Source organism: Kitasatospora sp. NPDC043950, from assembly GCF_056435345.1.
On the sequence record NZ_JBWKER010000008.1, the window covers coordinates 138,349 to 185,411 of the forward strand.

Consider the following 47,063-nt stretch of genomic DNA (forward strand, 5'->3'; position numbering starts at 1 on the left):
AGGGCGAGTTGGCAGGAGCAACTGGCGATGGACCTCGGATTCGGAGGCCGGGGACGGATGTTAACGGCGGGTTTCCGACGGGAACTATGCTCACGGTCGGAAGTACGGGGGGGCCTTGAGGTAAACGACGGGCCTCCCGTGCGCCCATGGCGGGTCAAGTCGCTTTTCGGGAGCTCTTCCCGGAGTTCGAACGGCACCTGCGCTGGTACACCCAGAAGGGAGAGGAGGGACTTCTGTTCATCGGCAGGCACGGCGCCCCGTTCCGCCGCTCGACCTTCGGCCGCAAGTGGCGCAGGACCCGCAAGAAGCTGGGGCTCGACCATCTCCGCTTCTACGACCTCCGCCACACCGGCAACGTCCTCGCCGCCGTCGTCGGCATCCGCATCCGCATCCGCATCCGCATCCGCATCCGCATCCGCATCCGCCGACGATCCGCATAGAAGCTGCGAAGACGCCAAGCGGCTCCTCCCCCACCGTGATTGGAGAGGATCCGCCGCTACCTGCAAGCTAGAAACGACCGCGGATCTGCATGCCGGTTTCGCTGTCCAGGTTGTTCAGCGCGTCATAGACCTTGTGGCCAGAGTCACGGGCACCACCGGCCCAGCTGATCTTGCCCGTGTGCGTCGGCTTGGCAGCGATGCCACTCCAGTACTTCGCCTCACGCTCCCACTGGACGTTCTCCAGGAGGGCTTCCAGGGTGACACCCTCGGGCATCGGGTCGGTCGACCAGGACATGGTGCGGCTCATGGTCGCGCCGAGGCCGGCCACGACGGCAGGAGCAGTGATGGCGGTCTTGGCGTGGAACAGCTCGGCGTTCTGCTGGAGGAAGTGGCCGACCGTCTCCATGATCTCGCGCTGGACGACGGCCTGCTCGGGGCGGCTGTTGTTGCCGTCGGTGGGGATGTCCTCGTACTCGATGCCGGTCGAGGCGGCATGGATGCCGGCCTTGCCGAGCATGGCCGTGGAAATGAGCGTCCGCAGGACAGACATCGTCATCCACTCCGCGGCCTTGTCCGACACCTGGCGCTTGCCTGTGAGGATCAGGCTGGACAGCGGAGCCGTGCCCTCACCGAACGGCACGGTCAGCGACTCCATCAACTTGCGCGTCACCGTGGTGCCGAAGTCGCGGCCGTCCATGGACATGGCCAGGGACTTGTCGACCGGGACACCCTTGAGGTTTCGGTCGTGGAAGATCTGCCGGGCGGCCATGACGCTGATGCCGTGGAAGATCTCAATGGAGAGCTTCAGTTCACCGAAGTCGAAATCCTCGAGGTCGTACGCCGCCGGGTTCTTCTTGATCCGGTGCAGCGCCGTGACCTGGGTCTCTGCGTCGAGTGCGATGAGGCCGTCACGGATCGGCAGGTGCCACATACCGCTCTCGTCCCGGCTCAGCGGGCGGGGGGACCAGAGGGTGATCTGCGGCACCGACCACGCACTATCGAAGTCCCCCCGCAAGCCGGCTGCAATGTAGTCCGCGTACTCGCCGACGTTCTTGGCCTTCTTGCTGCCTGCCGTACCTATGGGCCGCTGCACCTCGGCGCGCAAGCGGGCGTAAGGGTCGGTCTCATAGCCGGCCTTCACGGCACGCTTGGCGTCCTCCTCCACCTTCGCCGGGTCATTGACGAGGTAGAGCAGGTTCTCGCCGTCGATGACGGCGTTCACCATGACGTCCTCGCGGACGACCGAGAGCTGGATGGGGAAGCCGGTGGTGACCGGCTTCGTGAACATGGTGATGGACACGGGTTCCCTCCCCTACACGAGCGCCCCTCTGACGTCTCGTCGTGTCGTTGGACGCTAGCTGGTCACTCTTTAGATCGTCAACTGCGGTGACAGAACTCCCTATTTGACTTCACCTCAGCTGGAAAATCTCGAACTGCGGTGGAGTAAAGCTCGCCACAGCAGCGACTGCGAATGATTCTTCCTTGCCAGGTCTCTATCCGCGGAAGCTGCCGACCCCGCCAAAGCGTGGTTTCCCGCCGCTTCCGCAATGCCGCACGTCAGGGACAGGACGGACCACAAGATCCGAAACGACTGGAAGCTTCGAGGGGCATAGCTCCGCCCCCGGCTCGCCTGATGCAAACCGAAGCGCCTCGCCCGGCATCCCGACCCCCAACGGGGGATCGCCGATCAGAACATTCGGCCACTACAGCCGCCGAGCCCCTCGGGGATGTCAAGCTGCCGACCGAGCCGCCACGACCGTCGCCAGCACGCTCGGGGCCACCGACTCTCCGCCCGAGATCACAGCGCACCTCACCGAAGCCCTTGGCACCACCGATCGCCACTCACGACCTCGGAAGCCAGGCCGGCGAGCCGGCTTTCGCCGCCCGCACACCGCACCGATCGACCTTCTGGAGCGGATCTGGCACGACGACCCCGAATTGGTCCAGACAACACGAAAGCCCCAGGCCGTTGACCTGGGGCTTTACTGCTGGAGCGGGCGACGAGAATCGAACTCGCGCTCTAAGCTTGGGAAGCTCATGTTCTACCATTAAACTACGCCCGCCTGATGAGCCGTCAGAGACCGCTCAATCCAGTGTCACTGTACCCCATTCGCGACTGTGGTTGCACGGCCCGCCCGGGGAGTGGCGGGGCGGGCGGGGGTGGAGGGGGGGCGTACTGTGTGGGCCGCGTACGAGTCCTCCGGCGGGTGGGTTCGGGGCGGCGAGCCACGGTGTGGAATGTCCGGAGCATCCCCTAATGTGACGCTGTCCCGGGGCGAGGTCCCGCGGGGCGCGATGAGTACGGGTGAGTACTGGGTTAGGGATGGGAAGGGGATCGATGGAGCAGCGCGCCGTCGTTCGTTGTGCCGAGGGGCACCTGTTCAGCACCACCACGTTCCCGATGCAGAACCTCGGTCCGGGCCGGCTCGGGCCCGGGCGGCTGATCCGCTGTCCGCAGTGCGGGCGGCTGAGGAGTTCGGTGCTGGCCGACGTGCGGGAGCTGTCGGCGCCGCAGCTGGACCGGGCGCTGCGGCTGGAGGCCGCGGAGTTCCTGGCCTGACGGTCGACGCGAGGACGGAACGGGCCCCGGGCGGATTCGTCCGGGGCCCTGTCGTGCACGTAACCTCGAAGCGTGCTGCTCTCTGACAAGGACATCCGGACCGAAATCGACCTGGGCCGGGTCGTCGTCGACCCGTTCGACCCGGCGATGATCCAGCCGTCGAGCATCGACGTGCGCCTCGACCGCTTCTTCCGCGTGTTCGAGAACCACCGCTACCCGCACATCGACCCCTCCGAGGAGCAGCCGGACCTGACCCGGCTGGTGGAGCCCGAGGGCGACGACGCGTTCATCCTGCACCCGGGCGAGTTCGTGCTGGCCTCGACGTACGAGGTCATCTCGCTGCCCGACGACGTGGCGTCCCGGCTGGAGGGCAAGTCGAGTCTGGGCCGGCTGGGCCTGCTGACGCACTCGACGGCCGGCTTCATCGACCCCGGTTTCAACGGTCACGTGACGCTGGAGCTGTCGAACGTCGCGACGCTGCCGATCAAGCTGTACCCGGGGATGAAGATCGGGCAGCTCTGTCTGTTCCGGCTCTCCTCGCCGTCGGAGCACCCGTACGGCTCGGAGCGGTACGGCTCGCGCTACCAGGGCCAGCGCGGCCCGACGCCGTCCCGTTCGTTCCTGAACTTCCACCGCACCGACGTCTGATCCGGGCGGAGCGCACGCAGTACGGGCGGCCGACCCTCGCCGATGACGGACGAGGGGCGGCCGCCCGTCGCGTTTCCCGGGTGCTCAGGCCCGCTTGGGGCGGGTGATGGCGACCAGTTCGGTGCCGTCCTCGGAGAGCCGCAGTTCGGTGCGGAGTTCGGCGAGTTCGCCGAGGTGGTGCAGGTGGGTGCCGCCGCAGAAGATCTGCGCGCCGCCCTCGGGCAGCTCGCAGTGCCACTGGCGGCGGGCGGTGAGCTCGGGGCCGGGGACCTCGATGCGGACCGGGGCGTCGGCGGCGACCCAGGCGGCGAGCCGGGCGTTGACGGCCTCGGTGAGGGCGGGCAAGGCGTCCGCGAGAGCGGGGAGCTCGTCGGTGGCGTCCGCCGTGAAGCCCTTCTTCTTCAGCGACTTGCCGAGCCGGTAGGTGTCGGTGCTGGCCTCGGTGTCCATCACCGAGGTGGCCATCGCGAGGCTGTCGAAGTCGGGGTGGCCGAGGGCGTCGGAGCGGCCCGGGTCCTTGCGCCAGCGCGGCGCGAGGGCCTCGTTGAGGGCGAGGGCGAGCAGGTGGCAGCCGCTGTGCGAGGCGCTGAGGGCGGCCCGGCGGTCGGCGTCGACGGCGAGGACGGCGGTGCGCCCGACGAGGTCGCCGGGGTCGGTGTCGACGACGTGCAGGACCAGCCAGGACCACTCCTCGTCGCCGCGCCGGACCGGGATGTCGGCGCCGGCCAGCGGCGTTCCGCCGTCCGGGCCGACGGCGCCGGTGAGGCAGTCGACGACGGCCAGCTCGGTGCCGTCGACGGTGAGGGTGCCGAGGTCCGCGGGCTGGTCGGGCCAGGTGTGGTCGAGCGGGTGGAACGGGGTGGCCCCGGTCACGACGGCGTGCCGACCGTCCCCCAGCGGGTGCACCGCGATCACCGTCGACTCGCCGGTCACCGCCCCGGCCGGGAAGCTGACGTGCGTGGTGGGGAGGGTCATTCCTGGCTCCGGTGACGTGGAACGGGTGAGGGGGTGGGGGCGTGAGGGGGTGGGGGGTGAAGGCTGAGGGGGTGAAGAGGGTGGACGGGCCCGGCCTGACCGGGATCCGTCCACCATTGTGCCCTCCGGCCGTCAGCCCAGGGTCGGCAGCTTGATCAGCACCAGCAGCGCGAGCAGTTGCACCGCCGAGGCGGCGGCCGCCTTGCCCCAGGGCAGGTCGTGCACCCGCCGGACCATGCTGGTCAGCAGGTACGCGCAGAACGCCCAGGTGGCCCATCCGGCGACCTGGACGACCGCGCTGCCCGAGGGCAGCACCAGGTCGAGCAGCAGCCGGGGCGCGTCCGTCAGCCAGCCGATCAGCGCGGCCAGGCCGACCGTCGACTTCCACGGGCCGTCCCCGCCGAGCTGGCGGGCCAGCGCGTAGGTGACGCCGCCGAAGACCGCTCCGGCCACGGCGAAGCCGATCGCGGCGGCGGCGATGCCGGTCAGCGCGACGGTGAAGGTCGAGTCGACGATGTCGTCGTGGGTCAGGCCGATGCCGAGCACCGCGAGCGCGCCGTACAGCATCGAGACGGTGAGGGCGGGCAGCCAGACCTGGTGGTCGCGGGCGCGGTCGAAGGTCGCGGTGGGGGCGCGGAAGATGCCGATGAGCAGTTCGCGCCAGTGCGGGCGGGGCCCGGCGACGTGCGGGGCGGACTGGCCGCCGGCCCGGTAGACGGTGACGTTGTCCTGGCCGTACGGCGGCTGCTGCTGCGGCCCGTAGCCGTCCTGGCCGTAGCCGTCGCCCTGCGGGTGTCCGCCCTGGTCGTAGCCCTGGTCGTAGCCCTCGGCGCCGTACCCCTCCTGTGGGTACCCGGGGTAGCCGGGGTGCCCGGGGTACTGGCCCTGGTCGTAGTACCCCTGGTGGGGCGGCTCCTGCGCGTACGGGTCGCCGGTCGGGAAGGCCCGGGTGCCGCCGGGCCGGTCGGCGGCGTACGGGTCGTAGCCGCCCTGCGGGCCCGGGGCGCCGGGGCCTCCGGGCGTGCCGTCGGGGCCGTCGGTCACGCCCCGGTGCGAGGTCGTGAAGTACTCCGGCCCGTCCGTCTGCCCGTGCCCCCCGGGCCCCGCCGGCGGCGGAGGGGGCGCCCACCCGCCGTGGGGGTCGGCGCCCTGCCCGCTGTCGTATCGATTACCAGCCACGCTCTGACGGTACCCGTCCGGCCCAATCCGCGTGGGGCCTGGACGGAGCCGGGGCCGGTTTGCAGCGAGCCTGAGACGAACGCGGCCGAAATCCCGCCGCCGACGGCGCCACCGCCGATCCGCCGACGGCGCCACTGCGACCCGCCGACGGCGCTACAGCGACCCGGCGACAGCGGCCCGGCCCGGCGTCCTGCTACCGCTGCGCGCTGACCGAGGGCCCGTGCACCGCGGCGGCCGCGGCGGTGCCGGCCGGGCAGCCGCCCGGGCCGGCCGAGGTGCGGACCGCGCCGACCGGCAGCAGGGTGCCGCAGGCGATCCGGATGCCGTTCGGCAGCTCGTTGTCGGACTCGACGATCGCGCCGTCGCCGATCACCGCGCCGTCCAGCGCCGAGCGGGCGCCGACGGTGGCGAAGGCGCCCACGATGGAGTCCTTGACCAGGGTCTCCGGGCCGACCACCGCGCCCGGCAGGATCACGCTGCCCTCGACGATCGCGCCGGCCTCGACCACCGCGTTCGCGGAGACCACGGTGCCGCCGCTGAGCACCGCGCCGGGGTGGACGGTGGCGCCGGGCAGCAGCAGGGCGTCGCCGGTCGGGCCGGGGACGGCCGGGGAGTCGACCTTGCCGAGCACCAGGTCGGCCGAGCCGCGGACGAACGCGGCCGGGGTGCCGAGGTCGAGCCAGTACGAGGTGTCGACGACGCCGCGCAGCAGCGCGCCGGTGGCCAGCAGCTCGGGGAAGGTCTCGCGTTCGACGGACACCTCGCGGCCGGCCGGGATGCGGTCGATGACGGACCGGGTGAAGACGTAGCAGCCGGCGTTGATCTGGTCGGTGACGATCTGCTCGGGCGTCTCCGGCTTCTCCAGGAACTCCAGCACCCGCCCGTTCGCGTCGGTCGGGACGAGGCCGAAGGCGCGCGGGTCCTCGACCCGGGTGAGGTGCAGGGTGACGTCGGCCCCGGCGGCCACGTGGCCGTCGCGCAGGGCGGCGATGTCGACGCCGGAGAGGATGTCGCCGTTGAAGACCAGCACGGGCTCGTCGGGGCCGCAGGTCAGCCCGGACGCCGCGTTGCGGATCGCGCCGCCGGTGCCCAGCGGCTCGCGTTCGGTCAGGTAGACCAGCTCGATGCCGTACGGGGTGCCGTCCTGGAAGTGGTCCTCGAAGACCTCGGCCAGGTAGGAGGTGGCCAGCACGACGCGGGTGACGCCGGCGGCGGCCGCGCGGGCCAGCTGGTGTGCGATGAAGGGGACGCCCGCCACCGGCAGCATGGGCTTGGGGGTGTGGGTGGTCAGCGGACGCAGTCGCGTGCCCTTACCACCGACCAGCATGATCGCCTCGGTCATGGTCTGCGCTGTTCCCCTTGTGCTCTGCGGCCCGGCCCGGCGGGCCGATACCTCCGTCGGTGGTCAGGACCCGTCCGGCCGTCCGGAACGGGTCGACCGGCGCGAGGCCGGTCTGCCGCCTACTGTATTTCCTCCCAACGGGCGGACACTCAGGCGGCCGTGCGATTGGCACCACTCCCCTACGGGTCCCGCCCCCGGTCCGGCCCGTCCCGGCCCCCCAAAAGCCCGGCCCGGCGGGCGCTCTCGCGGCGACCACCGGGCCGGGCAGTTGTAGCAGAACTGTCGAACAGAGGACGCTACGCGTCCACCGTCGCAGGCTCCTCGGCGGCGGCCGGCGGGGTCGCCCTCACCGAGTCGAGCAGCAGCTGGGCGACGTCGACCACCTTCAGGTGCTCCTTGGCGGCGCCCTCGTTCTTCTTGCCGTTGACCGAGTCGGAGAGCATCACCAGGCAGAACGGGCAGGCGGTGGAGACGATGTCCGGGTTGAGGGACAGCGCCTCGTCCACGCGCTCGGTGTTGATCCGCTTGCCGATGCGCTCCTCCATCCACATCCGGGCACCGCCGGCGCCGCAGCAGAAGCCGCGCTCCTTGTGCCGGTGCATCTCCTGCTGGCGCAGACCGGGGACCTTGTCCATGATCTCGCGCGGCGGGCTGTAGACCTTGTTGTGGCGGCCCAGGTAGCAGGGGTCGTGGTAGGTGATCAGGCCCTCGACCGGGTTGACCGGGACGAGCTTGCCCTCGTCGATCAGGTGCTGCAGCAGCTGGGTGTGGTGGATGACCTCGAAGTGGCCGCCCAGCTGCGGGTACTCGTTGGCGATGGTGTTGAAGCAGTGCGGGCAGGTGGCGACGATCCGCTTGACCGGCGCGTCCTCCAGGGCCGCGTTCAGCGTCTCGACGTTCTGCGCGCCGAGCATCTGGAAGAGGAACTCGTTGCCCAGCCGGCGGGCGGAGTCACCGGTGCAGGACTCCTCCTTGCCGAGGATGGCGAACTTCACGCCCGCGGTGTGCAGCAGCTCGGCGAAGGCCTTGGTGGTCTTCTTGGCGCGGTCCTCCAGGGCGCCGGCGCAGCCGACCCAGTAGAGGTACTCGACCTCGGCGGGGTCGATGTCCTCGCCGATCACCGGCACCTCGATGCCGGTCTCCTTCTTGAGCTCCTTGACCCAGTCCAGGCGGGCCTTGGTGGCCATGCCCCACGGGTTGCCCTTGTTCTCCAGGTTCTTGAGCATCGTCCCGGCCTCGGTCGGGAACGAGGACTCGATCATCACCTGGTAGCGGCGCATGTCGACGATGTGGTCGATGTGCTCGATGTCCACCGGGCACTGCTCGACGCAGGCGCCGCAGGTGGTGCAGGACCACAGGACGTCCGGGTCGATGACGCCGTTCTCCTCGGCGGTGCCGATCAGCGGGCGCTCGGCCTCGGCCAGGGCGGCCGCCGGGACGTCCTTGAGCTGCTCGGCGGTGGCCTTCTCCTCGCCCTCCATGTCCTTGCCGCCACCGGCCAGCAGGTAGGGCGCCTTGCCGAAGGCGTGCTCGCGCAGGCCCATGATCAGCAGCTTCGGCGAGAGCGGCTTGCCGGTGTTCCAGGCGGGGCACTGCGACTGGCAGCGGCCGCACTCGGTGCAGGTGGAGAAGTCGAGGATGCCCTTCCAGGAGAAGTGCTCGACCTGGGAGACGCCGAACACGGCGTCGTCGGCCGGGTCCTCGAAGTCGATCGGCTGACCGCCGCTGGTCATCGGACGCAGGGCGCCGAGCGCGGTGCCGCCGTCCTCCTCGCGCTTGAAGTAGATGTTGAAGAAGCCGAGGAAGCGGTGCCAGGCCACGCCCATCGAGGGGTTGATGCCGATGGTGGTCGCCCACGCGAACGAGATGCAGATCTTCAGCATCGCGAAGAGGTAGATCAGGTTCTCCAGCGTGCCGTGCGACAGGCCGCTGAAAGCGGAGACCAGCGGGTACGAGACCAGGTGCTCGGGCCCGTACGAGTCGACGCCGTTGAGGGCGCCCTCCAGGGCGCGCAGCATCAGGATGCAGAGGCCGATGCCGAGGATCGTGTACTCGACGTAGAAGGCCTGCCAGGCGATCGAGCCGGCGAAGCGGGACTTGCGGCCGGACCGGGACGGCAGGCTGAGCAGCCGGATCACGATCAGCGTCGCGATGCCCAGCGTGGTGAGGGTGCCGACGAGCTCGACGAAGAGCTGCCAGAGCATCCAGTGGCCGATGATCGGCAGCGCGAACTCGGCGTCGAAGAGCTGGCCGAAGGCGTTGACGATGGTCAGCACCAGGCTGAAGAAGCCGACCGCGACGAACCAGTGGGCGATGCCCACGATCCCCCAGCGGTTCATCCGGGTGTGTCCGACGAACTCGACCGCGACGGTCTTCACCCGCTGGGCGGGCTGACCGAAGCGGGTGGGGTCCGGCTGGCCGGTCCGTACCACTTTGTAGATGTACAGCGCCGCACGGGCGGCGAGCGCGGTGCCGATCACGAACGTGACCAGCGAGATGACGATCGCTGCTAGCTGCATCGGCTCTCCGTCTCCTGCGGCTTGCTGTTGAGCGGTCTTTGAACGGTCTTGCGTGGAAGGGATTGTACTCGCCGGTAACTTTCTGGGCCGACGGCCCGGACATTACCGCCCACCACCAGTCCTCCAGAAGGTTCCCAAGCTATGGCGGCAGTCACGTGGCGCCACACGCGCCGCGGCCGGCGACCACGGCCACGGCCACGGCCACGACCAAGGCCACGGGAAGTCGCCGCGGCCGCGGGAAGGAGACCGCTCAGCAAAGTTGAGCGGTGGCGACTCATCCCTGTTGACGACACCCATCCGGTCATGCATCCTTGAGCCTGTAAAGCTCAACTCTTCCGTGGAGGTATTTACGATGGCACGCGCGGTCGGCATCGACCTCGGTACGACGAACTCGGTCGTCAGCGTTCTGGAGGGTGGCGAGCCCACCGTCATCACGAACGCCGAGGGCGCGCGGACCACGCCGTCCGTCGTCGCTTTCGCGAAGAACGGCGAGGTCCTGGTCGGCGAGGTGGCCAAGCGTCAGGCGGTCACCAACGTCGACCGCACCATTCGCTCGGTCAAGCGCCACATGGGCACCGGGTGGAAGATCAACCTGGACGGCAAGGACTTCAACCCGCAGCAGATCAGCGCCTTCGTGCTGCAGAAGCTGAAGCGGGACGCCGAGGCCTACCTGGGTGAGACCGTCACCGACGCCGTCATCACCGTTCCGGCGTACTTCTCCGACTCCGAGCGCCAGGCCACCAAGGAGGCCGGTGAGATCGCGGGCCTCAACGTCCTGCGCATCGTCAACGAGCCGACCGCGGCCGCCCTGGCCTACGGCCTCGACAAGGACGACCAGACCATCCTGGTCTTCGACCTCGGCGGCGGCACCTTCGACGTCTCCCTGCTGGAGATCGGCGACGGGGTCGTCGAGGTGAAGGCCACCAACGGTGACAACCACCTCGGTGGTGACGACTGGGACCAGAAGGTCGTCGACCACCTGGTCAAGGTCTTCCAGGCCGGCCACGGCGTCGACCTGTCCAAGGACAAGATGGCCCTGCAGCGTCTGCGCGAGGCCGCCGAGAAGGCCAAGATCGAGCTGTCCTCGTCCTCCGAGACCTCGATCAACCTGCCCTACATCACGGCCTCCGCCGAGGGCCCGCTGCACCTGGACGAGAAGCTCACCCGCGCCCAGTTCCAGCAGCTCACCTCCGACCTGCTGGAGCGCTGCAAGGTCCCGTTCCACAACGTGATCAAGGACGCCGGCATCTCGCTCTCCGAGATCGACCACGTCGTCCTGGTCGGCGGCTCGACCCGCATGCCCGCCGTCGCCGAGCTCGTCCGCGAGCTGACCGGCGGCAAGGACGCCAACAAGGGCGTCAACCCGGACGAGGTCGTCGCCATCGGCGCCGCGCTCCAGGCCGGTGTCCTCAAGGGCGAGGTCAAGGACGTCCTGCTGCTCGACGTCACCCCGCTGTCCCTCGGCATCGAGACCAAGGGCGGCATCATGACCAAGCTGATCGAGCGCAACACCACGATCCCGACCAAGCGCTCCGAGATCTTCACCACGGCCGAGGACAACCAGCCGTCCGTGCAGATCCAGGTCTACCAGGGCGAGCGCGAGATCGCGGCGTACAACAAGAAGCTGGGCATGTTCGAGCTGACCGGCCTGCCGCCGGCGCCGCGCGGCCTGCCGCAGATCGAGGTCACCTTCGACATCGACGCAAACGGCATCATGCACGTCGGCGCGAAGGACCTCGGCACCGGCAAGGAGCAGAAGATGACCGTCACCGGCGGCTCCGCGCTGCCGAAGGACGACATCGAGCGCATGATGCGCGAGGCCGAGCAGTACGCGGAGGAGGACCACAAGCGCCGCGAGTCCGTCGAGACCCGCAACTCCGCCGAGCAGCTCGTCTACTCGACCGAGAAGTTCATCGCCGACAACACCGACAAGCTCCCCGCCGACGTCAAGGCCGAGGTCGAGACCGCCATCGGCGAGCTCAAGGAGGCCCTGAAGGGCGAGGACATCGCGAAGATCCGCGAAGCCTCGGAGAAGGTCTCCACCACCGCGCAGAAGCTCGGCCAGGCGCTGTACGCCAACGCCGACGCCGCCGCCCCGGCCGGCGAGTCCACCCAGGCCAAGGACGACGACGTCGTCGACGCCGAGATCGTGGACGACGAGAAGCCCAAGGGCGGTGCGGCATGACGGACAAGCCGCAGGGCGGCAAGCCCGGCGACGACTCCGCCGCCGACGAGGCTGTGATCAAGGCCGCCGAGGAGGCCGCCGCAGCCGGCGCCGCCGACTCCGGCTCCGGTGCGGGCTCCGACGAACTCGCCACTGCCAAGCGGGAGTCGGCCGAGCGCACCGCCGACCTGCAGCGCCTGCAGGCCGAGTACCAGAACTACCGCAAGCGGGTCGAGCGCGACCGGCTGACGGTCCGCGAGATCGCGGTCTCCAACATCCTGGAGTCCCTGATCCCGGTGCTCGACGACATCGGCCGCGCCCGCGAGCACGGCGAGGTCACCGGCGGCTTCAAGTCCGTCGCCGAGTCCCTGGAGACGGTCGTCGCCAAGCTGGGCCTCCAGCAGTTCGGCAAGGAGGGCGAGCCCTTCGACCCGACCATGCACGAGGCGCTGATGCACAGCTACTCCTCGGACGTCACCGAGGACACCTGTGTGCAGATCCTCCAGCCCGGCTACCGCATCGGCGAGCGGATCATCCGCCCCGCCATGGTCGCCGTCGCGGAGCCCCAGCCGGGCACCCAGACCACGGCCGCGCCCGACGGCGAGGCGAAGTCCGGGGACGCGGACAAGTCCGACGGTGGTTCGGACAGCTGACAACCTGTGACAGCTGACAACCAGTGCGCTGCGGAGTCGTACGCCGGCCAGTACGGCGGCCGGCTCCGCAGCGCGCTGTCAACAGCGCCCGGTGAAGCGGCTGTTGACAGCGCAGCGACGATGGACATCGGGAGGTGGCGGCAGCTATGAGCAAGCGCAGCGAGCGAATCGTTGAAAAACGAATCGTTGAAAGGCGCGTGTTGCGCGGAGCGGCTGCCGAGCGGAGCGAGGTGGACGCATGAGTGGCAAGGACTACGTGGAGAAGGACTACTACAAGGTCCTCGGCGTGCCCAAGGACGCCACCGCCGCCGAGATCAAGAAGACCTACCGCAAGCTCGCGCGCGAGTTCCACCCGGACGCCAACAAGGGTGACGTCAAGGCCGAGGAACGCTTCAAGGACATCTCCGAGGCCTACGACGTCCTGTCCGACGAGAAGCGCCGCAAGGAGTACGACGAGGCCCGCAGCCTCTTCGCCAACGGCGGCTTCCGGGCCGGCGGACCCGGCCAGGGCAACGGCAGCTACAACTTCGACTTCGGCGACCTCTTCAGCGGCAGCCAGAACACCGGCAGCGGCGGGCTCGGCGACGTCTTCGGCGGGCTCTTCAACCGCGGCGGCGGCCGGCAGGCCCAGCCCCGGCGCGGCGCCGACGTCGAGACCGAGGTGACCCTCGCCTTCGACGAGGCCGTCGACGGTGCGACCGTCCCGCTGCGGATGACCAGCCAGGCCCCCTGCCGCAGCTGCAACGGCACCGGCGCCAAGTCCGGCACCACCCCGCGGGTCTGCCCGACCTGCGTCGGCGCCGGCACCGTCAGCCGCGGCCAGGGCGCGTTCGCGCTCTCCGAGCCGTGCAAGGACTGCCGCGGGCGCGGCATGATCGTCGACGACCCGTGCGTCGACTGCCACGGCAGCGGCCGGGCCAGCTCCGCCCACACCATGCAGGTCCGCATCCCGGCCGGCGTCCAGGACGCCCAGCGCATCCGGCTCAAGGGCAAGGGCGCCCAGGGCGAACGCGGCGGACAGCCCGGCGACCTCTACGTCACCGTGCACGTCGGCCCGCACCCCGTCTTCGGGCGCAAGGGGGACAACCTCACCGTCACCGTCCCCGTCACCTTCCCCGAGGCCACCCTCGGCGCCACCATCGAGGTGCCCACGCTGAACGGGCCCGCCGTGAAGCTGAAGCTGCCCCCCGGCAGCGCCAACGGCCTCACCATGCGCGCCCGCGGCAAGGGTGCCACCCGCAAGGACGGCACCCGCGGCGACCTCCTCGTCACCGTCGAGGTCGTGGTGCCGCGGCACGTCACCGGGGACGCGCTGAACGCCCTGGAGCAGTACCGCGAGGCCACCGCCTCCGACGACCCACGAGCCGCCCTGTTCCGGGCGGCGAAGGGAGCGTGACGACCAGATGATCCCCGACAGCCCCATCGGCCCCGGCATCGGTGAAGGCCTGCCCGGCATCGGCTCCGGCCTGCCCGGCGACGGCCGCCGCACCCGGCGGCCCACCGCCCCGCCGCAGTACGTCCTCACCGAGGACACCCCGGTGTACGTCATCTCCGTCGCCGCCGAGCTCTCCGGCCTGCACCCGCAGACCCTCCGCCAGTACGACCGCCTCGGTCTGGTCAGCCCCGACCGCACCGCCGGCCGGGGCCGCCGCTACTCCGCGCGCGACATCCAGCAGCTGCGCGAGGTCCAGCGGCTCTCCCAGGACGAGGGCATCAACCTGGCCGGCATCAAGCGGATCATCGAGCTGGAGAACCAGGTCACCGCGCTCCAGTCCCGCATCGGCGAACTGGTCGACTCCCTCGAAGGCGCCACCAGCGCCCTCCAGCAGCGCGAGGCCGCCGTCCACGCCTCCTACCGCCGCGACCTCGTCCCCTACCAGCCCCCCACCCAGTCCAGCGCCCTGGTCGTCTGGCGCCCCAAACGCTGAGACTTGGCTGAACACCTCCGGCCGCCGGCTCCCCTCCACCCGGGGGGTGCCGGCGGCTTGATCGTGGTGAGAGAGTGCTGTCGAACAAATCTGGCCGCCCTCACCGATGCCACCCGATCTGGCATGCTGCACTGCGATTCCGGTATTGGTGCCCGGCAGGTAGTGCAGACACGGCCACGGCAAGGAGCCCGCAGATGAGTGGACGAGAACAGCCCAGTACCGCCGCGATTGGGCCCTCCGTCCTCTCGAAAGAAGCGCGGGAGTTGTATCTGGCGGTCATCCGCGAGAACGGACGGCTTCCGAAGGACTCCGACCTCGCCAGGGCGGGCGGGGCCCAGGAGGAGTTGGTGGCCATAGGCCTTCTGGTCGCCGACACCGACGAGCCCGGTGTCCTCGTCGCGGTCGACCCCCAGCAGCTGTCCGAGAGCCTCTCCGTGACCTGGCAGCGCCAGGCGCTCGACCTGCTCACCCGCGCGTCGGCCCTCGCCACCGATCTCCACGACCTGACGGCCGCTTACCACTCACCGGAGCAGGCCGGCGGCGCGATCGAGTACGTGCGGGGGAAGGTGCTGATCAACCAGCGGGTGCAGCAGATCGTCGCCAGCGCCTCGGAGGAGATCCTCGCCGCCCAACCCGGCGGGCCGCGCCCGTCGGAGGCGCTCACCGGCATCCTCACCCGCGACCTCGAAGCCCTCCGCCTGGGCATCACGCTCAGGACGATCTACCACCCGAGCACCCGGTACCACGCTCCCACCAGGGAATACGTGGCCACGATAACCAAGGCCGGCGGGCGGTTCCGGACGCTGGAGGAGCCCTACACGCGATTGATCGTCATCGATCGCCGAATCGCGGTCATCCCCATCGCCGAGGACCTCAATCTGGCTGCCTTCGTGCACGATCGGGCCGTCATCAGCTACCTGATCAGCGAGATCTTCGAGCGGAACTGGAGCCGGGCGCTGGACTTCGACGGCGCGCGCGCCGTTCCGCAGCAGGTGGTCTCCGGGATGCGGCAGACGATCATCGACCTCATGCTCGAAGGCGTGAACCACCGGGTGATCGCCCGCAGACTCGGCATCAGTGAAAGGACGCTCGCGCGGCACCTGGCCGAGATGCGCGACGAGCACAATGTCGAGTCGCTCTTCCAACTCGGGTACGCATTGGCCAGGAACAGCGTTCCGACCGACTCCGACAGCTATCACTGACCAAGCGTCGCGGCGGTCTCAGTTCCAGATCGTGTCATTGGCCAGCGCCATGGTCTTCGGCGCTGCCGCATCGTGGGAAACCCCGATGTTCCAGATCGTGTCGTCGGCCGGACTCGAACCGCTGCTGATGAAAAGCGCCAGACCCACAACGACTGGAACCAGGACAAACCGCACCACCCGGCGTATCCGAGACATGGTGCCCCCTCTCTTTGTTTAAGACTTGACGCGGGTACCCAGCCATTGTTTCGAACAACCTGCCACATAATGCCGCAAGCCCATGCCGGAAGCCAGGGGGCCTGCTACCCCAGTGCGTCATCTCTCTGCCAGGCATCGAGATGACACCACGGCTCTGTGGACGGTGGCGACGGTCGACAGAGACGATCAGTGCACTCCCCAACCCCTCTCGCGGGAGGGGGAAGACGGGGACACCACAAACAACATGTCCATGACTAGTTCGTTTCGACCACAACGAATGCACAGCAGCATTCCGATAGTCACCACCCAACGGGGCGATCGGCCTGGTTGGCACCTATCCCCGGAGTCGACAATGAGTGAGCCCTACCTGCGAGAGCACGCCGGACAGACCCCCGAGGGCCGGCGTGCGCGTGTGTTCCTGGCCGCGCCGCTGATGCGGCTGACCGGGCCCGCGGACAGTGTGGTGACGCTCGCCAGCCGGACGCGGCTGACGACGCTCCGTACCACCCTGCTCCGCAGCGGTGCCGCCGTGTACAGCGCGCACCACAGTGATGCCTGGACCGTCGCCGGGCAGGCGCCGGAGCCCCGGGTGCCGTCCGACTTCCGGGCCCTGCAGTCCGCGGACCTCGTGTTCGCCTACGTCGGGGCGCCGCTGTCGGCCGGGGTGAGCCTGGAGCTGGGGTGGGCGTCGGCGCTGCGGAAGCCGATCGTCCTCCTCGTCGACGAGGCCATCACGCACAACCCGCTGATCGCCACCATCGAGCAGGTCGCCCCCGTCCTGCCGCTGGTCTTCGACGACACCTGGTCGCAGGAGGCCCTCAACCACACCGTGGAGACCGCGCTCGACTGGGCCGGCATGGCGCTGTCCCTGCGCGAGGGCTTCTGGACCGCCCCCGGTGAGCAGTTCAACGTCCCCCGGCAGCAGCCCCCCGTCGTCGGCCGGGCCGGCTACTGGCCGACCAGCGCCGCCACCGGCTGAACAGCGCTCACCCATCGGGCTCCCCCGTCCGGGCGCCCCGCAGCTGCCAGCCCAGCTGGAACAGCGTCTCCGCGTCGTGCAGTTCGCGCAGCCGGGCGATGTGGCCGGCCACCGTCCGCTCGCTGAGGCCGAGGCGCCCGGCGATGGCGCGCTGGGTGAGGCCCTGGGCGAGGAGCCGGCCGACCTGCTCGTGGGCCGTCGACTCGGGAGCGGACGCCTGGTCGGCGCTCCAGAGGAGGCGGCCTGAGCGGGCCCAGTCCCGTTCGAACACGGCCAGGAAATGGTCGACGGTCGCCGGATCCTCGATGAAGGTCGCGCTCCGGAGGTCGTCGGCGGACTGGAGCACGGCGATCCGGCGGTCGAAGATGTGCAGGTGGCGGAACGGCTCGGCCAGGACCCGGAAGCGGGCGCCCAGTTCGGTGCCGCGGGCGGTGTGGTCGGCGGTCGCCTGGTCCCGGACGGCGCCGGGTGCGTAGATCACCCGGATCCGGCCGCCCCGGCCGCAGAACCGGCCGATCCGTTCCAGGGCCTCCTCCAACTGGTGGGCGTGGCGGGGCCGGCCGGGCTGGGCGACGAGGATCTCCTGGCGGCAGGCCGCCTCCACCTCGGTGAACCGCCGGATGACCGCGCCGAGGCCCTGGACGTGATGCACCGTACCGGCGCGGTCGGTCGGGCGCGGGGCCGTGTCGTAGGCCTTGGTCAGGTCGTCGAGGGCCTGCGGGAGTTGGGCGGCCTGGACGAGCAGCCGGGTGCCTTCGGCCCGGAGCTCGGCACTGATCCGGTCGCCGACCGTCCGCGGGTTGACGGCGGTGCAGACGTCGGATTCGGGCCGGGCGAGCAGCAGCCCGAGCGCGAGCAGGTGTTCCAGGGCCGGTCGGTCGGCGTCGGCCACCTCGGCCCGGTCGATCCAGCCGCCGCGCCGGAGGATGCGCAGGTACAGGTCGTGTGCGGCCTGGTCGGGCCGCTCGGCGCCGCGCCCGTGCATCACGGCACCCGCCGACGGGCGGCGTCGGCCGCCGACCGGAGCTGCCAGCCGAGTTGGAAGAGCGTCTCGGCGTCGTACAGTTCGCGCAGCCGGGCGATGTGGCCGGCCACCGTGCGTTCGCTCAGGCCGAGGCGGGTGGCGATGGCGCGCTGGGTGAGGCCCTGGGCGAGGAAACGGCCGACCTGGTCGGGCAGGGAATCGGCTGGTTCGGTGGCTTCCGGGCCACGGGACCAGCGGACCCGGGCGGCGCGCTGCCAGTCGCGTTCGAAGGCGTCGGCCATGAAGTCGACCACCACCGGGTCCTCGACGAAGGCCGCGCGGCTGTTGTCGGACGCGGCGGGGATGACGGCCACCTTCCGGTCGTAGATCAGGACCCGCCGGAACGGCTCGCCCAGCACCCGGTACCGGCAGCCGATCTCGGCGGACGCGGCGGCGAAGGCGGCGGTCGCCGGGTCTGCGGCCGCCGCCGGCTCGTAGATGCCCCGGACGGTGCCGCCGCGCTCGGCGAGCCGCCGCATCCGGTCGAGGGCGTCCGGGAGCCCCTCGACGGGCCGGGCACCGCCGGGCTGGGCGGACAGCATCTCCTGCGAGCACTCGGCGTCGAGTTGGGCCAGGCGCAGGCGGATCTGTTCGAAGCCGTGCACGTACGTGACATCGACGGAGCACTCGGGGTGGCGCGGCGTGACGTCGAAGGCCTGCGCCAACTCGGCGAACCGCTCGGGCGCTTCGTCCGCCCTGGCCAGCAGTTCGCCACCCACGGAACGCAGTTCGGACCCGATCCGGCCGATGACGACACGCGGGTTCACCGCGGCGTAGGCCGCGTCCTCGACCCTCGGGACGACCAGTCCGAGGTCGAGCAACCGCCCCAGGACCGGTTCGTCACCCGGAGTCAGGTCGGCCGCCCGGAGGATGCCGCCGTTGCCGACGACGGCGAGGTACAGCGCCCGGGCGGCGTCGTCGGGCAGGGGGGAGGTCGACGGGTCGGTCATGGGGATCCCCCCGGAGCCGCCCGCCGAGGGGGAAGAGGGTGCGGGCGCGGGGCGGGCCGGTCGGCTGGGGCCCGCTCGGCGGGGCCGGGTTCATCGGTCATCGCGGGCGCCTCTCATCAGCCAGCCGAGTTGGAAGAGGGTCTGGGCGCCGTGGCGGTCGCGGAGGCGGGAGATGTGGGCCGCGACGGTGCGTTCGCTGAGGCCGAGGCGGGTGGCGACGGCGCGCTGGGTGAGGCCTCGGGCGAGGAGCCGGCCGACCCGGTCGGGGACGGTGCGGGTGGGGCCGAGGGCGGCGGAGGTTTCGGCGGTTTCGGCGCGGGCCCAGTCGCGTTCGAAGGCGCCGACCAGGAAGGTGATGGCGGCCGGGTCGGTGATGAAGGCGGCGGTGCTGTTGTCGTCGTTGGCGGAGATCACGGCGACGGTGCGGTCGAAGACGAGCAGCCGCTGGAACGGCTCGTCGAGGACACGGATGAGGGAGCCGTGCTGGGTGACCTCTTCGACGTAGGCGAGGGCGGGCGGGTCGGCGAGGGCGACGGGCTGGTAGATGGTGCGCAGGGAGCAGCCGCGCTGGAGCAGGTGGAGGTCCTGGAGGAGGGCGACTTGCAGGGTGCCGGCGGGGCGGTGGCCGGGTTGGGCGGCGAGGACTTCGGAGCGGCAGTCGGAGGCGAGCTGGGAGATCCGCTGGCGGATGTGGACGTGGCCCTCGACGTGGACGGCGCCGCCGGCCCGGCCGGAGGGCCGGGGCATCGCGTCGTAGGCGCGGGTGAGGCCGTCGAGGGCGCCCGGGAGGTTCTCCGCGCGGACCAGCAGCCTGGTCGCCTCGCTGCGGAGTTCGGCGCCCAGGCGGTCGGTGACGGAGCGCGGGCTGACGGCGGTGTAGCAGTGGTCCATCGGGTTGGCGATGAGCAGGCCGAGGTCGACGAGCTGCTGGAGCGCGGCCTGGCCGGTGTCCTGGGTGTCGGTGAACGGGATGCGGCCGCCCCGGGCGAGGATCGCCAGGTACAGCTGCCGGGCGGCCTCGTCGGGTTCCTCGCCCGGTGGCTGTCCGTGCTGCGGCGCGACCGCCGGTTCCGCCGTCACGTCGCACACTCCCTGCCGGATGCTTCTCCCTCGTCGCCGCGCCCGCGCCGTCGGGCGCGGGGCTCGGCGGTCACGGTACCGGGCTCGACGTCGGCCCCCGGGGCCCGGGTGCCGTCGCACTCCGGGGTGTCCTGGGGGCCGACGTCGCCACGCCCGTGCCCAGGCGCTTCCGTCGAGGCGGAGCAGCAACGCCTCGACGGCTCCGGTTCCGGGGGCCATCACCACACATGGCGCCCCGGCCGGCGCTCTTCCCCCCCGTTTCACGCGTGCGGGACGTTGCACCCGTGGTCAGTTCCGAAGAGCAAGTCGCCACCATCGGGCTGCGGTGCCCGGACGGCCTGGCGTGACTCCACCCTCACAGCGTGACGGCCGGTGAACAAGTGTCGCCCGAGTGCAGGTTCGCGCAATTGCAGCTATCTGCACGACGGGTACGGCGGGAGGGGTCGAGCGGCGGGCCGGGTTCCGGTAAAGGCCGAGGCCAGCGCGGTGCCCGGGTGGTCACCGCCCGTACGGTCGGTCGGCCGTGCGCGGTCGGGCCGCGGGTGCGGGTTCCTGCAACGGCGGCGTGCCGCGGGAGGAGTCAGGCACGCCCCAGCAGGCGTCCCCGGGCGAGCCCGGCGGCGGTCCCGCCGGCGGCGAGCACCCAGGCGGTGGCCAGCAGCAGGTAGAGCCCGGCGGCGATCGCGGTGAAGCCGCCGAACCCGGTGTGCCGGGCGAGCGCGGAGGCGCCGGTGACGCAGGTGCCGATCGGGAAGGTGTACGCCCACCAGGTCATCGCGAACGGCATGCCGGCCCGGCGGGCGCGCAGGTTGGCGGTGAGCGCGACGGCCAGCCAGAGCATCGCGACGCCGAGCACCGCGACGCCGTACAGCTCCGCGAAGGGGAGCATGGCGGGGGCCAGCGCGGGCAGCACCGGGCGGGCGGCGTCGGCGAGTTGGTGGACGGCGGTGACGGACTGGCCGAGCGGGCCGAGCACCAGGAACAGCGAGGGGGTGAGCACCAGGGTGGGCAGCTTGCTGTGGAACAGCCCGGTGAAGACCACCGGCAGCAGCACCAGGGTGGCCAGCAGGCCGATCCCGAAGAGGGCCCAGCAGGCGTACAGCATGGCCTGCTGCGGCAGCCCGGCCGGCAGGTGCGGGACGAGGGCCGGGCCGGTGGCGGAGGCGACCAGCGGGGCGACCACCGGCAGCAGCCAGGTCGGGTTGGCTTCCAGGGCGGAAACCGGGTGCCGGGTGATCATCAGGTACGGGATGCCGCCGGCGACGGCCAGCGCGTACAGGGTGCCGACGCCCCACAGCACGGCGTCGACGGCGACCGCGGGGCCGGTGCCGATCACCCGGGAGCCGAGCAGCAGGGTGCCGAGGCCGACCGAGAGCAGGGCCATCGGCGGGCAGCCGTAGAAGACGGCGGTGGCCGGGTTGTCCAGCAGCTGGGTGCGGGCGGCCTCGCGGTGCCGGGTGAGGTGGACCAGCCGGGCCGCGCCCAGCACCAGCAGGGCCGCGAGTCCGAGCGCCCACATCACCTCGCCGAAGCCGATCAGCCCGGGCAGCCGGAGCGGCAGGACGGCCGCGCCGTTGCCCAGGATCGCGGTGCCCATGACGGCGGCGTACCAGTTGGGGCCGAGCTGGGCGAGGTCGAGGCGGGCACCCAGCGGGGAACGGGAGGGGCGGGAGGAACGGGAGGGGCGGGTGAGCGGGCGGGCATCGGCCAGGGTGGACATGGTTCCACCGTGCCGCCCCGCGCCGGGCTCCGGTAGCGCCCCGGGTTCTATGAGGACATAGCCTGGACCTATGGCCCTCTCCCCCCGCGTCCCCGAGCTCGGCGCCCTGGAACTGCTGCTCGCGGTGGCCCGGCTGGGCAGCGTCGGGCGGGCCGCGGCCGAACTGGGCGTGAGCCAGCCGACCGCCAGCGCGCGGATCAAGGGCATGGAGCGGCAGATCGGCGTCCCGCTGCTGGAGCGCTCGCCCCGGGGCAGCCGGCCGACCGAGGCGGGTCGGCTGGTGGTCGAGTGGGCCGGGCACGTGGTGGAGGCGGCGCAGGCGCTGGACGCCGGGATCGACGCGCTGCGCGAGCGGCGGGACGCCAAGCTGCGGGTGGTGGCCAGCCTGACCGTCGCCGAGTACCTGATGCCGGGCTGGCTGCTGGCCCTGGCCGAGGCCAGTCCGGGCACGGCGGTGACGCTGCGGACGGCGAACTCGGCGGAGGTCGCCGGGCACCTGCTGGCCGGGGAAGCCGACCTCGGCTTCGTCGAGGGCCCGTCCACCCCGCCCGGGCTGGCCGGCGCGGTGGTGGCGGCGGACCGGCTGGTGGTCGTGGTGGCGCCCGGCCACCCGTGGGCGCGCCGCCGGGCGCCGCTGACCGGGCCGGAGCTGGCCGCCACCCCGCTGGTGCTGCGCGAGTCGGGCTCGGGCACCCGGGAGGTGCTGGAGATGGCGCTGGCGCCGTACGGGGGCGCGGTGCGGCCCCGGCTGGAGCTGGCCTCGTCCACCGCGCTGAAGGCGGCGGCGATGACCGGGGCCGGGCCGGTCTGCCTGAGCGAGCTGGCGGTGGTGGAGGAGTTGGCCGTCCGGCGGCTGGTGGCCGTGCCGCTGGCCGAGGGGCTGGACCTGCGACGGCCGCTGCGCGCGGTGTGGCCAGCCGGGCAGCGGCCGAGCGGGCCGGCCCGGGAGCTGCTGGGGCTGACCCGCCGGACGCCCCGCGCGCAGCGGCCGCCCCGGGCGGAACGGGTGGAACGGGTGGAACGCGCGGAACGGGCGTAAGAACTTGAGCGGAATAGACTCAACTTAGTGCATGCTGTACGTAGCAGCGTTGAAGGACGACGAGGGAGGACCCCCCAGCAGTGGACGCCAGCAAGTTCACCACCAAGACGCAGGACGCCCTGTCCGCCGCGATCCGGCAGGCGGGCGCGGCCGGGAACCCGGACGTCAAGCCGGTGCACATCCTGATCGCCCTGCTGGAGCAGCCCGAGGGCATCGCCCGGCCGCTGCTGGAGGCGGTCGGGGCGGACGTCACCCGGATCGACGCGGAGGCCCGCCGCCAGCTGGCCGCCCTGCCCAGCGCGATGGGCTCGACGGTCGCCGCGCCGCAGCTCTCCCGGGACACCCTCGCGGTGCTCACCGAGGCCGGCAAGCGCGCCGACGACCTGGACGACCAGTACGTCTCCACCGAGCACCTGATGGTCGGCCTGGCCGCCGAGGGCGGGCCGGTCGCCGAACTGCTGGCGCGGCAGGGCGCGACGGCGAAGGACCTGCTCGCCGCCTTCAAGGACGTGCGCGGCAGCGGCCGGGTGACCTCTCCGGATCCGGAGGGCACCTACAAGGCGCTGGAGAAGTACGGCACCGACCTGACCCAGGCCGCCCGGGACGGCAAGCTCGACCCGGTGATCGGCCGGGACCAGGAGATCCGCCGGGTCGTCCAGGTACTCTCCCGCCGGACCAAGAACAACCCGGTGCTGATCGGCGAGCCGGGCGTCGGCAAGACCGCGGTGGTCGAGGGCCTGGCCCAGCGCATCGTCGCCGGCGACGTGCCGGAGTCGCTGCGCGGCAAGCGGCTGGTCGCGCTGGACCTCAGCGCGATGGTCGCGGGCGCCAAGTACCGCGGCGAGTTCGAGGAGCGGCTGAAGGCCGTCCTGAACGACATCAAGCAGAGCAACGGCCAGGTCGTCACCTTCATCGACGAGCTGCACACCATGGTCGGCGCGGGCGCCGGCGGCGACTCCGCGATGGACGCCGGCAACATGCTCAAGCCGATGCTGGCCCGCGGCGAGCTGCGGATGGTCGGCGCCACCACGCTGGACGAGTACCGCGAGCGGATCGAGAAGGACCCGGCCCTGGAGCGCCGCTTCCAGCAGGTGCTGGTCGGCGAGCCCAGCGTGGAGGACTCGATCGCCATCCTGCGCGGCCTCAAGGGCCGCTACGAGGCGCACCACAAGGTGCAGATCGCGGACGCCGCGCTGGTCGCCGCGGCCACCCTGTCCAACCGCTACATCACCTCCCGCTTCCTGCCCGACAAGGCGATCGACCTGGTCGACGAGGCGGCCTCCCGGCTGCGGATGGAGATCGACTCCTCCCCGGTCGAGATCGACGAACTCCAGCGCTCCGTCGACCGGTTGAGGATGGAGGAGCTGGCCCTGGAGAAGGAGTCGGACGCCGCCTCGATCGACCGGCTGGCCCGGCTGCGGCGCGATCTCGCCGACAAGAACGAGCAGTTGAGCGCCCTGACCGCGCGCTGGGAGCAGGAGAAGAAGAGCCTCAACCGGGTCGGCGAGCTCAAGGAGCGGCTGGACGACCTGCACGGCGCGCTCGAACGGGCCCAGCGTGACGGGGACTTCGAGCGGGCGTCGAAGCTGATGTACGCGGAGATCCCGGCCGCCGAGACGGAGCTCACCGAAGCCCAGGAGCGGGCGGCCGACCAGGACGCCTCCGCCTCGATGGTGAAGGAGGAGGTCGGCCCGGACGACGTGGCCGACGTGGTCGCCTCCTGGACGGGCATCCCGGCCGGCCGCCTGCTGGAGGGCGAGAGCGCCAAACTCCTGCGCATGGAGGAGGAGTTGGGCCAGCGCCTGATCGGCCAGGCGGAGGCCGTGCGGGCGGTCTCGGACGCGGTGCGCCGCACCCGTTCCGGCATCGCCGACCCGGACCGCCCGACCGGCTCGTTCCTCTTCCTCGGCCCGACCGGCGTCGGCAAGACCGAACTCGCCAAGGCCCTGGCCGACTTCCTCTTCGACGACGAGCGGGCCATGGTCCGGATCGACATGAGCGAGTACGGCGAGAAGCACTCCGTCTCCCGCCTGGTCGGCGCCCCGCCCGGGTACATCGGCTACGAGGAGGGCGGCCAGCTCACCGAGGCGGTCCGCCGCCGCCCGTACAGCGTGGTGCTGCTGGACGAGGTGGAGAAGGCCCACCCGGAGGTCTTCGACGTCCTGCTCCAGGTGCTGGACGACGGCCGGCTCACCGACGGCCAGGGCCGCACGGTGGACTTCCGCAACGCGATCCTGATCCTCACCTCCAACCTGGGCTCCCAGTTCCTGGTCGACCCGGCCACCCCGGAGGACCGGAAGAAGGCCCTGGTGCTGGACTCCGTCCGGGCCGCGTTCAAGCCCGAGTTCCTCAACCGGCTGGACGACATCGTGGTCTTCGACCCGCTGGGCACCGCCGAGCTGAGCCGGATCGTCGACCTCCAGGTGGCCCGCCTCGGCGACCGGCTGCGGGAGCGGCGGCTCACCCTGGACGTCTCCGAGGCCGCCCGCGACTGGCTGGCCCTCACCGGCTACGACCCGGCGTACGGCGCCCGCCCGCTGCGCCGGCTGGTCCAGTCCGCGATCGGCGACCAGTTGGCCCGGGCCATCCTGTCCGGCCAGGTGCACGACGGGGACACCGTCCTGGTCGAGCGGGACGAGGAGGGCGACCGCCTCACCGTCCGCAGCCGCGGACCGCTGGAGAAGTAGCACCACCAGCCCGGGCCGCCCGCACGACAGCGCGGACGGCTCGGGCAACACCATTGCCGCACAGCACAGTTGACGGCCCACTCGACTACGGCCGCACCCCGCCGCACCCCGCCGGAGCCCCGGCAGCGACGGCCCTCCAACCGGACACGCTCCGTCACCATCACCGCTCGCGGCGGGCGTCGGAGCGCCCCGGACGAAGATCGACGCGTGGCCGGGTGCCCCTGTGAGGCAGGCCCCGGATGAGGCAGGATGGGAAGTGGAAAGGGCGGCCTCTCATTGCCGGCCACCACGTGCACTGAGGAAGAGGACCCCATGAGCATCGACCCGTCGTCCATCCCGTCGTTCGGCGCACCCCAGGGCGGCGGCCAGCCCGGCGACCAGGGGCGGCCGGCCGGCCCGCCGCCGATCATCGTCCCGGACCAGGGCCTGGTGGCCCAGCTGCTGGACCAGATGCAGCTCAAGCACGTCGTGGACGAGGAGGGCGACCTCACCGCTCCCTGGGAGGGCTTCCGCGTCTACTACATGTTCCGCGGTGAGCAGAAGGAGCTCTTCGCGGTGCGCGCCTTCTACGACCGCGCGTACCCGCTGGAGAAGAAGGGCGAGATCCTCGACCTCATCGACGAGTGGAACCGCGAGACCCTCTGGCCCAAGGTCTACACCCACACCCACGAGGACGGCGTGGTCCGCCTGATCGGCGAGGCCCAGATGATCGTCGGCACCGGCGTCAACCTGGACTACTTCGTCACCACCACCGCCAACTGGACCCAGGCCGCCGTCGGCTTCGAGCAGTGGATCGTCGAGCGCCTCGGCCTGCAGAACGAGATCGAGGGCGAGGACGGCGAGACCCCCGAGGGCACCAACGAGGCGTGACCCTGCCCGCCCCGCGAGCGCACGGCCCGACCACTTGGCCCCAGGTGGTCGGGCCGTCCTTGTCCCCGGCCCCCGGCTGACCCAGGATGGGGCCGACGACGACGCGTGAGGAGCCACCGATGGGCAACAGGCCGCTGCTGAACCGCCGACTGGCCGGCATGGGGACGACCATCTTCGCCGAGATGTCCGCCCTGGCCACGGCCACCGGCTCGATCAACCTCGGCCAGGGCTTCCCCGACACCGACGGCCCGGCCTCGGTGGCCCGGGCCGCTGCCGACGCCGTGCTGAACGGGCGCGGCAACCAGTACCCGCCCGGCCCCGGCATCCCCGAGCTACGGCAGGCCATCGCCGAGCACCAGCAGCGCTTCCACGGACTCGGCTACGACCCGGACACCGAGGTGCTGGTCACCGCCGGCGCCACCGAGGCCATCGCCGCCACCCTGCTCGCCCTGCTGGAGCCGGGTGACGAGGTGATCGCCCTCGAACCCTTCTACGACTCCTACGCCGCCTGCATCGCGATGGCCGGCGCCACCCGCCGCCCGCTCACCCTGCGCGCCCCGGACTTCCGCCCCGACCTGGACGAACTGCGCGCCCTGATCACCCCGCGCACCCGCCTGCTGCTGATCAACACCCCGCACAACCCGACCGGCACCGTGCTCACCGCCGACGAGCTGGCCGCCATCGCCGCCCTCGCCGTCGAGCACGACCTGCTGGTCGTCACCGACGAGGTCTACGAGCACCTCGTCTTCGGCGCCACCCACCACCCGATCGCCGCCCTGCCCGGCATGCGCGAGCGCACCGTCTCCATCTCCTCCGCCGGCAAGACCTTCTCCTTCACCGGCTGGAAGGTCGGCTGGGTCACCGCGAACCCGGCCCTGGTCACGGCCGTCCGCACGGCCAAGCAGTACCTCACCTACGTCAGCGCCGGCCCCTTCCAGTACGCCGTCGCCGAGGCGCTGCGGCTGCCCGACAGCTACTTCGACGGCTTCCGCGCCGACCTGCTCCGCAAGCGCGACCTGCTGGTCGACGGGCTCACCGCGGCCGGCTTCCGGGTGTTCACCCCCGAGGGCACGTACTTCATCACCACCGACATCACCCCGCTCGGCGAGAAGGACGGCATCGAGTTCTGCCGCGCCCTGCCGGAGCGCTGCGGCGTCGTCGCCATCCCGAACGCCGTCTTCTACGACAACACCGAGGCCGGCCGCAGCCTGGTCCGCTTCACCTTCTGCAAGCAGGACTCCGTGCTGGAGGAAGCGGTGTCACGGCTCCAGCGCCTCTGAGCCGTCGCCCGGCCGCCGCCCGAGGCCGGACAGGTGGGCGTTCAGGATCGCCCGGGCCTCGGGTGCGGTGAGGCGGCCGACGAGGACGTGCGTGGTGAGCCCGTCGGCAAGGGCCAGCAGCGTCTTCGCCTCCCGGGCGGCGTCCGGCCCGGCCGCCGGCGACGCCTCGGCGATCAGCCGGGCGAACAGGCCCTCCAGGGCCGCGTAGTCGGCGTTCAGCGGGCCCGCCAGCCGCTCGTCGACGGCGGCCTGCGCGACGAAGGCCAGCCAGACCCGCGCCTGGGAGCGCTGTCCGTCGCCGAGCAGCGCCGCCTCGGCGGCCGCGTGTGCCAGGAGGGCGGCGGGCGAGGGCGCCGGGTCGTCGGCGGGGTACGCCCGGACCCGGGCGGTGATCCGCTCACCGACGTAGCCGAGGGCGAAGCGGAGCATCTCGTCCTTGGTGCGGAAGCAGCGCTGGACGGCGCCGGTCGACACCTGCGCGCGGTCGGCCACGTCGCGCAGGGTCACCCCTTCCAGGCCTCGTTCGTCGGCGAGCCGGCAGACGGCCTCGGCGATCCGCCGACGCCGGCCGTCGTGGTCCACCTGTCTGGGCACGGGCTCCGCCTCCGGTTTATTCGATGCACTCGTATCGGTTCCCAGGCTACGGTACCGATACGAGCGCATCGGAACGAGGAGGGGAGTACGTCATGCAGGACGCCCTGTGGCGACTGACGGCCACCGCGCAGGCGGCGGCGGTACGCGGCAAAGAGGTCTCGGCCGTCGAACTGCTCGACAGCCACCTGGAGCGGATCAGCGCGGTGAACCCGCAGGTGAACGCCGTCACCCAGGTCCTGGCGGAGCGCGCCCGGGTGCAGGCCCGGGAACTCGACCGGCGCCTGGCCGCGGGCGAGGACCCCGGCCCGCTGGCGGGCGTGCCGTTCACCGTGAAGGAGACCACCGCCATCGAGGGCGTGGCCACCACCTTCGGGGTGCCGCGCTTCCGCGACCTGGTGGCGCGGGCCGACGCTCCCCCGGTCGCCCGGCTGCGCGCGGCCGGGGCCGTGCCGATCGGGCACAGCAACATGCCCACCATGATCCTGGCCGGGATGCACACCCGCAGCGAGCTCTACGGCGACACCGCCAACCCGTGGGACCGCAGCCGCACCCCGGGCGGGAGCAGCGGCGGCGACGGCGCGGCCGTCGCGACCGGCCTGGCCGCGCTCGGGCTCGGCAACGACTCCGGCGCGTCCGTCCGCGTCCCGGCCGCGTTCTGCGGGGTCGCCGGGCTGAACCCGTCCAACGGCCGGTTCCCCGCCGACCACCGCGCGTTCGGGCCGCAGGACCCGGGGCCGGCCTCCCAGTGGCTGGTCGCCGACGGCCCGCTCGCCCGGAGCGTCGCCGACCTCCGGCTGGCCTACGAGGTGCTGGCCGGCCCCGATCCGCGCGACCCGCGCGCCCTGCCCGTGCCGCGCTACGGCGAGCCGCTGCCCGGGCCGGTGAAGGTCGCGGTGGTGGCCGATCCGGGCGGCCACGGCGTCCACCCGACGGTCCGGGCCGCGGTCGAACGCGCGGCGGCGGCGCTGCGGGACGCCGGGTACGACGTGCGCGAGGTGGCGGACGTCCCGCGGCTCGACGAGGCCCTGGAGGTGTGCGACCGGATCACCATGACCGAGTTCGCACCCAAGTGGCCCGCCGTACGCCCCCTGCTCGGCCCGGGCGGCGACCGCTACATCGAGCTGACGATGGCCCGGACCCCGCCCGCGACCGCCGCCGAGCTCATGGAGCTGATGGGGAGCTGGCTGGGCATCCGCCGCTCCTGGGCCGAATTCCTGGACGAGTACCCGCTGCTGCTCGGACCGGTGTTCACCGAACCGCCGGTCGAACCGGGCATCGAGTCCCGGGACGCGGCCGGGTGGGAGCTGGTCCGCACGGCGATGCGGCTGTGCAAGGTGACCAGCTTCGCGGGGCTGCCCGCGGTGGCGGTGCCCACCGGCCTGGCCGACGGGCTGCCGACCGGGGTGCAGCTCGTGGGGCGGGCGTTCCGGGAGGACCTCTGCCTGGAGGCGGCCCAGGCGGTCGAGGACCGGCTCGGGGTGCTCGCGCCGATCGACCCCCGGCCGTGAGGGGAGCAATGATGGCCCGGCGAGTGGGCCCAGTTCTTCTCAACTCGCCTGACAGTCATGGTTGGTTGACGTCTGGTTGACGATTGAATGATGTCTGTGAGGCAATTCCTTCGGCCTCGACGGAACGCTCCGACCGCCCTGCCCGCCCGGTGCGTGCAGGGCGGCGGCGCACGAGGCGTGCACCCGGCGCACTACCAGCGTGCACGGCGCACGACCCGGTCGTAGGGGCGCGCGCTGTGCAGAGTCGCACACCGGGTCGATCAGAGCCGGGAAGCAGGTGTGCTCGAAACGGTGAATGCTTGACAAAGTTGGGTAAATCACCGGCGGACCCGGCGTATTCATGCTTCTCTGCTGCTGAATCTCCAGCCGGAATCCCTCCTTCCACGGTCGGCCGCGCCCAGGGCCGCACAGCCACGAACAGCCTCGCCATCGCCTAGGCCTACTCGGTGCTGCTCGGCGGGCGCGCACGGAGCTGAAACGCGGAGCCGAGCATGCTCACCACACTGCAGACCTCCTACACGGACACCCGCGCCGGTGACCTGGCCTGGTGCCTGGGCGGCGACCCGCTGCCCGCTCTCGCGGTCCGCGACCTGAGACTCGACGGAGGCGGCCACCCCACCGCGCCCGGCACCCTCCAGCTGCGACTGCTCGGCGCTTCGCACCAGGTGGTGATCGCCGCCGGCCCCGGCGAGTGCCTGGAGACCGTCGCCTGCCTGCCCGGCCGCCGCACCCCGCTGCCGGCCCGGGTGGCCAAGCAGGTCGGCGGCTGGGAGTACGAGTTCGCGGCCCGGATCGAGGCGCTGCCCCCGCACGACTTCGCGGCCCGCGCGCAGGAACTGCTGGCCCTGGTCGAGGGCCACCCGCGCGGCCTGGCCGGGGTGTTCCCGGGCGACCCGAGCGCCTTCACCGCGCTGGTCACCCAGGGCGGCGCCGACCGGCTGCTCTGGCGGACCTGGCACGCCTACCCGCAGGAGGGCCGGCTGGTCTGCACCCGCTCCTCGCTGGTGGTGTCCGGGGCATGACCGCCAGCCGTCCGAGCAGGGTCGCCGATCCCGCCATGGCCTATGAATCGTACGCAGGAACGATTCGTCAATCCGGCGTCCCACACTGTCCGTCGAATGGGCGCAGCTATCCGTCCCGAACGTCCCCTAGCGTTTGTTCGTGATCAACCATCCGGCCGGTCCACCCGCCCGCTCGCGAGTGGACCTCGACGACGGCGCCCCACCTCGGCCCGGGCGGAGCCTCGCCCCCCTGCCCGCCCGCCGTCGGTCCCGGCTGCGCTCCCACCCCCGGCTGGCCCGCCTCACCGTCCTGCTGGCCGCGTTCGTCTGCGCGGCCTGCGGACTCGTCTACGAACTCGAACTCGTGGCGCTCGGCGACTACCTGCTCGGGGACTCGGTCACCCAAACCTCCGTCGTGCTCTCCGTCATGGTGTTCGCGATGGGCCTCGGCTCGCTCCTCGCCAAACGCCTCACCCGGCAGCCCGCCACCGCCTTCGCCCTGGTCGAATGCGCCCTCGCGCTCACCGGCGGCCTCTCCGTCCTCGCGCTCTACTCCTGCTGGGCCTGGATCGGCCGCTACCAGGCCGCCATGGTCGGCCTCACCTGCCTCATCGGCATCCTCATCGGCGCCGAGATCCCGCTCCTGATGACCCTCATCCAGCGGATCCGGCGCGAGGACGCCGGCCGCGCCGCCGCCGACCTCTTCGCCGCCGACTACGTGGGCGCGCTGATCGGCGGCCTCGCCTTCCCCTTCCTCATCCTCCCCGGCCTCGGGCCCGGCGACGGCGCCCTCGTCACCGGCGCCGTCAACGCCGTCGCCGGAGCCGCCGTCGTGCTCTGGCTCTTCCGCGAGGAACCCGCCCCCCGGATACGGCTCCTGCTCTGGGGCGGCTGCGCGCTCGTCCTCGCCCTGCTCGCCGCGGCCGCCGCCGGCTCCGGTGCCATCGAACGCGCCGCCCGGCACGCCCTCTACGGTGCGCAGGTCCGCTTCGCCGCCCGCAGCCGCTCCCAGGAGATCGTGCTCACCGGCCCCACCGAAGGCCCGCTCCGGCTCTACCTGAACGGCCGCCTCACCGTCTGCGGACCGGACGAGTACCGCGGCAACGAGGCCCTGGTCCACCCGGCGATGGCCGCCGGCCCGGACGCCCGCGTCCTGCTCCTCGGCGGCGGCGACGGCCTCGCCCTGCGCGAGGTGCTCCGGCACCGCGGCGTCCGCTCCGTCCGGCTCGTCGACGCCGACCCCGCGCTCCCCCGGCTCGCCCGCACCGACCCCGGGCTCGCCGCCCTCACCGACCACTCCCTCGACGACCCCCGCGTCCACGCCACCGCCGCCGACCCGATGGCCTGGCTGCGCGGCGCCGCCACGGCCGACGGACCGTACGACGTGGTGCTCGCCGACCTGCCCGCGCCCGCCGACGGCGGACCGGTCACCTTCCACTCCCAGGAGTTCTACGGCCTCGCCACCCGGCTGCTCTCCCCCGGCGGCCGCGTCGCCGTCCGGGCCGGCGGCGACCCGGACGGCCTCTGGCCGATCGAGTCCGGCCTGCGGACGGCGGGACTGCAGACCGTCCCGTACTCCGTCCAGGGCAGCGCCACCGCGAGCTGCCGCCCCGACCCGCCGGGCGCCGCCCAGACCTTCCTCCTCGCGGCCGCCGCCCGGCCCCCGCTCACCCTCGCCCCCGACGCCCCACCGCCCCGCGCCCTCACCCCCGACGGCCTCCGCGGCTCCGCCACCCGCCTCGCCGCCCTCCGCCCCGCCCACCCCCCGGCCGCCCTCACCCTGCTCGGCCCCCGCTGAGCCGGGGGCGCGGGGCTGGACACCGGTGGTCCGGGGAAGTCGGGTGGCGGTGGGTGGGGACCGGGCGGGGTTGGGTCGGTAGGCTCCCTGACATGGAGCATGAGGTTGTCGTCCCGATGCCCGCCGAGTTGGTGCGGCAGGCCTTGCAGGATCCGGCTCTGCTGGCCCGTAGCGTGCCGGGGCTGAGCACCGAGCCGGCCGCGGTCGGCGGTGGGCCGGCGGAGGAGATCGGCGGCCGGCTGAAGCTGCGGATCGGCGGCTCCACCATCACGTACAGGGGCGTGCTGTCCCTGATCGAGGGGCGCGAGGGCGTGCTGACCGTGTTCGCCGAGGGCCAGGAGGCCCGTGGCAGCGGCGAGGCGACCGCCACCGTCCGGGTCAGCGTCGCGGACGGCGCCGAGGACGGTACCGCGGTGGTCCGCTTCACCGGCGACCTGAGCGCCACCGGCCGGCTCACCGAGTTCGACGAGGAGACCCTCGACGCCGCCGGCCGCCGTCTGCTGGACCGGTTCGCCACCGCGCTCGCCTCCCCGGACGCCGAGCCGGAGAGCGAGAGCGACGGCGACGGCGACGGCGAGAGCGACCCGGAGACCGGTGGCGAGGCCGGGGCCGAGGGCGGGACCGAGACCGACGCCGGCGTGGTGTTCATCGAGGAGCACCAGGACCAGCCCGGCGACGACCTCGACGACGACCTGTCCGACCTGATCGCCTTCTCCGACGCCGACGCCGAGCGCTTCGGCCTGCCCACCGGCGGCGGCGACGGGGACGGGCCCGAGGAGGGCGTCGCCGAGGAGCTCCCCGCCGAGCCGCTCTTCGAGTACGAGGAGGGGCCGGCGGGCGGCGGCCCGGTGCGCCGCAGCATCGTCGGCCGGTCGGCCGAGGAGGTGGACCACGCGCCGCCGCGCGGGCGGTACGCCCCGGCGCTGCCGGCCCGTAGTGCCCGGGCCCGGGCGGCGTCCCGCTGGGGCGGCGAGGCCGGCGGGATCGTGGTGCCGGGTTCGGGCGGCCGCAGCGCGGTGCCGTGGGTGATCGGCGGCGGGGTCGCGCTGCTGGGTGGCGCCGTGGTGCTGGTCAGGGCCTTGCGTCGGCGCTGACCGGCGGGAGAGGGCCTAGACTGGACGCTCATGAGCAACGACCGCGACGCCCTGCTGGCACAGATCAAGGACAAGGCCGTCGTACACGGCAAGGTCACCCTTTCCTCCGGCAAGGAGGCCGACTACTACGTCGACCTGCGCCGGATCACGCTGGACGGCCAGGCCGCCCCGCTGGTCGGCCGGGTGATGCTGGACGCGACCTCGCACCTGGAGTACGACGCCGTCGGCGGTCTGACCCTGGGCGCCGACCCGGTGGCCGCCGCGATGCTGCACGCCGCCGCCGCGCGCGGGCGTGAGCTGGACGCCTTCGTGGTCCGCAAGGCGGGCAAGGCGCACGGCCTCCAGCGCCGGATCGAGGGCCCGGAGGTCAAGGGCCGCCGGGTGCTGGCGGTCGAGGACACCTCCACCACCGGTGGCTCGGTGCTGACCGCCGTCGAGGCGCTGCGCGAGGCGGGTGCCGAGGTGGTCGGCGTCGCGGTGATCGTGGAGCGCGGCGGCGCGGCCGCGGTCGAGGCGCAGGGCCTGCCGTACGTGACCGCCTACACCCTGGACGACCTGGGCCTCTGAGCCCGGCCGGACCTGACAGCACGAGGGGCCGGGTCCTGTTTCACGTGAAACGTGAGACGGGACCCGGCCCCTTCGCGTGTCGTGCGCGAAGCCCCGGTGCTCAGCCGCGCCGGTGGCGGCCGCCGCTCTGCACGGCATCGGCCTCGGCGTTCTCCACGGCGCCGCCGGCCTTCCGCTTCTTGCGCTCGCGCAGGACCTCGATCAGGATCGGCGAGATCGAGAGCAGGACGATCAGCAGCACCGCCGGGATCAGGTACTTGTCGATCACCGGGGCGAGCGCGTCGCCGAAGAAGTAGCCGATCAGCAGCATGGACTCGGTCCAGAGCACGCCGCCGATGACGTTCCACAGGAAGAACGTCCGGGCGGGCATCTCCAGGGTGCCCGCGACCGGGTTGAGGAAGGTCCGGACGATCGGCATGAAGCGGGCCAGCACCACGGCCTTGCCGGGCCCGAACTTGTTGAAGTACTCCTCCGCCTTCATCACGTACTCGCGGCGGAAGATCTTCGACTCGGGCTTGTCGAACATCTTCGGCCCGACCTTGACCCCGATCAGGTGCCCGAGCTGGGCCCCCGCGACCGCGGCCACCGGGGCGCCGACGAGCAGGACGGCGATCGGCAGCTTGGCGCCGTCGCCGAGCACCGACGAGGCGGCGTTCGACGCCGCGACGCCGGCGATGATCAGCAGTGAGTCACCCGGGAAGAAGAAGCCGACCAGCAGGCCGGTCTCCGCGAAGATGATCGCGATCAGCCCGATGGCGCCGAGGGACGAGATCAGTGATTTGGCGTCGAGCAGGTTGACGGCCAGCTGGTTGTAGTCCACGGCCGCAGGATAGCGGGCCGTCCTGTACGGAGGCTTCGCCCGGCAGGTGTATCCGGTGTCCGCCGAACGTCGCAGGAGCGGGCCGTCCGCGTCAGCGGCGGCGACGGTCCGACTGGCGGGCTCCTGCTGACCTGCGGGCACGAGTCTGGGAGGATGGCACGGGCGTCCGGTCCGCAGCGGCACACCACCCTCATTGCCGTACCGCGGAGGTCGCTCGAACCTTGGTGCCGGAGAGCCACACCGCAGCGCCGCGCGTCGGCGGCCGGCACGGAGTCGTACCGAAGGCGTACACAGCGTCGGACAGCACCGTCCGTACGCCGCAACCCGACAGGAGCGGATCGCATGCCCATCGCAACTCCCGAGGTCTACAACGAGATGCTGGACCGGGCCAAGGCGGGCAAGTTCGCCTACCCGGCCATCAACGTCACCTCGTCGCAGACCCTGCACGCCGCACTGCGTGGTTTCGCCGAGGCCGAGAGCGACGGCATCATCCAGATCTCGACCGGTGGCGCGGAGTTCCTGGGCGGCCAGCACAACAAGGACATGGTGACCGGCGCCGTGGCGCTGGCCGAGTTCGCGCACATCGTCGCCGCCAAGTACGACATCACCGTCGCGCTGCACACCGACCACTGCCCGAAGGACAAGCTGGACGGCTACGTCCGCCCGCTGCTGGCGGTCTCCGCCGAGCGCGTGGCCAAGGGCCAGAACCCGCTGTTCCAGTCGCACATGTGGGACGGCTCGGCCGAGACCCTCGCCGACAACCTGGCGATCGCCCAGGAGCTGCTGGCCCAGGCCGCCGCCGCCAAGATCATCCTTGAGGTCGAGATCACCCCGACCGGCGGCGAGGAGGACGGCGTCACCCACGAGATCAACGACGAGCTGTACACCACCGTCAACGACGCCGTGCGCACCGCCGAGGCGCTGGGCCTGGGCGAGAAGGGCCGCTACCTGCTGGCCGCCTCGTTCGGCAACGTGCACGGCGTCTACAAGCCGGGCAACGTCGTGCTGAAGCCGGAGCTGCTGCGCGAGCTGCAGGACGCGATCGGCAAGCAGTACGGCAAGACCGACCCGTTCGACTTCGTCTTCCACGGCGGTTCCGGCTCGACCGCGGCGGAGATCGCCACCGCGCTGGAGAACGGCGTCGTGAAGATGAACCTGGACACCGACACCCAGTACGCCTTCACCCGCCCGGTCGTGGACCACATGTTCCGCAACTACGACGGTGTGCTGAAGGTCGACGGCGAGGTCGGCAAGAAGAACACCTACGACCCGCGCACCTGGGGCAAGCTCGCCGAGGCGGGCATGGCCGCCCGTGTGCTGGAGGCCGCGCAGCAGCTGCGCTCGGCCGGCAACCGTCTGAAGTGAGCCCGGCGGCCGGGCTGAGCCCGGCCACGGCGTGAACGCGGGTGCGCCCCCCGGTGGACTTCACCGGGGGGCGCACCCGTGTGTGGGTCTGCTGCCTCAGCAGCCGTGCGGGTCTACTGCTTCAGCTCCGCGTACGCCTCCGCGCTGCTGTCCTTCAGGAACTGCCAGCAGCGGGCCTCCTCCTCGGTCTCCTTGATCGCGCCGGCCGCCCGTGCGAGCCCGGCCAGGCAGCGCAGGAAGCCGCGGTTGCCGCGGTGCTCCCACGGCACGGGGCCGTGGCCCTTCCAGCCGTTGCGGCGCAGCGCGTCCAGGCCGCGGTGGTAGCCGGTGCGGGCGTAGGCGTAGGACTCGACGTAGCGGCCGGCCGCGTAGGCGTCGTCGGCGAGCATCGCCCAGGCGAGGCAGAAGGTCGGGAAGTCGGCGGCCACCTGGGTGGGTGAGGCCGATTCCTCCGCCAGCATGCGGTAGGGCTGCTCGTCCTCCGGGAGAAGGGTCGGATCGGGGCCGTCGAGAAGATTCCGGTGAATCGCCATGCAGGCAGTCTGCCATCCGGGACGCCAGGGTCAACCGGCGTCCCGGGATCGGCGGCAGCCGCCGGGCGCCTGCATACCCGGTATGTGGACATTCACCCGTTCGCCATGTCAGGGTGTCGATCATGCCCGCAGCCAGATCCGCCGCCAGGAGCGGCAGTGCCCGCGGCCGCCGACGCCGACGGCCGCCGCGCCGGCTCGGGCCCGGCATGCTCGCGGCGCTGGTCACGGCGGTGGCGGTGCTGGGCGGTACGGCGGTCGTGCTGACCCGCTCCTCCGACGCGCCCGACGGCGGGCCGACCGCCCAGGCGCGGATCGCCCCGCCGACCGATCAGGCTCCCTCGCCCGCCGGCCCGACGCCGACCCCGACGCCGACCGACACCCCGAGCGAGCCCCCCGCCCCGTCCTCGACACCCACCCCCACCACGCCCACCACGCCCGACCCCGGCCCGGCCAAGGGCGCGGGCACCTTCAGCATCGCCGCCGCCACCGCCCAGCCGGTCGGACGCGGCACCGTGCGCCGCTACCGGGTGGAGGTCGAGGACGGCATAGGCATCGACGCCGGCGGCGCCGCCGCCCAGATCCACGGCTTCCTCGGCGACAGGCGCGGCTGGACCAACGACCGCAAGAACGGCTTCCAGCTGGTCGCCGGCGGCGGGTACGACTTCACCGTGAAGATCGCCTCGCCGGCCACCGTGGACCGGATCTGCGGCGCCTCCGGCCTGGATACCCACGGCGAGGTGAACTGCAACGTCGGCAACCAGGTGCTCGTCAACTCCAAGCGCTGGAACACCGGTTCACCGCAGTTCAGCGGCCCGCTCGACGAGTACCGGGCGCTGATCATCAACCACGAGGTCGGCCACCGGATAGGCCACGGGCACGAGACCTGCCCCGGCCCGGGCAAGCCGGCGCCCGCGATGATGCAGCAGATCTACGGACTCAAGGGCTGCGAGCCCAACGCCTGGCCGTACTCGGAGAACGGCACCTACCTCAGCGGGCCGTCGGTGCCGTAGGACGCCCCCCGAAGCGCGGCTACCCGAGCACCGGCAGGTACTCCCGCAGGTCGCTGCGCTCGCCGGAGGCGGAGACCGCCGCCGCGTCCACCGCGGCGGCCCAGTCGGCCCGGCCGGTGGCCAGCCGGATCCAGGTCAGCGGGTCGGTCTCGACCACGTTCGGCGGGGTGCCCCGGGTGTGCCGGGGGCCCTCGACGGCCTGCACGACGGCGTACGGCGGGATCCGCAGCTCGACCGCGCCGCCCGGCGCGCGGTCGGCGAAGGCGTCGGCCAGCAGCCGGGTGACGGCGGCGACGGCCTGGCGGTCGTGCGGGAAGCCGTCGAGGCCGAGCGCGGCGGCCAGGTCGTCGGCGTGCACGACGGTCTCCACCAGCCTGGTCACCAGCATGTCGGCGAGTGTCATCGAGCCCAGCCGGATCTCGAACCGCCGTACCGGGTCGGCGGCTTCGGGCCGGTCCAGCAGACCGGTCAGCGCGCCCGCCGCCCGGCTGAAGGCCTGCGCCACCGAGGCCGCGTCCCCGCCGAAGTCGCCCGCGGCCCTCGCCCGGGCCTGCTCGTCGAGCAGCGGCGCGACCGTGCCGACCGCGGCCACCCACCCCGGCAGGTCCAACGGCGCCCGCCCCTCCAGCGGATCGTCGAGGTGCTCGGGGACGAAGTCGAGCTGGACGGCGAGGTGCGCGATCAGCTCGCGGACGGTCCACTCCCCCAGCCTGGTCGGCCGGGCCAACCACTGCTCGGCGTCCGGGCGTTCACACAGCTGCCGGACGGCGTCGCGCAGCGCGCCGGTCTGCGCCGCGAGCGCGGTGCGCACCTTCTGCGGCTGGTAGGTACGGGGCTTGGGGGGCATGGCCCCAACATACGCCGAGGGGCGGACGGCCCCGCACACGCCGAGGGGCGGACGGCCCCGTCGGACCGTCCGCCCCTCGAACCGCGCGGGTCAGGCGAGCAGAGCCTCGATGACGCCGGTGTGGGCGTCCTTCAGCTCGGCCAGCGAGACGGTGAACTGGCCCTGGACGTCCAGGGATTCGCCGTCCACGACACCGATGCGGGTGGCCGGCAGGCCGCGCGCGGTGCACATGTCGTTGAACCGGAGCTCCTCGCTGCGCGGCACCGCCACGACAGCGCGGCCGGCCGACTCGGAGAACAGGAACACGAACGGGTCCGCGCCCTCGGGCACGATGATCCGCGCGCCGTGGCCGCCCTTGAGGCAGCTCTCCACGAGCGCCTGGCCGAGGCCGCCGTCGGAGAGGTCGTGCGCGGCGTCGATCATGCCGTCGCGCGAGGCGGCGATCAGGATGTCGCCGAGCAGCCGCTCGCGCTCCAGGTCGACCTTGGGCGGCAGACCGCCGAGGTGGTCGTGGACCACCTGCGACCAGGCCGAGCCGCCGAGCTCGTCCGCGGTGTCGCCGAGCAGGTAGAGCAGCTGCCCCTCCTCGGCGAAGGCGACCGGGGTGCGCCGGGTGACGTCGTCGATGACGCCGAGCACCGCGACCACCGGGGTCGGGTGGATGGCGACCTCGCCGGTCTGGTTGTACAGCGAGACGTTGCCGCCGGTGACCGGGGTGCCGAGCACCAGGCAGGCGTCGGCCAGGCCGCGGGTGGCCTCGGCGAACTGCCACATCACGTCCGGGTCCTCGGGGGAGCCGAAGTTGAGGCAGTCGGAGATCGCGAGCGGCTTGGCGCCGCCGGCCGCGACGTTGCGGTAGGCCTCGGCGAGGGCCAGCTGGGCGCCGGTGTACGGGTCCAGCTTGGTGTAGCGGCCGTTGCCGTCGGTGGCGACCGAGACGCCGAGGTTGGTCTCCTCGTCGATCCGGATCATGCCCGAGTCCTCGCCGACCGAGAGCACGGTGTTGCCGAGCACGTAGCGGTCGTACTGGTCGGTGATCCAGGACTTGGAGGCCTGGTTCGGGGAGCCGGCGACCTTCAGCAGGTCGGCCTTGAGGCCCTCGCCGGTGGTCGGGCGGGCCAGCCGCTCGCCGGTGGGGGCGTCGGCCTGCAGCGCGTCCTGCCAGCTCGGGCGGGCGTACGGGCGCTGGTAGGTCGGGCCCTCGTGGGCGACGGTGCGCGGCGGCACGTCGACGACGAGTTCGCCGTGCCAGAAGATCTCCAGGCGCTCGCCGTCGGTCACCTCACCGATGACGGTGGCGATGACGTCCCACTTCTCGCAGATCTCCAGGAAGCGGTCGACCTTGCCGGGCTCGACGATGGCGCACATGCGCTCCTGCGACTCGCTCATGAGGATCTCCTCGGGCGAGAGCGTGTTGTCGCGCAGCGGCACGGTGTCCAGCTCGACCCGCATGCCGCCGGAGCCGGCGCTCGCCAGCTCCGAGGTCGCGCAGGACAGGCCCGCGCCGCCCAGGTCCTGGATGCCCTTGACGAGCTTCTCCCGGAAGATCTCCAGGGTGCACTCGATCAGGAGCTTCTCCTGGAACGGGTCGCCGACCTGGACGGCCGGACGCTTGGTCGGCTTGGTGTCGTCGAAGGTCTCGGAGGCGAGCACGGAGACGCCGCCGATGCCGTCGCCGCCGGTGCGGGCTCCGTACAGGATGACCTTGTTGCCGGCGCCGGAGGCCTGCGCGAGGTGGATGTCCTCGTGCTTCATGACGCCCACGCACAGCGCGTTGACCAGCGGGTTGCCCTGGTAGCAGGAGTCGAAGACGACCTCGCCGCCGATGTTCGGCAGGCCCAGGCAGTTGCCGTAGCCGCCGATGCCCGCGACGATCCCGGGCAGCACGCGCCGGGTGTCCGGGTGGTCGGCCGCGCCGAACCGCAGCGGGTCCATCACGGCGACCGGGCGGGCGCCCATCGCCAGGATGTCGCGCACGATGCCGCCGATGCCGGTGGCCGCGCCCTGGTAGGGCTCGATGTACGACGGGTGGTTGTGCGACTCGACCTTGAAGGTCACGGCGTAGCCCTGGCCGACGTCGACCACACCGGCGTTCTCGCCGATGCCGACGAGCATCGCGTCCGAGTCGGGCTTCTTGTCGCCGAACTGCTTCAGGTGGACCTTGCTGCTCTTGTACGAACAGTGCTCCGACCACATGACCGAGTACATCGCGAGTTCGGCGCCGGTCGGGCGGCGGCCGAGAATCTCGCGGATGCGCGCGTACTCGTCCTCCTTGAGCCCGAGTTCGGCCCAGGGCTGGGCGACGTCCGGGGTCTGCTCGGCGTTCTTGACGGTGTCGAGGCTCATCAGGCGTTCACCAGCTGCTTCAGGACGGAAGTGAAGAAGCCCAGGCCCTCGACGGTCGGACCGGTGAGCGGCTCCACGGCGTGCTCCGGGTGCGGCATCAGGCCGACGACATTGCCGGCGGCGTTGGTGATGCCGGCGATGTCGCGGTACGAACCGTTCGGGTTACCGCATCCGTCAGCGGCATCGCCGCGGGCCACGTAACGGGCCACCACCCGGCCCTCCGCCTCCAGTTGGTCCAGGACGCGCTCCTCGGCGACGAACCGGCCCTCGCCGTTCTTCAGCGGAACGACGATTTCCTGGCCCGCCGAGTAATCCCGGGTCCAGGCGGTACCGGTGTTCTCGATGCGCAGCTTCTGGTCGCGGCAGACGAAGTGCAGCGAGTCGTTGCGGGTGAGCGCGCCGGGCAGCAGGTGCGATTCGCAGAGCACCTGGAAGCCGTTGCAGATACCGAGGACCGGCATTCCCAGCTTCGCCTGCTCGATGACGGTGTCCATCACGGGCGAGAAGCGGGAGATCGCGCCGCAGCGCAGATAGTCGCCGTAACTGAATCCGCCCGGCAGGACGACGGCGTCGACCTGGTGGAGATCCTTGTCACGGTGCCAGAGCGCGACCGGCTCGGCGCCGGCCAGGCGGACCGCGCGCTGGGCGTCACGGTCGTCGAGGGAGCCGGGGAAAGTGACGACGCCGACGCGGGTGGTCACTTCGCCGCCTCCTCGACGCGGACGGTGAAGTCCTCGATCACGGTGTTGGCGAGAAAGGTCTCGGCGGCTTCGCGGATACGGGCGAGCGCGGCGTCGTCGACCGGGCCCTCCACTTCCAGCTCGAAACGCTTGCCCTGGCGGACGTCGGCGATCCCGGTGAATCCGAGACGGGGCAGTGCACGCTGCACCGCCTGGCCCTGGGGGTCGAGGATCTCCGGCTTGAGCATGACGTCGACTACGACGCGTGCCACTGGCACTCCCGGTGGTGTCTTCGGTGAGGCGGGGGAACTCCAGACTACCGGGGGTTTCGGGCGGGATTGCTGGCCGGGGCAGGCGACGCGCGTAGACTCGAGACCCTTACGCGGCAAGGGATCCAAGCCCGTGAACCCCCGGCGGGGCCGCGCGGTTTCCACGGATTCGACCCCCGGAACGAGAACACCCGAAGAACACCCGAATACGGCACTCCGGGACAGATCGACCCGTCCCGCACTCCGGTATCCGGCACTCCGGCGAAGACACGTGAATATCCGGAAAAGAATGCCGGACTCTTCGATTTCGACCCCCTTCGGGTGCAGAATAGGGCCACCTGTCGCGGCAAGTGCTGCGTATCCGGCGGGCCACCAGGCCTGCCCGTATGCGCTTGCGCGAGTGGGTGCACATCAGGCCCCCGGACGCACCCCGCGGACCGGCGGCCGAATTGCCCGAGAGGATTGACACCCATGGCTCAGCGTGTAGTTGTCACGCTCTCCGACGACCTGGACGGCGGCGCCGCGGCGGAAACCGTCCACTTCGGCGTCGACGGGAAGTCGTACGAGATCGACCTGTCCGTGGACAACGCGGAAAAGCTGCGGGAGGCCCTCGCTCCGTTCGTCGCGGCCGGCCGCCGCCAGAGCCGCACCGGAAAGTCCTTCCGCCGCACCGCGCTCACCCCGGACCCGGCCGCGGTGCGCGCCTGGGCCCTGTCGCGCGGCATGGAGCTGCCGGCCCGCGGACGCATCCCCAAGCACGTGTACGAGCAGTTCGCCGAGGCGAACTGACCGCCCCGGGCACCCCGGTCGCCCCGCCCGCCTGGACCGAAAGGGTGGGGCGACCACCCCGAACGATGCTGTAGAGTAATCCTCGTCGCCGCAACGGAGAGATCCGGAGAGGCGGCGGGTGCCCCACCAGGCACCGTGCGGACGTGGCTCAGTTGGTAGAGCATCACCTTGCCAAGGTGAGGGTCGCGAGTTCGAATCTCGTCGTCCGCTCGCAGTGCGCGAGCACAGCACAACTCCATAGTAAGACCTGCGGACGTGGCTCAGTTGGTAGAGCATCACCTTGCCAAGGTGAGGGTCGCGAGTTCGAATCTCGTCGTCCGCTCCAGAACGAAAGGCTCCCTCGATCGAGGGGGCCTTTCGGCATTCCCGTTCCACGCCGATCCCGGCCCATGACATTTGTCATCGCCGACCCGTGGATCTCCACCGCCGGCTCATGACGGCGCGCACTGCCCGCCCGGCCGGGGAGGCGGAAGGCTTGAGCCATGGAAACGAGCCAGCCCCTCCGCCCCGGCGACAGCGTGATCGAGGTCACCGACCTGCACCGCCACTACGGCACCGGCACCACCGGCTACCACGCCGTCCGCGGCGTCGACCTGACCGTCGGCCGCGGTGAGCTGTTCGCCCTGCTCGGCACCAACGGGGCGGGCAAGACCTCCGCCATGGAGCTCATCGAGGGCCTGGCCGCCCCCACCGGCGGCACCGTCCGGGTGCTCGGCCACGACCCCCACCGGGAGCGCGCCGCCGTCCGCCCGCGGATCGGCATCATGCTCCAGGAGGGCGGCTTCCCCGGCGACCTCACCATCGCCGAGACCGGCCGCAGCTGGGCCGGCATGACCAGCGGCGCCCGCCCGGTCGACGAGGCCCTGGAGCTGGTCGGCCTCGGCCACCGCCGCGACGTCCGGGTCAAGCAGCTGTCCGGCGGCGAGCGGCGCCGGCTCGACCTCGCGATGGCCCTGCTCGGCCGCCCCGAGGTGCTCTTCCTGGACGAGCCCAGCACCGGCCTCGACCCCGAGGCGCGCGCCGCCGTCTGGCGGCTGGTCCGCGAACTGCGCGCCCAGGGCACCACCGTGCTGCTCACCACGCACTACCTGGAGGAGGCCGAGGAGCTCGCCGACCGGCTGGCCATCATGCACGGCGGCCGGGTCGTCACCACCGGAACCGTCGCCGAGGTGATCGCCGGCCGGCCCTCCCGGATCAGCTTCGAACTCCCCGAGTTCACCGGGACGGCGCTGCCGGTCCTCGCCGGGGCCGAGATCACCGTCGACGGCCGCAAGGTCACCGTGCAGACCGGCGGCCTCCAGCGCACCCTCTTCGAACTGCTCGGCTGGGCCCAGCAGCACGGGATCGCGCTCGGCTCCCTGGACGCCCGCAGCGCCTCACTGGAGGAGGCCTTCCTCGCCATCGCCTCCGAGGCCGCCCACCAGGCCCCGCCCCAGTCGCCCGCCGCCCCCACCGCCCGCCGCCGCCTGATCGGATCCGCCCGATGACCACCGCCACCGCCGCCAAGACCGCCGCCGGCCCGCAGAGCACCACCGCCCGCCGGCTGCTCTCCCTCGGCCGCGCCGAGGCCACCCTGCTGCTGCGCAACCGGGCCGCCCTGTTCACCGCGCTGCTGCTGCCGCTGCTGCTGATCGCCGGCCGGCACAACATGCTCAAGCAGCAGGCCGAGTCCCACCCCGGACTGGACGTCGACACGCTGCTGATCACCGGCACCATCGGCGGCGTCCTCGCCTTCGTCGTCTACTACAACCTGACCGCCGCGTACGTCGCCCGCCGCAACGAGCTGGTGCTCAAGCGGCTGCGCACCGGCGAGGCCCGGGACATCGAGATCCTGGCCGGCACGGCGGTGCCCTCGGTGAGCCTCGCCCTGATGATGTGCGCCGTGGTCGGCGTCGGCGCCGCCGTCCTTCTCAAGCTCAGCACGCCGGTGAACCCGCTGCTGCTGGCCGTCGGGCTGGTCCTGAGCATCGCCGTCTTCATCGCACTGGCCGCCGTCTCCAGCGCCTTCACCAAGACCGTCGAGACCGCCGGCATCACCACCCTCCCGGTGCTGCTGGTCTCCCAGTTCGGCTCCGGCCTGCTCATCCCGCTGGAGATCATGCCCCCCGGGCTGGCCGACTTCTGCCGCCTGCTGCCCACCACCCCGGCCTTCCAGCTGATCCGGATCGGCTGGACCGGCAGCGACGGCTCGGCCGCCGCCACCGGCTTCGCCGGCACCTGGTCCACCGCCGCCCCGCACCTGGTGACCGGCGCCGTCTGGCTCGGCCTGGCGGTCTGGGGCGCGGTGCGCTACTTCCGCTGGGAGTCGCGCCGCTGACGCCCCCGGCGGGCACCCTCTCCGGAAGTGCGAAGGTCAGACCCCCGTTCCGCCTCTGATATGAAGGTAGCGACACGATCTTGATCGAAACGGGGAGCGATTCGATGGCCGTCCAGGGGCCGGTCCGCAGATGGAAGGGCTTCGGCAAGCCCCAACGCGCCGAGCTGTACTTCCGCTGGTCGCTCTACATGGTGGCCTGGTGCATCGTTCCGGTGAACCTGGTGCTCAGCGCCTCCTCCGTCACGAACATCGACCGGTCGGTCGACGCCGTCCGGGTCACCGTGGTCGTCTCGCTCGCCTCCACCCTGCTCTGCCTCCGGGCGTTCCGCACCTCGCTCGACCACTACCTGCACCGCCCCACCGAGCACCTGCGCTGGCTGATCGTCAACAGCGCACTCTCGGTCGCCGGTTCCTGGGCCGTCCTGCTGCTGGGCCCGTCCTCCGCCGAACCCGGGCGGCCCGGAGGGACGCCGTTCACCGCGGCGATCGCCATCGCCATGCTGTGCGCCGCCATCGGCCCGATCAGCGTGGGCCTGCCCCTGCGCCAGGTCTTCGCCGCCGGACTCGGCCTGATCCTGCTGATCGCCCCGGCGATGCTGCTGGCCGGGATGAGCCCCGCCACCACGGCCGGACTGGCGGTCGGGGCGGCGATCAGCCTGACCTTCCTCGTCGGCACCTGCCGCAGCTTCGCCTGGGTGACCGCGATCATCTGGGAGCTGGAGACCGCCCGCGAGGCCCAGTCCCGGCTGGCCGTCGCCGAGGAGCGGCTGCGGTTCTCCCGCGACCTGCACGACGTGATGGGCCGCAACCTCACCACCATCGCGCTCAAGAGCGAACTCGCCGTCCAGTTCGCCCGCCGCGGGCGCCCGGAGGCCGCCGACCAGATGGCCGAGGTGCAGCGGATCGCCCAGGAGTCGCAACGCGAGGTCCGGGACGTCATCCGCGGCTACCGCACCGCCGACCTGCACGCCGAGGCGATCGGCGCCCGCGCGGTGCTGCGCAGCGCCGACGTCGCCTGCGAGATCGACCTCGGCGAGAACGCCGACCAACTGCCGCCGCCGATCCAGTCGGTGCTCGGCTGGGTGATCCGCGAGGCCACCACCAACGTGCTGCGGCACAGCGAGGCCGCCCACTGCCTGATCCGGCTGAACCTCCAGGACGGCCGCGCCGTCCTGGAGCTGGAGAATGACGGGGTGCCCGCCGTCCCGCTCCCCTCGCTGGGCGGCGGCACCGGACTGCGCGGCCTGCGCGAACGGCTGGCCGCCCACGACGGCGAGCTGACCATCCCCGAGGCCGCCCAGGGCACCTTCCGGATGCTCGCCGCCGTCCCGCTCTGACCCGCACCCACCGACGGAGGACCGCCCGATGACCGACCCCGCACCCGTGCGCGTCCTGCTCGCCGACGACGAGCACCTGATCCGGGGCGCGCTGGCCGCGCTGCTCTCCCTGGAGGAGGACATCACCGTGGTCGCCGAGGCCGGCTCCGGCCCGGAGGCGCTGGCGATGGCGCAGGCCCACCGCCCGGACGTCGCGGTGCTGGACCTCCAGATGCCCGGCAAGGACGGCATCGAGGTGGCCACCGAACTGCGCCGGCTGCTGCCGGACTGCCGCTGCATGATCGTCACCGGCCACGGCCGCCCCGGCTACCTCAAGCGGGCGCTGGAGGTCGGGGTGCGCGGCTTCCTGCCGAAGACCGTCTCGGCGGCCGACCTGGCCGGCATCATCCGGACCGTCCGGGCCGGCGGCCGGTACGTGGACCCGGAGCTGGCCGCGGACGCGATCAGCGCGGGCGAGACCCCGCTCACCCCGCGCGAGACGGACGTCCTGGAGCTGGCCGCCGACGGCACCTCGATCACCGAGATCGCCGAACGGGCGGCGCTGTCCCCCGGCACCGTCCGCAACTACCTGTCCTCGGCGGCCGGGAAGCTGGGCGCCGAGAACCGGCACGCGGCGGTGCGGATCGCCCGCGAGCACGGCTGGATCTAGGTCCAATGCTGGTGACTTTGTGGTCGGTGTCTCGTTGGTTGTGGTGTGGCGAGGGTGGGGCAGGTCAAGGCGCCTGCGAGTGAGCGGATATCGGACCGGATCGCG

40 protein-coding genes, 3 tRNA genes and 2 pseudogenes are annotated in these 47,063 nt (G+C 72.0%); 27 read left to right on the forward strand and 18 right to left on the reverse strand.

All coding sequences use genetic code 11. The features are described 5' to 3' along the window. Positions 1 to 173 precede the first annotated feature (173 nt). Positions 174 to 389: pseudogene (locus AC07BF_RS08100) on the forward strand (tyrosine-type recombinase/integrase); the annotation flags it as partial. 118 nt (positions 390 to 507) lie between these two features. Here the strand turns inward: AC07BF_RS08100 and AC07BF_RS08105 are convergent. Both AC07BF_RS08105 and AC07BF_RS08110 read right to left on the reverse strand, forming a co-directional pair. Continuing rightward, complete coding sequence (locus AC07BF_RS08105; RefSeq protein WP_363579802.1) at positions 508 to 1,740, reverse strand: DNA sulfur modification protein DndB; 1,233 nt, start codon at positions 1,738 to 1,740, stop codon at positions 508 to 510. Between the two features lie 689 nt (positions 1,741 to 2,429). Further along, positions 2,430 to 2,503 (reverse strand) — tRNA-Gly (locus tag AC07BF_RS08110). 275 nt (positions 2,504 to 2,778) lie between these two features. Between AC07BF_RS08110 and AC07BF_RS08115 the strand changes: the two genes are divergently transcribed. Together AC07BF_RS08115 and dcd are read left to right on the forward strand one after the other, a co-directional pair. Further along, a complete protein-coding gene (locus AC07BF_RS08115) occupies positions 2,779 to 3,000 on the forward strand; it encodes a hypothetical protein (protein WP_079135746.1) in 222 nt (73 codons plus the stop codon). Between the two features lie 72 nt (positions 3,001 to 3,072). Further along, positions 3,073 to 3,648, forward strand: coding sequence for a dCTP deaminase (dcd, locus tag AC07BF_RS08120; protein WP_363579803.1), 576 nt, complete (start codon positions 3,073 to 3,075; stop codon positions 3,646 to 3,648). Between the two features lie 84 nt (positions 3,649 to 3,732). On the opposite strand, the gene AC07BF_RS08125 is transcribed toward dcd, so the two are convergent. The 4 genes and pseudogenes from AC07BF_RS08125 to AC07BF_RS08140 form a co-directional block, all read right to left on the reverse strand. After that, positions 3,733 to 4,623 carry an alanyl-tRNA editing protein gene (locus tag AC07BF_RS08125; RefSeq protein ID WP_478333092.1) on the reverse strand — a complete coding sequence of 297 codons (891 nt, stop codon included), beginning with the start codon at positions 4,621 to 4,623 and terminating at the stop codon, positions 3,733 to 3,735. Between the two features lie 132 nt (positions 4,624 to 4,755). After that, positions 4,756 to 5,802, reverse strand: coding sequence for a Yip1 family protein (locus AC07BF_RS08130; protein ID WP_478333093.1), 1,047 nt, complete (start codon positions 5,800 to 5,802; stop codon positions 4,756 to 4,758). A 268-nt stretch (positions 5,803 to 6,070) separates the two neighbouring features. After that, positions 6,071 to 7,144, reverse strand: a pseudogene (gene manB, locus AC07BF_RS08135) (mannose-1-phosphate guanylyltransferase); the annotation flags it as partial. Between the two features lie 296 nt (positions 7,145 to 7,440). Then, positions 7,441 to 9,663, reverse strand: a complete 2,223-nt coding sequence (locus tag AC07BF_RS08140; RefSeq protein WP_363579806.1) for a (Fe-S)-binding protein — start codon at positions 9,661 to 9,663, stop codon at positions 7,441 to 7,443. A gap of 352 nt (positions 9,664 to 10,015) precedes the next feature. Between AC07BF_RS08140 and dnaK the strand changes: the two genes are divergently transcribed. The 5 genes from dnaK (at position 10,016) to AC07BF_RS08165 (ending at position 15,610) form a co-directional block, all read left to right on the forward strand. After that, on the forward strand, positions 10,016 to 11,848 hold the full coding sequence (gene dnaK / locus AC07BF_RS08145; RefSeq protein ID WP_350876573.1) for a molecular chaperone DnaK: 1,833 nt from the start codon (positions 10,016 to 10,018) through the stop codon (positions 11,846 to 11,848). Further along, on the forward strand, positions 11,845 to 12,480 hold the full coding sequence (gene grpE, locus AC07BF_RS08150) for a nucleotide exchange factor GrpE (RefSeq protein ID WP_063348542.1): 636 nt from the start codon (positions 11,845 to 11,847) through the stop codon (positions 12,478 to 12,480). Before dnaK ends, grpE begins: the two co-directional genes overlap by 4 nt. Before the next feature lie 238 nt (positions 12,481 to 12,718). Beyond that, a complete protein-coding gene (gene dnaJ / locus AC07BF_RS08155; protein ID WP_363579807.1) occupies positions 12,719 to 13,876 on the forward strand; it encodes a molecular chaperone DnaJ in 1,158 nt (385 codons plus the stop codon). Between the two features lie 7 nt (positions 13,877 to 13,883). After that, the gene (locus tag AC07BF_RS08160; RefSeq protein ID WP_363579808.1) at positions 13,884 to 14,408 is read left to right on the forward strand and encodes a heat shock protein transcriptional repressor HspR; all 525 of its coding nucleotides are present in this window, start codon (positions 13,884 to 13,886) and stop codon (positions 14,406 to 14,408) included. A 194-nt stretch (positions 14,409 to 14,602) separates the two neighbouring features. Further along, entirely contained in the window at positions 14,603 to 15,610 is a 1,008-nt protein-coding gene (locus AC07BF_RS08165) for a helix-turn-helix domain-containing protein (RefSeq protein WP_363579809.1), read from the forward strand. Positions 15,611 to 15,628: 18 nt separating this feature from the next. Here the strand turns inward: AC07BF_RS08165 and AC07BF_RS08170 are convergent, their stop codons facing one another. After that, a complete protein-coding gene (locus tag AC07BF_RS08170) occupies positions 15,629 to 15,787 on the reverse strand; it encodes a hypothetical protein (protein ID WP_363627870.1) in 159 nt (52 codons plus the stop codon). Between the two features lie 370 nt (positions 15,788 to 16,157). On the opposite strand from AC07BF_RS08170, the gene AC07BF_RS08175 reads away from it, so the two are divergent. Beyond that, positions 16,158 to 16,784 carry a TIR domain-containing protein gene (locus AC07BF_RS08175; protein ID WP_063348539.1) on the forward strand — a complete coding sequence of 209 codons (627 nt, stop codon included), beginning with the start codon at positions 16,158 to 16,160 and terminating at the stop codon, positions 16,782 to 16,784. Between the two features lie 7 nt (positions 16,785 to 16,791). On the opposite strand, the gene AC07BF_RS08180 is transcribed toward AC07BF_RS08175, so the two are convergent. The 4 genes from AC07BF_RS08180 to AC07BF_RS08195 form a co-directional block, all read right to left on the reverse strand. Continuing rightward, positions 16,792 to 17,769 (reverse strand): LuxR C-terminal-related transcriptional regulator, encoded by a 978-nt coding sequence (locus AC07BF_RS08180; protein ID WP_363579811.1) that lies wholly within the window; start codon positions 17,767 to 17,769, stop codon positions 16,792 to 16,794. Further along, positions 17,769 to 18,758 carry a LuxR C-terminal-related transcriptional regulator gene (locus AC07BF_RS08185; protein ID WP_400804193.1) on the reverse strand — a complete coding sequence of 330 codons (990 nt, stop codon included), beginning with the start codon at positions 18,756 to 18,758 and terminating at the stop codon, positions 17,769 to 17,771. The genes AC07BF_RS08180 and AC07BF_RS08185 overlap by 1 nt, the downstream gene beginning before the upstream one ends. Positions 18,759 to 18,848: 90 nt before the next feature. Next, entirely contained in the window at positions 18,849 to 19,838 is a 990-nt protein-coding gene (locus AC07BF_RS08190) for a LuxR C-terminal-related transcriptional regulator (RefSeq protein ID WP_478333094.1), read from the reverse strand. Positions 19,839 to 20,418: 580 nt separating this feature from the next. Continuing rightward, on the reverse strand, positions 20,419 to 21,558 hold the full coding sequence (locus AC07BF_RS08195) for a TDT family transporter (protein WP_478333095.1): 1,140 nt from the start codon (positions 21,556 to 21,558) through the stop codon (positions 20,419 to 20,421). A gap of 70 nt (positions 21,559 to 21,628) precedes the next feature. On the opposite strand from AC07BF_RS08195, the gene AC07BF_RS08200 reads away from it, so the two are divergent. The 4 genes from AC07BF_RS08200 (at position 21,629) to AC07BF_RS08215 (ending at position 27,434) form a co-directional block, all read left to right on the forward strand. Next, positions 21,629 to 22,597, forward strand: coding sequence for a LysR family transcriptional regulator (locus AC07BF_RS08200; RefSeq protein WP_478333096.1), 969 nt, complete (start codon positions 21,629 to 21,631; stop codon positions 22,595 to 22,597). A gap of 80 nt (positions 22,598 to 22,677) precedes the next feature. After that, positions 22,678 to 25,284, forward strand: coding sequence for an ATP-dependent chaperone ClpB (clpB, locus tag AC07BF_RS08205; RefSeq protein WP_363627874.1), 2,607 nt, complete (start codon positions 22,678 to 22,680; stop codon positions 25,282 to 25,284). Between the two features lie 312 nt (positions 25,285 to 25,596). Continuing rightward, positions 25,597 to 26,154, forward strand: a complete 558-nt coding sequence (locus AC07BF_RS08210) for a type III secretion system chaperone family protein (protein ID WP_363627875.1) — start codon at positions 25,597 to 25,599, stop codon at positions 26,152 to 26,154. A gap of 119 nt (positions 26,155 to 26,273) precedes the next feature. Next, positions 26,274 to 27,434, forward strand: coding sequence for a pyridoxal phosphate-dependent aminotransferase (locus tag AC07BF_RS08215; RefSeq protein WP_478333097.1), 1,161 nt, complete (start codon positions 26,274 to 26,276; stop codon positions 27,432 to 27,434). Here AC07BF_RS08215 and AC07BF_RS08220 read toward each other — a convergent pair. Next, on the reverse strand, positions 27,414 to 28,028 hold the full coding sequence (locus tag AC07BF_RS08220; RefSeq protein WP_363579819.1) for a TetR/AcrR family transcriptional regulator: 615 nt from the start codon (positions 28,026 to 28,028) through the stop codon (positions 27,414 to 27,416). The genes AC07BF_RS08215 and AC07BF_RS08220 overlap by 21 nt on opposite strands. Positions 28,029 to 28,120: 92 nt before the next feature. Here AC07BF_RS08220 and AC07BF_RS08225 point away from each other — a divergent pair, with 92 nt between their 5' ends. From AC07BF_RS08225 to pyrE, 5 genes are all read left to right on the forward strand, one after another. Then, positions 28,121 to 29,536 (forward strand): amidase, encoded by a 1,416-nt coding sequence (locus tag AC07BF_RS08225; RefSeq protein ID WP_363579820.1) that lies wholly within the window; start codon positions 28,121 to 28,123, stop codon positions 29,534 to 29,536. 491 nt (positions 29,537 to 30,027) lie between these two features. Then, positions 30,028 to 30,558 (forward strand): DUF2617 family protein, encoded by a 531-nt coding sequence (locus tag AC07BF_RS08230; protein ID WP_478318194.1) that lies wholly within the window; start codon positions 30,028 to 30,030, stop codon positions 30,556 to 30,558. 139 nt (positions 30,559 to 30,697) lie between these two features. Continuing rightward, positions 30,698 to 32,335, forward strand: coding sequence for a polyamine aminopropyltransferase (locus AC07BF_RS08235; RefSeq protein WP_363627879.1), 1,638 nt, complete (start codon positions 30,698 to 30,700; stop codon positions 32,333 to 32,335). A 92-nt stretch (positions 32,336 to 32,427) separates the two neighbouring features. Further along, positions 32,428 to 33,429 carry an SRPBCC family protein gene (locus AC07BF_RS08240; RefSeq protein ID WP_478333098.1) on the forward strand — a complete coding sequence of 334 codons (1,002 nt, stop codon included), beginning with the start codon at positions 32,428 to 32,430 and terminating at the stop codon, positions 33,427 to 33,429. 30 nt (positions 33,430 to 33,459) lie between these two features. Further along, positions 33,460 to 33,996: an orotate phosphoribosyltransferase gene (gene pyrE / locus AC07BF_RS08245; RefSeq protein WP_280673778.1), complete on the forward strand. Its 537-nt coding sequence runs from the start codon at positions 33,460 to 33,462 to the stop codon at positions 33,994 to 33,996. A 100-nt stretch (positions 33,997 to 34,096) separates the two neighbouring features. Here the strand turns inward: pyrE and AC07BF_RS08250 are convergent, their stop codons facing one another. Next, positions 34,097 to 34,816, reverse strand: coding sequence for a DedA family protein (locus AC07BF_RS08250; RefSeq protein ID WP_363627881.1), 720 nt, complete (start codon positions 34,814 to 34,816; stop codon positions 34,097 to 34,099). A 342-nt stretch (positions 34,817 to 35,158) separates the two neighbouring features. Between AC07BF_RS08250 and fbaA the strand changes: the two genes are divergently transcribed. Next, positions 35,159 to 36,181 carry a class II fructose-bisphosphate aldolase gene (gene fbaA / locus AC07BF_RS08255; protein WP_063348525.1) on the forward strand — a complete coding sequence of 341 codons (1,023 nt, stop codon included), beginning with the start codon at positions 35,159 to 35,161 and terminating at the stop codon, positions 36,179 to 36,181. A gap of 113 nt (positions 36,182 to 36,294) precedes the next feature. Here the strand turns inward: fbaA and AC07BF_RS08260 are convergent, their stop codons facing one another. Beyond that, a complete protein-coding gene (locus AC07BF_RS08260) occupies positions 36,295 to 36,714 on the reverse strand; it encodes a DUF3151 domain-containing protein (protein ID WP_350876615.1) in 420 nt (139 codons plus the stop codon). 122 nt (positions 36,715 to 36,836) lie between these two features. Between AC07BF_RS08260 and AC07BF_RS08265 the strand changes: the two genes are divergently transcribed. Next, positions 36,837 to 37,724, forward strand: coding sequence for a DUF3152 domain-containing protein (locus AC07BF_RS08265; RefSeq protein WP_400804215.1), 888 nt, complete (start codon positions 36,837 to 36,839; stop codon positions 37,722 to 37,724). 19 nt (positions 37,725 to 37,743) lie between these two features. Here AC07BF_RS08265 and AC07BF_RS08270 read toward each other — a convergent pair whose 3' ends face one another. The 4 genes from AC07BF_RS08270 to purS all read right to left on the reverse strand — a co-directional run bounded on the left by AC07BF_RS08270 (position 37,744) and on the right by purS (position 41,869). Beyond that, entirely contained in the window at positions 37,744 to 38,571 is an 828-nt protein-coding gene (locus AC07BF_RS08270; RefSeq protein WP_478333099.1) for a maleylpyruvate isomerase family mycothiol-dependent enzyme, read from the reverse strand. A gap of 90 nt (positions 38,572 to 38,661) precedes the next feature. Further along, a complete protein-coding gene (gene purL, locus AC07BF_RS08275; RefSeq protein WP_363579826.1) occupies positions 38,662 to 40,917 on the reverse strand; it encodes a phosphoribosylformylglycinamidine synthase subunit PurL in 2,256 nt (751 codons plus the stop codon). Further along, positions 40,917 to 41,618 (reverse strand): phosphoribosylformylglycinamidine synthase subunit PurQ, encoded by a 702-nt coding sequence (gene purQ, locus AC07BF_RS08280; protein WP_363579827.1) that lies wholly within the window; start codon positions 41,616 to 41,618, stop codon positions 40,917 to 40,919. Before purQ ends, purL begins: the two co-directional genes overlap by 1 nt. Continuing rightward, positions 41,615 to 41,869: a phosphoribosylformylglycinamidine synthase subunit PurS gene (gene purS, locus AC07BF_RS08285; RefSeq protein ID WP_045692676.1), complete on the reverse strand. Its 255-nt coding sequence runs from the start codon at positions 41,867 to 41,869 to the stop codon at positions 41,615 to 41,617. Before purS ends, purQ begins: the two co-directional genes overlap by 4 nt. Before the next feature lie 468 nt (positions 41,870 to 42,337). Between purS and AC07BF_RS08290 the strand changes: the two genes are divergently transcribed. The 7 genes from AC07BF_RS08290 (at position 42,338) to AC07BF_RS08320 (ending at position 46,958) form a co-directional block, all read left to right on the forward strand. After that, positions 42,338 to 42,655 carry a histone-like nucleoid-structuring protein Lsr2 gene (locus AC07BF_RS08290; protein WP_063348519.1) on the forward strand — a complete coding sequence of 106 codons (318 nt, stop codon included), beginning with the start codon at positions 42,338 to 42,340 and terminating at the stop codon, positions 42,653 to 42,655. A 137-nt stretch (positions 42,656 to 42,792) separates the two neighbouring features. Further along, a tRNA-Gly gene (locus AC07BF_RS08295) sits at positions 42,793 to 42,865 on the forward strand. Between the two features lie 39 nt (positions 42,866 to 42,904). Beyond that, positions 42,905 to 42,980 (forward strand) — tRNA-Gly (locus tag AC07BF_RS08300). Between the two features lie 157 nt (positions 42,981 to 43,137). Continuing rightward, a complete protein-coding gene (locus AC07BF_RS08305; RefSeq protein ID WP_363627884.1) occupies positions 43,138 to 44,142 on the forward strand; it encodes an ABC transporter ATP-binding protein in 1,005 nt (334 codons plus the stop codon). Then, complete coding sequence (locus AC07BF_RS08310; protein ID WP_363627885.1) at positions 44,139 to 44,972, forward strand: ABC transporter permease; 834 nt, start codon at positions 44,139 to 44,141, stop codon at positions 44,970 to 44,972. The genes AC07BF_RS08305 and AC07BF_RS08310 overlap by 4 nt, the downstream gene beginning before the upstream one ends. A 104-nt stretch (positions 44,973 to 45,076) precedes the next feature. Further along, a complete protein-coding gene (locus tag AC07BF_RS08315; RefSeq protein WP_363627886.1) occupies positions 45,077 to 46,309 on the forward strand; it encodes a sensor histidine kinase in 1,233 nt (410 codons plus the stop codon). A gap of 28 nt (positions 46,310 to 46,337) precedes the next feature. Then, complete coding sequence (locus AC07BF_RS08320) at positions 46,338 to 46,958, forward strand: response regulator transcription factor (RefSeq protein ID WP_350876631.1); 621 nt, start codon at positions 46,338 to 46,340, stop codon at positions 46,956 to 46,958. Positions 46,959 to 47,063 lie beyond the last annotated feature (105 nt).

Bases quoted from the DNA above. Each gene is read 5' to 3' on its own strand.
- AC07BF_RS08115 (WP_079135746.1), top strand. From the start codon at position 2,779: ATGGAGCAGCGCGCCGTCGTTCGTTGTGCCGAGGGGCACCTGTTCAGC.
- AC07BF_RS08125 (WP_478333092.1), bottom strand. From the start codon at position 4,623: ATGACCCTCCCCACCACGCACGTCAGCTTCCCGGCCGGGGCGGTGACC.
- AC07BF_RS08140 (WP_363579806.1), bottom strand. From the start codon at position 9,663: ATGCAGCTAGCAGCGATCGTCATCTCGCTGGTCACGTTCGTGATCGGC.
- dnaK (WP_350876573.1), top strand. From the start codon at position 10,016: ATGGCACGCGCGGTCGGCATCGACCTCGGTACGACGAACTCGGTCGTC.
- grpE (WP_063348542.1), top strand. From the start codon at position 11,845: ATGACGGACAAGCCGCAGGGCGGCAAGCCCGGCGACGACTCCGCCGCC.
- dnaJ (WP_363579807.1), top strand. From the start codon at position 12,719: ATGAGTGGCAAGGACTACGTGGAGAAGGACTACTACAAGGTCCTCGGC.
- AC07BF_RS08160 (WP_363579808.1), top strand. From the start codon at position 13,884: ATGATCCCCGACAGCCCCATCGGCCCCGGCATCGGTGAAGGCCTGCCC.
- AC07BF_RS08165 (WP_363579809.1), top strand. From the start codon at position 14,603: ATGAGTGGACGAGAACAGCCCAGTACCGCCGCGATTGGGCCCTCCGTC.
- AC07BF_RS08175 (WP_063348539.1), top strand. From the start codon at position 16,158: ATGAGTGAGCCCTACCTGCGAGAGCACGCCGGACAGACCCCCGAGGGC.
- AC07BF_RS08180 (WP_363579811.1), bottom strand. From the start codon at position 17,769: ATGCACGGGCGCGGCGCCGAGCGGCCCGACCAGGCCGCACACGACCTG.
- AC07BF_RS08185 (WP_400804193.1), bottom strand. From the start codon at position 18,758: ATGACCGACCCGTCGACCTCCCCCCTGCCCGACGACGCCGCCCGGGCG.
- AC07BF_RS08195 (WP_478333095.1), bottom strand. From the start codon at position 21,558: ATGTCCACCCTGGCCGATGCCCGCCCGCTCACCCGCCCCTCCCGTTCC.
- AC07BF_RS08200 (WP_478333096.1), top strand. From the start codon at position 21,629: ATGGCCCTCTCCCCCCGCGTCCCCGAGCTCGGCGCCCTGGAACTGCTG.
- AC07BF_RS08210 (WP_363627875.1), top strand. From the start codon at position 25,597: ATGAGCATCGACCCGTCGTCCATCCCGTCGTTCGGCGCACCCCAGGGC.
- AC07BF_RS08215 (WP_478333097.1), top strand. From the start codon at position 26,274: ATGGGCAACAGGCCGCTGCTGAACCGCCGACTGGCCGGCATGGGGACG.
- AC07BF_RS08225 (WP_363579820.1), top strand. From the start codon at position 28,121: ATGCAGGACGCCCTGTGGCGACTGACGGCCACCGCGCAGGCGGCGGCG.
- AC07BF_RS08230 (WP_478318194.1), top strand. From the start codon at position 30,028: ATGCTCACCACACTGCAGACCTCCTACACGGACACCCGCGCCGGTGAC.
- AC07BF_RS08240 (WP_478333098.1), top strand. From the start codon at position 32,428: ATGGAGCATGAGGTTGTCGTCCCGATGCCCGCCGAGTTGGTGCGGCAG.
- pyrE (WP_280673778.1), top strand. From the start codon at position 33,460: ATGAGCAACGACCGCGACGCCCTGCTGGCACAGATCAAGGACAAGGCC.
- fbaA (WP_063348525.1), top strand. From the start codon at position 35,159: ATGCCCATCGCAACTCCCGAGGTCTACAACGAGATGCTGGACCGGGCC.
- AC07BF_RS08260 (WP_350876615.1), bottom strand. From the start codon at position 36,714: ATGGCGATTCACCGGAATCTTCTCGACGGCCCCGATCCGACCCTTCTC.
- AC07BF_RS08265 (WP_400804215.1), top strand. From the start codon at position 36,837: ATGCCCGCAGCCAGATCCGCCGCCAGGAGCGGCAGTGCCCGCGGCCGC.
- AC07BF_RS08270 (WP_478333099.1), bottom strand. From the start codon at position 38,571: ATGCCCCCCAAGCCCCGTACCTACCAGCCGCAGAAGGTGCGCACCGCG.
- purL (WP_363579826.1), bottom strand. From the start codon at position 40,917: ATGAGCCTCGACACCGTCAAGAACGCCGAGCAGACCCCGGACGTCGCC.
- AC07BF_RS08290 (WP_063348519.1), top strand. From the start codon at position 42,338: ATGGCTCAGCGTGTAGTTGTCACGCTCTCCGACGACCTGGACGGCGGC.
- AC07BF_RS08305 (WP_363627884.1), top strand. From the start codon at position 43,138: ATGGAAACGAGCCAGCCCCTCCGCCCCGGCGACAGCGTGATCGAGGTC.
- AC07BF_RS08310 (WP_363627885.1), top strand. From the start codon at position 44,139: ATGACCACCGCCACCGCCGCCAAGACCGCCGCCGGCCCGCAGAGCACC.
- AC07BF_RS08315 (WP_363627886.1), top strand. From the start codon at position 45,077: ATGGCCGTCCAGGGGCCGGTCCGCAGATGGAAGGGCTTCGGCAAGCCC.
- AC07BF_RS08320 (WP_350876631.1), top strand. From the start codon at position 46,338: ATGACCGACCCCGCACCCGTGCGCGTCCTGCTCGCCGACGACGAGCAC.